Annotated in this window: 47 protein-coding genes and 2 pseudogenes (2 of these 49 cut by a window edge); 10 read left to right on the forward strand and 39 right to left on the reverse strand. The window is 60.8% G+C overall.

Going from position 1 to position 57,671, the window contains the following annotated elements; all coding sequences use genetic code 11:
* The 8 genes from KGA83_RS00955 to glgA all read right to left on the reverse strand — a co-directional run.
* Positions 1-339 carry the beginning of an endonuclease/exonuclease/phosphatase family protein gene (locus tag KGA83_RS00955; protein WP_108215820.1) on the reverse strand. It extends 462 nt beyond the left edge of the window, so 339 of the gene's 801 nt are visible here — the first part of the coding sequence; its start codon is at positions 337-339; the stop codon falls past the left edge of the window.
* A gap of 78 nt (positions 340-417) precedes the next feature.
* A complete protein-coding gene (locus tag KGA83_RS00960; protein ID WP_108215819.1) occupies positions 418-1,176 on the reverse strand; it encodes a PIG-L deacetylase family protein in 759 nt (252 codons plus the stop codon).
* Between the two features lie 215 nt (positions 1,177-1,391).
* Entirely contained in the window at positions 1,392-3,554 is a 2,163-nt protein-coding gene (gene glgX, locus KGA83_RS00965; RefSeq protein ID WP_108215818.1) for a glycogen debranching protein GlgX, read from the reverse strand.
* Positions 3,555-3,747: 193 nt separating this feature from the next.
* A complete protein-coding gene (locus tag KGA83_RS00970; protein WP_223527703.1) occupies positions 3,748-4,068 on the reverse strand; it encodes a DUF2934 domain-containing protein in 321 nt (106 codons plus the stop codon).
* A gap of 21 nt (positions 4,069-4,089) precedes the next feature.
* Positions 4,090-6,885 carry a malto-oligosyltrehalose synthase gene (locus tag KGA83_RS00975; RefSeq protein WP_223527705.1) on the reverse strand — a complete coding sequence of 932 codons (2,796 nt, stop codon included), beginning with the start codon at positions 6,883-6,885 and terminating at the stop codon, positions 4,090-4,092.
* Positions 6,882-8,960 (reverse strand): 4-alpha-glucanotransferase, encoded by a 2,079-nt coding sequence (gene malQ, locus KGA83_RS00980; RefSeq protein WP_108215815.1) that lies wholly within the window; start codon positions 8,958-8,960, stop codon positions 6,882-6,884. Before malQ ends, KGA83_RS00975 begins: the two co-directional genes overlap by 4 nt.
* Positions 8,957-10,753, reverse strand: coding sequence for a malto-oligosyltrehalose trehalohydrolase (gene treZ / locus KGA83_RS00985; protein ID WP_108215814.1), 1,797 nt, complete (start codon positions 10,751-10,753; stop codon positions 8,957-8,959). Before treZ ends, malQ begins: the two co-directional genes overlap by 4 nt.
* A 12-nt stretch (positions 10,754-10,765) precedes the next feature.
* Positions 10,766-12,349 (reverse strand): glycogen synthase GlgA, encoded by a 1,584-nt coding sequence (glgA, locus tag KGA83_RS00990; protein ID WP_108215813.1) that lies wholly within the window; start codon positions 12,347-12,349, stop codon positions 10,766-10,768.
* Positions 12,350-12,908: 559 nt separating this feature from the next.
* On the opposite strand from glgA, the gene KGA83_RS00995 reads away from it, so the two are divergent.
* Positions 12,909-13,721: a crotonase/enoyl-CoA hydratase family protein gene (locus KGA83_RS00995; RefSeq protein ID WP_108215812.1), complete on the forward strand. Its 813-nt coding sequence runs from the start codon at positions 12,909-12,911 to the stop codon at positions 13,719-13,721.
* Between the two features lie 6 nt (positions 13,722-13,727).
* A complete protein-coding gene (gene nudC / locus KGA83_RS01000; RefSeq protein ID WP_108215811.1) occupies positions 13,728-14,558 on the forward strand; it encodes an NAD(+) diphosphatase in 831 nt (276 codons plus the stop codon).
* Here nudC and KGA83_RS01005 read toward each other — a convergent pair.
* The 3 genes from KGA83_RS01005 to KGA83_RS01015 form a co-directional block, all read right to left on the reverse strand.
* Positions 14,526-15,305, reverse strand: a complete 780-nt coding sequence (locus KGA83_RS01005; protein WP_108215810.1) for a TSUP family transporter — start codon at positions 15,303-15,305, stop codon at positions 14,526-14,528. The two genes, nudC and KGA83_RS01005, sit on opposite strands and share 33 nt — an antisense overlap.
* A gap of 183 nt (positions 15,306-15,488) precedes the next feature.
* A complete protein-coding gene (locus KGA83_RS01010) occupies positions 15,489-15,965 on the reverse strand; it encodes a DUF1348 family protein (protein WP_108215809.1) in 477 nt (158 codons plus the stop codon).
* 56 nt (positions 15,966-16,021) lie between these two features.
* Complete coding sequence (locus KGA83_RS01015; RefSeq protein ID WP_108216084.1) at positions 16,022-16,585, reverse strand: TetR/AcrR family transcriptional regulator; 564 nt, start codon at positions 16,583-16,585, stop codon at positions 16,022-16,024.
* Positions 16,586-16,802: 217 nt separating this feature from the next.
* Between KGA83_RS01015 and pssA the strand changes: the two genes are divergently transcribed.
* On the forward strand, positions 16,803-18,146 hold the full coding sequence (gene pssA / locus KGA83_RS01020; protein WP_223527706.1) for a CDP-diacylglycerol--serine O-phosphatidyltransferase: 1,344 nt from the start codon (positions 16,803-16,805) through the stop codon (positions 18,144-18,146).
* A gap of 269 nt (positions 18,147-18,415) precedes the next feature.
* The gene (locus KGA83_RS01025) at positions 18,416-19,432 is read left to right on the forward strand and encodes an AraC family transcriptional regulator (protein ID WP_108215807.1); all 1,017 of its coding nucleotides are present in this window, start codon (positions 18,416-18,418) and stop codon (positions 19,430-19,432) included.
* Between the two features lie 2 nt (positions 19,433-19,434).
* Here the strand turns inward: KGA83_RS01025 and KGA83_RS01030 are convergent, their stop codons facing one another.
* From KGA83_RS01030 to arnB, 14 genes and pseudogenes are all read right to left on the reverse strand, one after another.
* On the reverse strand, positions 19,435-19,980 hold the full coding sequence (locus KGA83_RS01030; RefSeq protein ID WP_108215806.1) for a GNAT family N-acetyltransferase: 546 nt from the start codon (positions 19,978-19,980) through the stop codon (positions 19,435-19,437).
* A 27-nt stretch (positions 19,981-20,007) separates the two neighbouring features.
* Positions 20,008-20,478: an LEA type 2 family protein gene (locus tag KGA83_RS01035; protein WP_108215805.1), complete on the reverse strand. Its 471-nt coding sequence runs from the start codon at positions 20,476-20,478 to the stop codon at positions 20,008-20,010.
* A gap of 25 nt (positions 20,479-20,503) precedes the next feature.
* Positions 20,504-20,849: pseudogene (locus KGA83_RS01040) on the reverse strand (xanthine permease XanP); the annotation flags it as partial.
* Positions 20,850-20,863: 14 nt separating this feature from the next.
* Positions 20,864-21,571 carry an HPP family protein gene (locus KGA83_RS01045; RefSeq protein WP_108215804.1) on the reverse strand — a complete coding sequence of 236 codons (708 nt, stop codon included), beginning with the start codon at positions 21,569-21,571 and terminating at the stop codon, positions 20,864-20,866.
* A gap of 160 nt (positions 21,572-21,731) precedes the next feature.
* A complete protein-coding gene (locus KGA83_RS01050) occupies positions 21,732-22,910 on the reverse strand; it encodes an MFS transporter (protein ID WP_223527708.1) in 1,179 nt (392 codons plus the stop codon).
* An 80-nt stretch (positions 22,911-22,990) separates the two neighbouring features.
* The gene (locus KGA83_RS01055) at positions 22,991-24,583 is read right to left on the reverse strand and encodes an ArnT family glycosyltransferase (RefSeq protein WP_411741892.1); all 1,593 of its coding nucleotides are present in this window, start codon (positions 24,581-24,583) and stop codon (positions 22,991-22,993) included.
* Positions 24,584-24,588: 5 nt separating this feature from the next.
* On the reverse strand, positions 24,589-25,968 hold the full coding sequence (locus tag KGA83_RS01060; RefSeq protein ID WP_223527712.1) for a UDP-glucose dehydrogenase family protein: 1,380 nt from the start codon (positions 25,966-25,968) through the stop codon (positions 24,589-24,591).
* The gene (arnF, locus tag KGA83_RS01065; RefSeq protein WP_108215801.1) at positions 25,965-26,366 is read right to left on the reverse strand and encodes a 4-amino-4-deoxy-L-arabinose-phosphoundecaprenol flippase subunit ArnF; all 402 of its coding nucleotides are present in this window, start codon (positions 26,364-26,366) and stop codon (positions 25,965-25,967) included. Before arnF ends, KGA83_RS01060 begins: the two co-directional genes overlap by 4 nt.
* Positions 26,363-26,707, reverse strand: coding sequence for a 4-amino-4-deoxy-L-arabinose-phosphoundecaprenol flippase subunit ArnE (arnE, locus tag KGA83_RS01070; RefSeq protein WP_108215800.1), 345 nt, complete (start codon positions 26,705-26,707; stop codon positions 26,363-26,365). The genes arnF and arnE overlap by 4 nt, the downstream gene beginning before the upstream one ends.
* The gene (gene arnT / locus KGA83_RS01075) at positions 26,704-28,353 is read right to left on the reverse strand and encodes a lipid IV(A) 4-amino-4-deoxy-L-arabinosyltransferase (protein WP_108215799.1); all 1,650 of its coding nucleotides are present in this window, start codon (positions 28,351-28,353) and stop codon (positions 26,704-26,706) included. Before arnT (KGA83_RS01075) ends, arnE begins: the two co-directional genes overlap by 4 nt.
* Positions 28,350-29,234, reverse strand: coding sequence for a 4-deoxy-4-formamido-L-arabinose-phosphoundecaprenol deformylase (arnD, locus tag KGA83_RS01080; protein WP_223527714.1), 885 nt, complete (start codon positions 29,232-29,234; stop codon positions 28,350-28,352). The genes arnT (KGA83_RS01075) and arnD overlap by 4 nt, the downstream gene beginning before the upstream one ends.
* Entirely contained in the window at positions 29,234-31,225 is a 1,992-nt protein-coding gene (arnA, locus tag KGA83_RS01085) for a bifunctional UDP-4-amino-4-deoxy-L-arabinose formyltransferase/UDP-glucuronic acid oxidase ArnA (protein WP_223527715.1), read from the reverse strand. Before arnA ends, arnD begins: the two co-directional genes overlap by 1 nt.
* Positions 31,222-32,241 carry an undecaprenyl-phosphate 4-deoxy-4-formamido-L-arabinose transferase gene (gene arnC, locus KGA83_RS01090; protein ID WP_108215796.1) on the reverse strand — a complete coding sequence of 340 codons (1,020 nt, stop codon included), beginning with the start codon at positions 32,239-32,241 and terminating at the stop codon, positions 31,222-31,224. The genes arnA and arnC overlap by 4 nt, the downstream gene beginning before the upstream one ends.
* Entirely contained in the window at positions 32,238-33,386 is a 1,149-nt protein-coding gene (gene arnB / locus KGA83_RS01095) for a UDP-4-amino-4-deoxy-L-arabinose aminotransferase (protein ID WP_223527717.1), read from the reverse strand. The genes arnC and arnB overlap by 4 nt, the downstream gene beginning before the upstream one ends.
* A 391-nt stretch (positions 33,387-33,777) precedes the next feature.
* Here arnB and xerC point away from each other — a divergent pair, with 391 nt between their 5' ends.
* A complete protein-coding gene (xerC, locus tag KGA83_RS01100; RefSeq protein ID WP_108215794.1) occupies positions 33,778-34,716 on the forward strand; it encodes a tyrosine recombinase XerC in 939 nt (312 codons plus the stop codon).
* Between the two features lie 4 nt (positions 34,717-34,720).
* Here xerC and KGA83_RS01105 read toward each other — a convergent pair whose 3' ends face one another.
* The 9 genes from KGA83_RS01105 to KGA83_RS01145 all read right to left on the reverse strand — a co-directional run bounded on the left by KGA83_RS01105 (position 34,721) and on the right by KGA83_RS01145 (position 45,072).
* A complete protein-coding gene (locus KGA83_RS01105; RefSeq protein ID WP_223527719.1) occupies positions 34,721-35,791 on the reverse strand; it encodes an ABC transporter ATP-binding protein in 1,071 nt (356 codons plus the stop codon).
* On the reverse strand, positions 35,788-37,338 hold the full coding sequence (locus KGA83_RS01110) for an ABC transporter permease (RefSeq protein WP_263292454.1): 1,551 nt from the start codon (positions 37,336-37,338) through the stop codon (positions 35,788-35,790). Before KGA83_RS01110 ends, KGA83_RS01105 begins: the two co-directional genes overlap by 4 nt.
* A gap of 51 nt (positions 37,339-37,389) precedes the next feature.
* The gene (locus tag KGA83_RS01115; protein WP_108215792.1) at positions 37,390-38,403 is read right to left on the reverse strand and encodes an iron ABC transporter substrate-binding protein; all 1,014 of its coding nucleotides are present in this window, start codon (positions 38,401-38,403) and stop codon (positions 37,390-37,392) included.
* Positions 38,404-38,727: 324 nt separating this feature from the next.
* Positions 38,728-40,458 (reverse strand): lipid IV(A) 4-amino-4-deoxy-L-arabinosyltransferase, encoded by a 1,731-nt coding sequence (gene arnT, locus KGA83_RS01120; RefSeq protein ID WP_223527721.1) that lies wholly within the window; start codon positions 40,456-40,458, stop codon positions 38,728-38,730.
* Positions 40,459-40,632: 174 nt separating this feature from the next.
* Positions 40,633-41,289 carry a histidine phosphatase family protein gene (locus tag KGA83_RS01125; RefSeq protein ID WP_223527723.1) on the reverse strand — a complete coding sequence of 219 codons (657 nt, stop codon included), beginning with the start codon at positions 41,287-41,289 and terminating at the stop codon, positions 40,633-40,635.
* Positions 41,290-41,590: 301 nt separating this feature from the next.
* Positions 41,591-42,148, reverse strand: coding sequence for a membrane integrity-associated transporter subunit PqiC (locus tag KGA83_RS01130; protein ID WP_108215789.1), 558 nt, complete (start codon positions 42,146-42,148; stop codon positions 41,591-41,593).
* A 17-nt stretch (positions 42,149-42,165) separates the two neighbouring features.
* On the reverse strand, positions 42,166-43,842 hold the full coding sequence (locus tag KGA83_RS01135; RefSeq protein ID WP_108215788.1) for an intermembrane transport protein PqiB: 1,677 nt from the start codon (positions 43,840-43,842) through the stop codon (positions 42,166-42,168).
* Complete coding sequence (locus tag KGA83_RS01140; RefSeq protein WP_108215787.1) at positions 43,823-44,479, reverse strand: paraquat-inducible protein A; 657 nt, start codon at positions 44,477-44,479, stop codon at positions 43,823-43,825. The genes KGA83_RS01135 and KGA83_RS01140 overlap by 20 nt, the downstream gene beginning before the upstream one ends.
* Entirely contained in the window at positions 44,476-45,072 is a 597-nt protein-coding gene (locus KGA83_RS01145) for a paraquat-inducible protein A (protein ID WP_108215786.1), read from the reverse strand. The genes KGA83_RS01140 and KGA83_RS01145 overlap by 4 nt, the downstream gene beginning before the upstream one ends.
* Before the next feature lie 373 nt (positions 45,073-45,445).
* On the opposite strand from KGA83_RS01145, the gene KGA83_RS01150 reads away from it, so the two are divergent.
* The gene (locus KGA83_RS01150) at positions 45,446-47,098 is read left to right on the forward strand and encodes an arylsulfatase (RefSeq protein ID WP_108215785.1); all 1,653 of its coding nucleotides are present in this window, start codon (positions 45,446-45,448) and stop codon (positions 47,096-47,098) included.
* A 211-nt stretch (positions 47,099-47,309) separates the two neighbouring features.
* Here the strand turns inward: KGA83_RS01150 and KGA83_RS01155 are convergent, their stop codons facing one another.
* The 3 genes from KGA83_RS01155 to KGA83_RS01165 form a co-directional block, all read right to left on the reverse strand.
* Positions 47,310-48,611 carry an NAD(P)/FAD-dependent oxidoreductase gene (locus KGA83_RS01155; protein ID WP_223527725.1) on the reverse strand — a complete coding sequence of 434 codons (1,302 nt, stop codon included), beginning with the start codon at positions 48,609-48,611 and terminating at the stop codon, positions 47,310-47,312.
* Positions 48,608-49,696, reverse strand: a complete 1,089-nt coding sequence (locus tag KGA83_RS01160) for a polyamine ABC transporter substrate-binding protein (protein ID WP_108215783.1) — start codon at positions 49,694-49,696, stop codon at positions 48,608-48,610. The genes KGA83_RS01155 and KGA83_RS01160 overlap by 4 nt, the downstream gene beginning before the upstream one ends.
* A 147-nt stretch (positions 49,697-49,843) precedes the next feature.
* On the reverse strand, positions 49,844-51,202 hold the full coding sequence (locus KGA83_RS01165; protein WP_108215782.1) for a glutamine synthetase family protein: 1,359 nt from the start codon (positions 51,200-51,202) through the stop codon (positions 49,844-49,846).
* A 162-nt stretch (positions 51,203-51,364) separates the two neighbouring features.
* On the opposite strand from KGA83_RS01165, the gene KGA83_RS01170 reads away from it, so the two are divergent.
* Entirely contained in the window at positions 51,365-52,297 is a 933-nt protein-coding gene (locus tag KGA83_RS01170) for a helix-turn-helix domain-containing protein (RefSeq protein ID WP_108215781.1), read from the forward strand.
* Here the strand turns inward: KGA83_RS01170 and KGA83_RS01175 are convergent.
* Together KGA83_RS01175 and KGA83_RS01180 are read right to left on the reverse strand one after the other, a co-directional pair.
* Positions 52,294-52,874: pseudogene (locus KGA83_RS01175) on the reverse strand (cupin domain-containing protein); the annotation flags it as partial. The gene KGA83_RS01170 and the pseudogene KGA83_RS01175 overlap by 4 nt on opposite strands.
* Positions 52,875-53,069: 195 nt before the next feature.
* A complete protein-coding gene (locus tag KGA83_RS01180) occupies positions 53,070-55,031 on the reverse strand; it encodes an FAD-dependent oxidoreductase (RefSeq protein WP_223527727.1) in 1,962 nt (653 codons plus the stop codon).
* A gap of 553 nt (positions 55,032-55,584) precedes the next feature.
* Here KGA83_RS01180 and KGA83_RS01185 point away from each other — a divergent pair.
* The 3 genes from KGA83_RS01185 to KGA83_RS01195 form a co-directional block, all read left to right on the forward strand.
* Positions 55,585-56,232: a TetR family transcriptional regulator C-terminal domain-containing protein gene (locus KGA83_RS01185; protein ID WP_108215777.1), complete on the forward strand. Its 648-nt coding sequence runs from the start codon at positions 55,585-55,587 to the stop codon at positions 56,230-56,232.
* Positions 56,233-56,324: 92 nt separating this feature from the next.
* A complete protein-coding gene (locus KGA83_RS01190; RefSeq protein WP_223527729.1) occupies positions 56,325-57,041 on the forward strand; it encodes a response regulator in 717 nt (238 codons plus the stop codon).
* Between the two features lie 5 nt (positions 57,042-57,046).
* Positions 57,047-57,671: the 5' portion of a substrate-binding periplasmic protein gene (locus tag KGA83_RS01195; protein WP_223527731.1), read on the forward strand. 149 nt of this gene lie beyond the right edge of the window; only the first 625 of its 774 coding nucleotides appear in the window; the start codon lies at positions 57,047-57,049; its stop codon lies off the right edge, out of view.

Consider the following 57,671-nt stretch of genomic DNA (forward strand, 5'->3'; position numbering starts at 1 on the left):
CAGCAAGGCATTGCCATGATGACCGTCGGGATAGACGGCATTGCGTCCATAGGCGAAGTCGCCCCACATGCTGTCGGCGAGAAATTCATACTGCGAGGTTTGTGGCCAATCGTTGTAGCGGGAGGAATACTGGTCGTGTTCGCCGACGACTTCTTGCAGAAACACCAGGTCTGCCGACGTACTGCGCACTGCTTCACGCAACTCTGGGAGGATGAAGCGCCGGTTGAGTGCGGTAAACCCCTTATGGGTGTTGACCGTCAGCACGCGAAGCCGATGAATCGCCGTGGGTGTGTTCAATGGCGTTGATTGGGCTACCTGCCGTTTTGAATGACTGGCCACATCCACTCCTCTGATTCAGGGCTGCTTATGTATGCGACTGATGCGTCGGCAGGCAGTTCAGTCTGATGGGTTGCGCCTTCAAATCAACACGATTTCATAAGGCAAGCGGATACGCTCGAGCAACGCCCGCGGCAGCAATGGCGCGAGGCCGATGGCCGGTTCGCCGTCGAGTTGGCTGGCGTAGGCGTGGATGGCGTGGCTCTTGCGGGCGACGGTCCAGGTATCGAGGCGCACCTTGCGCGCACGATGCCAGGGTATCAGCTCCCGGTCCCTTGCCGGCCAGTGCCAGGCCCAGAGCGGTACGTCGTTGTAGGATGCCCCTGCGTAGGCCGCGGCCCTGGCGCTGGCCCGGCCGACGGTGTCGTGGTCGACGTTGCCGTCCTCGCACCAGGTGCTGAACACCACATCACCGGGGCGCAGGTAGCGCGCGATGAATCGGGCGATCTGTTCTTCGTGTTCCACCAGGGCATTGTCGGTAAACCCGCCGCGAATCCACTTCAGGCTGTGCATCGGCAACCCGAGTCGGCGGATGGCTTCGACGCTTTCCTGGGGGCGAAATACACTGAGGCGCTTTTCCGACCACTGCCGAGAGCCCGGATGGCTGGCGCTGCCGTCGGTGATCGAGATCAATTGCAGCGGGTGGCCCAGGCTGCTGAGCAATTGCAGCAGGCCGCCGCAGGTCACGACTTCATCGCCGGGGTGCGGGGCAATGAGCACCGCGCGTGAGCCGGTGGGCACCAGGGATTGGGTGCTGATGACCGGGATGCTGTCCAGTTGCGGGGCACTGTTCCAGATGTGTGATGGCAGGCTGGCTTCGCTGACGGAAACGGATTTCATGGGGATTACGTCCTTGTTGTGTTTCGCCCTCAGTCGTGCGCGAGTCAAGCCCGGCCGACCCGTGAGGGCTGGTGGATAGCGTGGTGCGACAATCCCGACCCTGGATGGCCGCGAATCGAGTATTGCTCATGTAACGCTATTCGTCGCATCGCGAACTCAACCAATATGATTTTTCCGCTCTACGGCAGTGGCTCCGTGATTTTTCAACCTCCTCGTTACTCTTCTTCCTCATGCTGCAACTCGAACAGCAGCAACGAGCGGCCGGTGACCGAGTACTCGTGGCCAAACTCGAAGCGCTCCTGGCCGTGGACCGACGGCTGGTTGGTGTCGATCATGCACGTCCAGAAACCACCGTCAGGCACTTGCGGTAGCCGGAAATTGACGATGTCGTGATGCGCGTTGACCACCAGCATCAACGTTGCGTCGGCGCCTTTGCGGCGAATGCCGGTTTCCTGGGCGCGGCCATCGAGCAGCATGCCCAGGCAACGATTGTGCGCATCGTGCCAATGCCGGGTGGTCATGTGCGTGCCGTCCGGCGCCAGCCAGGTCACGTCCTTGACGCCGATGTCCTCGTTGTAATTACCCACCAGGAAACGCCCGCGCCGCAGGATCGGGTAGGTCAGGCGCAACTTGATCAGGCGTTTGACGAACTTGAGCAGGGCCTTGCCGTCTTCGCTGAGGTCCCAGTTGACCCAGCCGATCTCGCTGTCCTGGCAGTACGCATTGTTGTTGCCGTCCTGGGTGCGGGCGAATTCGTCGCCGGCCACCAGCATCGGTGTGCCCTGGGCCAGCAGCAGGGTGGCGAAGAAATTGCGCATCTGCCGATGGCGCAATGCGTTGATGTCGGGATCGTCGGTGGGGCCTTCGACGCCATGGTTCCACGACAGGTTGTTGTTGCTGCCGTCCTGATTGTCTTCGTCGTTGGCCTCGTTGTGCTTGTCGTTGTACGACACCAGATCGTTGAGGGTGAAGCCGTCATGGGCGGTAACGAAGTTCACTGATGAATAGGGGCGGCGGCCACGCTGATTGAACATTTCGCCCGAAGCGGTCAGGCGGCTGGCGAAATCCGCCAGTTGCCCATCGTCGCCTTTCCAGAATGCGCGCACGGTGTCGCGGAATTTGTCGTTCCACTCGACCCAGCCCGGCGGGAAATTGCCGACCTGATAACCACCGGGGCCGCAGTCCCAGGGTTCGGCGATCAGTTTGACCTGGCGCAACACCGGGTCCTGGCGGCAGGCCACGAGGAAACTGTGGCGTTCGTCGAAACCGTCGTGGTAACGCCCCAGAATGGTCGCCAGGTCGAAGCGGAAACCGTCCACGTGCATTTCCGAGGCCCAGTAGCGCAAGGAGTCGGTGACCATTTGCAGTACGCACGGGTGGCTCAGGTCCAGGGTGTTGCCGGTGCCGGAATCGTTGATATAGAAGCGCTTGTCATCGGGTTTGAGGCGGTAGTAGGACGCGTTGTCGATACCGCGCATGGACAGGGTCGGGCCTTGCTCGTTGCCCTCGGCGGTGTGGTTGTAGACCACGTCGAGGATCACCTCCAGATTGGCTTCGTGCAGGTGCGCGACCATTTCCTTGAATTCGGCAATCTTGCCACTGGCCAGGTAACGCGGATCGGGGGCGAAGAACGCAATGCTGTTGTAGCCCCAGTAATTGGTCATGCCCTTGTGCAGCAAATGCTGGTCGTTGACGAACGCATGGATCGGCAGCAGTTCCACGGACGACACGCCGAGCTTGCGGATGTGCTCCACCACGTCATCGACCATCAACCCGGCAAAGGTACCGCGCAGGTTTTCGGGGACGGCAGGGTGACGCATGCTGAAGCCGCGCACATGGGTTTCATAGATGATTGTCTTGTCCCACGGCACGCTGACGCGGTGGTCGTGGCCCCAGGTGTGCGCCGGGTCGATGACCTTGCATTTGGGCACGAAGGGCGCGCTGTCCCGTTTATCGAAGCTGAGGTCGGCGTCGGGGTGGCCGATGGTGTAGCCGAACAGCGCTTCGGACCATTTCAGCTTGCCGACCAGTTGTTTGGCGTAGGGGTCGATCAGCAGTTTGTTGGGGTTGAAGCGATGGCCGTTGGCCGGGTCGTAGGGGCCGTAGACGCGATAGCCGTAGATCAACCCCGGATGGGCGTCGGGCAAGTAGCCGTGGTAGATCTCGTCGGTGTATTCGGGCAGTTCGATGCGCTCGAGTTCCACCTCGCCGGTGTCGTCGAACAGGCACAGTTCAACTTTGGTGGCATGGGCGGAAAACAGGGCGAAGTTGACGCCCAGCCCATCCCAGGTGGCGCCCAGCGGGAAGGGCAGGCCTTCGCGGATTCGCGTGGCTTCGGCACGCGGGGGAGGCGCTGCGGCTTTCTTTGGGCTGGTCATAAGTGCTCCTGCAAACTCAAAACCTATGGCGACTGGCACGCCGCCATCGCGAGCAGGCTCGCTCCCACATTTATCGGGAACGGGCCGCAAACTTTTCAACGACACAGATCCCATGTGGGAGCGAGCCTGCTCGCGATGAGGCCATAAGGCTCAATATTCATGGTGACTCTTCACAAGCCCTGTCAGGACAGTCTCAAACTGCTGGCGGTTTTCGCGCAGCCCGAGGCTTTTTCTCGGCGGTCTTTTCTCCCGGCGGGATTACTTTCGACGCCGCTACCGGCTTGGCCTTGGTTTTGGGCGCAGCGACTTTGCTCTCACCAGCCTTGCCATTGGCCGTTTTGCTGACCGGGGTTTTAATCACCGCTGCCTTGGCTGGTTTTTTGGGGGCCAGGGCTTCAGCTTCTGCCAGTTTGCGCGCCATCTCCCAGTGGCGGGCTTCCTGGCCTTCGGGTTTTCCTTCGGATTCCCAGATCTGATAGGCGAATTCGCGGATGCGTTTATCGTCGGTACTCATCGCAATGCTCCTGAACTGAACTCAAGTGTGGGTAGTTTGAATAAAGAGATTGACCGGGAAATCCCCCAGCGCGGCGCTGACCAGCAGCTCCCTGTGTTGTGTGACTGCGACGCCGGAAAAAAGTCCCTTCAGATTTTCGTCAGGGACGGTGAACGGCAATTTGACCCGGGTATCGCCCCACAGCGGCGCGTGGACCTGTGGTTCGGCACCGTTTTCCAGCAGCTCGGCACAACGTATCGGCACAATCACGATGGCGCGTTTTCCCTCCCGTTCACGGACAAAAGCCAGCACTCGATGGGCCTCGCTGCCCACCACTTCCAGGGCCTGGTAAGTGCCACGCCGAAACAGCTCGGCATTCTCGGCACGCAAACCCAGGGTGCGCGCAATCAAGGCCTGCTTGATGCGCCCGTCACGCCAGTTCAGCAACAAGTCCGACAGGTCCACCGCTTGCTGCAGTGCCTGCTGGCGGCTGGCGTAATCCACCGGGCGACGGTTGTCCGGATCGACCAGGCTGAAGTCCCAGAAATCGTTGCCCTGATACAGATCCGGCACGCCGGGTACGGTCATGCGCAGCAAGGTTTGCGCCAAACCGTTGAGTGCACCGGGCACGGCAATCGAACGGGCAGCCTTGGCCAGGGCCGTACGCAACAGCTCACCTTCGGGGCTGAACAACAGGCGCTGGATGAAGTCCTCGCACGCTTGCTCACAAGTGTCATTGGGCGCGTTCCAGTTGCTTTGCAATTTGGCTTCGCGCAGGGCCTTGCGTTGCCATTGCTTGAGGCGTTTTGCGTAGTCTTCGTGGGCGAGCGGATCATCGAAACGCAGTTGCAGAGGCCAACTGCCGAGGATCGTCTGGTACAGAATCAACTCATCGCCCGCCGACGGCACTTGATCGTCACTGCGCAGTGGCCGGGCGAGGGTGCGCCACAGACCGATCTGGTCGGCGTACCAGTCGCTGCGCTCGCTCAATACCGCCAACCGTGCCCGTGAATCTTCCCCGCGCTTGTGGTCGTGGGTGGCGCTGGCCAGCAGATTGTCCGGGAAGGTCTCGAGGCGCTCGATGCAGGCTTGATGAAAGTCGGCAACCGGCGCACTGAACCGCTGGGTGTTGAACCCCACATCGTTGCGCGAGAGCAGGACCGCCGACCGATAGAACGCGGTGTCCTCGACCGCTTTCGCCGCGGCCGGCGAAGTCAGTTGCTGGAAACGTACGCAGGCGTGCTTGAGGCGTTTGCGCTGGCGACCGGCCGGGCGCTTTCGCCAGGGTTCACCGCCGAGCCAGCCGGCCAGGCAGTCGAGTACCGGCCAGTCTGCCTCGCCCAGGGTTTGCCGGGCGCCGGCCATGGCCTGCTGGAAAAACACCTCGTCCTGGGCTGACCGGCCAAGGGGGCTGATGTAGGTGCGGTACACCGGGAAATGCACGATCAACGCCTGCAAGGCCCGGCGAATGGCGCCGAGGGTCAGGTCGCGGGTCATGAGATTGTCCCGGGCCACTTGCAGCAAGGCCTGGGCGACGCTTTCGCAATCCCCGGCGAGGGAGCCATTGAGGATTTGCTGACGGGCCAGTTGTGCTTCCCGGGAGAAGTCGGCGGATCGCTCGCTGTGACGCTTCCAGCGCTCGGCCAGTGCCTGCGCACCCCTGGGGTCGGTTTGCAGCAGTGACAGCTGGTTCATGAATTCGTAGCCAGTGGTGCCATCCACCGACCAGTCACGAGGCAGGCTTTCGCCCTCGCCGAGGATCTTTTCGACATAGATGGGCAGGTGGCGCCCCGCGGACAGGCCGTCGACCCGACGGCGCAATTTTCGGCAGTAGCCCCGCGGGTCGGCAAGGCCGTCGATATGGTCGATGCGCAACCCGTCGATCAGTCCTTCAGCCACCAGTTGGAAGATCTTCGCGTGGGTGGCTTCGAACACGGTGGGACGCTCGACGCGCAGCCCAGCGAGTTCATTGATATCAAAGAAGCGCCGCCAGTTGATGTCATCGGCGGCGGTGCGCCAACTGGCCAGGCGGTAGCTCTGGCGCTCCAGCAGGTTGTGCAGGCGCTGGAAGCCTTCGCCGGTCACTGAGTCGTAGTTTTTCAGGTGCTGGTCAATGGCTTGGGCAATGGCCGGATCGCCGACCAGGTCGCGTAGTTCTGCTTTCAGCGGTCGCGCCAGGCTGTGGGCATCGGTCTGGTAGCTCAGGGTGCTGAAGCGATCGGCCAGGGATTTGAGTTGTTCGGCCTGTTGCGTCTCGAGCGGCGCATCGACCTTGAGTAGCTCGCCGTAATCCCAGGGACAAATGGGAAAGCGGTGTTCGTAGTACTCGACATGAAAGCTTCCGTGCCAGGCATCGAAGCGCAGGGGCAGGGTGCCGTCCTGCAACGCGACGCCATAGTCGCTGCCCAGAAACGGCAGGAGCAACTGGCCCTCCATCAACGGATCGGGCGAGTGCCACTGGATGTCGAAAAACTCGCCGTAGGGGCTCAGACGCCCCCACTCCAGCAAATCCAGCCACCAGGGATTATCACTGCCGCCGACCGCCATGTGGTTGGAGACAATATCGAGGATCAACCCCATATCGTGCCCGTGCAGGGCATCGACCAGACTGCGCAGCGCCGTCTCACCGCCCAGCTCCGGATTGACCCTTGTCGGGTCCACCACGTCATAGCCGTGCATCGACCCGGCGCGCGCGCGCAACAGTGGGGAGGCGTAGACATGGCTGATGCCGAGACGGGCGAAATACGGCACCAGTGGCACTGCATCTTCCAGCGTGAAGCCTTTATGAAATTGCAGGCGCAACGTGGCGCGCAGTGGTCGGCTTGGCACTTGAGTCATCGATCACGCTCGGCCGCCTGAAGTCGCGCACAGGCGAGCAGTTCCAGACGCCGCGCGGCATCCGCTCCATCGAGCAGGGCCTCACTGTATCCGGGCAAGCGCCGCGACCAGTTCGGGTGAGTATCGATGGTGCCCGGCAGATTGGCCTGTTGTTCCACGCCAAGGGCATCTTCCAGTGGCAGCAGCACCAACGGCGAGCGGGTATGGCCGAGGAAGCGCACGCTGGCATCGAGCACCTGGTCGGTTTCGTGGGACTCTTCGCGGAAGTTCTGCGGGTCCTGGCTCAACGCCCGGCGCAGGCCCTCACGCTCGCGCTCGCGGTGCTGGCGCCATTCGATTTCAGTGCTGGCATCGATCATGCCGAGCCGGGCGTTCCAGTCGATATCGCGGCCATGCCACCAGCCGTTGAGGGTGGGCAGGTCATGGGTGCTGGTGGTCGCCAGGGCGTTGTCCGGCCAATCGAGGATCGGCTTGAAGTGCGTGTTGTCCTGTTCGAACAGCAACACCCGCATGCCGAGTATCGAACGTGCGATGAGTTTTTCCCGCAGGCCGTCCGGCACGGTACCGAGGTCTTCACCGAGGACGATGGCCTGGTGACGATGGGATTCCAGGGTCAGCAGACGCAGCAGATCGTCCACCGGGTAATACAGGTAGGCGCCGTCGGCCGGCGGCGAGCCGTTGGGGATCACCCACAAACGCTGCAGCCCCATGACGTGATCGATGCGCAGGCCACCGCAATGGGCGAAATTGGCCCGCAGCATTTCGATGAAGGCACGGAAACCATTGCGTACCAGGCCTTCGGGGGAGAACGCGGAAATCCCCCAGCCCTGGCCGCTGCGGTTGAGAATGTCCGGCGGCGCCCCGACGGTGAGGGCGGCGAGCAGTTCGTCCTGGCGGCTCCAGGCCTGGCTGCCGCCGCCATCGGCACCGACGGCGAGGTCGGCAATCAGGCCGATGCTCATGCCGCTGGCGCGGGCGGCGGTTTGCGCGCGCTCCAGGCAGCGCGTGATCAGCCACTGGCAGAAGGCGAAGAAGCCGATGCGCCCGGCATTTTCTTCGGCGAATGCCGCCAGTTCGGCGCTGCGCGGGTTGCGCCAGGGTTCGGGCCACAGCCGCCAGTCGAGGTGTTCACCGCGGGCGGCGCGCGCCTCCTGGATGGCTTCGAAGCGACAGTGGTTTTCCAGCGCTTCGCCCGCGGCGTGGCGAAAACTGCTGAAGTCTTCGTGCAACGGATGTTCACCCTGGACGAAGCCTTCGTACAGCGACTGCAGCAGCCGATACTTGGCTTCGGCGGCGGCCGGCCAGTCAATCAGCGGACGTTCTTCCAGCGCCTTGAGTTCAATGGCCAGGCCGGTTGCATCGATGGCGGTACGCAGGGCGCGTTCGCCGAGAATGGTGCCGGGGGCACAGTAAAGGCTATTGAGAAACAAACGGCTGGACGGCGAATACGGGCTATAGCGTTGGGTGTCACTGGAAAACATCGCATGCAACGGGCTGATCGCCAGCGCCTCGGCGCCACGCTCGCCGGCCACCCGGGCGAGGTCTTCCAGCGCCTGAGTGTCACCAAACCCGCCATCGCCGGGGCGGCGCAATCCGTACAACTGCACGCTCAGGCCCCAGGCACGAGGAATGGGGTTATCCACGGCGTCGGCCACGCTGTAACAACGGGACGGGGCCACCGCCAGAGTGAAAGTTTGTCCGTCGATGCTGACCTGTTGATAGCCGACCGGTACCAGCCCCGGCAGCACCGCGTTGGCGTCCAGTTTCAGGTTGAGCCGCGAACCGTCTTCGAGGTGGATTTCGCAAGGGGTCTGGGGCTCGAAATAACGCGCCAGGTCCAGGCCCATCCCCACATCGGCGGTGATCAATGGCGGCAAGTGATGGGTCTGTTGCGCCGTTTGCAATTCCAGCAGGCTGGCGTCGATTTCCTGGGCACTGCCGGCCGGGTGGCCAAGGCCGCTCAGCACGTTGCGCAACACTGAAGGCGCGACTTTTTGCGGGCGACCGTTGGCGTCGATCCAGTCGACCGCGAGGCCGGCACGGCTGGCCAGGATTTCCAGTTGCGCATCACTCATGGACGCTCTCCATACGGGGGTAGCAAAGGGGCTGCGGCGGCGAGGCTGACGAGCGCGCAATACGGGGCAAGGGTGCCTTGGTCCAGAAGGCCGGCGCTCTCTGGCGGGTATTCGAACAACCGCGCGGCACCGGTCTGTGAGGTGTGGCCTACGGGCCTGTCGCTGAGGTTCAGGTCAATGCGCAGTTGGCTGCCATCGCCCAATCGCCAGGCTGCACTGACCGCGCCTTCGCCCAGCACGTCGGCGCCCAGTGCCTGGGTGCCCGGCAAGTGCGGGACGATGAGCCGGTGCCGGATCTGCAACAGTCGGCAGTACAGGTCGTGCATCTCGCTGTGGCCGATCGAGGGCAGGACAGGGCGGGACGCTGCAAATGTCTGCGGATCGTTCGGGTCCGGAATGTGTTCGCGTTGACGCGGGTCCGCAAACGCGCTGAACGCCGCGAACTCGTTGCGCCGGCCATCGCGTACCTGTATTGCCAATTCACCGTGATGGCTGGTGAAAAACAGGAAGGGTTGTTCGACGGCAAACTCGTCACCCATGAACAGCAATGGAATCATCGGCGACAGCAGCAGCAACACCGTGGCGGCCCGCAGCGCTTGCGGGTGGGCAAGTTGATGCAGGCGCTCGCCGAACGCCCGATTGCCGATCTGGTCATGGTTCTGCAAAAACAGGATGAAGGCGTTGGGCGGCAAATGCCCGCTGGGCTCACCGCGCGCCACACCATGGCGGTTGAGATGGCCCTGGAATACGAAACCCTGGCTCAGGCAGCGCGCCAGTTGTTCGGTGGGGTTTTGCGCGTAGTCGGCGTAATAGGCGTCGGTTTCGCCGGTCAGCAATACGTGCAGGGCGTTGTGGCCGTCATCATTCCATTGCGCGTCGTAACCCTGTTCGAGCAGGCTGGCCTGGTTGTGTTCGTTCTCGACCATCAGCCAGACATGCCGCGCCGGTCCCGTCTGCTGGCGCACCCGTCGCGCCAGTTCCTGAAGAAAATCCGGGTCTTCGATGGCGTGCACCGCGTCCAGGCGCAATCCGTCGAATCGGTATTCCAGCAGCCACATCAAGGCGTTTTCGATGAAGAAGTCCCGTACTTCGCGACGGCGCAAGTCGATGGCTGCGCCCCAGGGCGTGTGTCGGTCTTCGCGAAAGAAAGCACTGGCATAACGATGCAGGTAATTGCCATCCGGGCCGAAGTGGTTGTAGACCACGTCGAGAATCACCGCCAGACCGTGGCCGTGGGCGGTGTCGATCAAGTGCTTGAGCTGCTCGGGTGAGCCGTATGACGCCTGGGGCGCGTAGGGCAGGACGCCGTCATAGCCCCAATTGCGCTCACCGGGAAACTGCGCGATGGGCATCAGTTCGATCGCGGTGACACCCAGTTCGACCAGGCGTGCCAGATGCTGCTCGACGGCAGTGAAGCCGCCGAGCGCACCGACGTGCAACTCATATATCACCGCTTCGTTCCACGGTCGTCCCAGCCAGGTACTGTGTTGCCACGCATAGGCCAACGGATCGACCACCACGCTGGGCTGGTCAATGCCGCCGGCCTGAGCGCGGGAGGCGGGGTCGGGCACTTCCAGTTCGCCGTCGATGCTGTAGCGGTAACGCGTGCCTGCCGGGCATCGGGTGTTGCTCACGAACCAGCCGTCGGCCTGGGGCAGCAACGGCAAGGACTGTCCATTTTCCAGTTCGACACTGACGTAGAACGCATCTGGCGCCCACAACGCAAATCGCGTGTGCTCTGCGTCCAGCATGATTGCGCCGTGAGGCCAGGTCTCAAGGGTCCTTAACGGCATCTTGAAAGCCTCTTACTGTTTGTTCGATTTCCCCAACGCTTTCGCCACAAGCCGTTCATAGAGTTCGGCGTAGGGTTCGACCGCCTTGCACCAGTTGAACGGCGCGGCCATGGCCCGGCAGCGCATGGCGTGCAGCAGGTCGGGAAAGGCGAAAACCTTGAATGCGCGACTCAGGGCTTCCTGATAGCTCTGCACCGTGGATTCATCGAACAGGAAACCGGTCACGCCGTTCTCGATGGTGTCGGCCAGGCCACCGGTATTGCGTGCCACCGGTAACGAGCCGAAGCGCTGGGCGTACATCTGGCTCAGGCCGCACGGCTCGTAACGCGACGGCATCAGCAGGAAGTCGCTGCCGGCGAACATGCGCCGGGCGTCGGTTTCGTTGAAGCCGATGCGCACGCCGATCTGCCCGGGGAAACGCAGGGCCAGTTCACGCATGGCCTGTTCTTCTTCCGGCTCGCCGCGACCGATGATCGCGATCTGTCCGCCGTTTTTGACGATGTATTCAGAGACCGCCTCGGTGAGGTCCAGGCCTTTCTGATAAACCAGCCGCGAGACCACTGCAAACAGTGGGCCTTCGGAATGTTCCAGGCCGAACAGCTCGCGGACATGAGCAGCGTTCACGGCCTTGCCCTCCCAGTCGCCGATGCTGAACGGGCAGAACAGGTGCGGATCGGTCGCCGCATCCCAGCTTTCATCGATGCCGTTGGGAATCCCGCTGAGCAGGCCTTGCTGGGTCTTGGCGGCGAGAAAACCGTCGAGACCGCAGCCGAAATCCGGGGTGGTGATTTCCTGGGCGTAGGTCGCGCTGACCGTGGTGATGTGGCTCGAATAGGCCATGCCGGCCTTGAGGAACGACATCTTGCCGTAGAACTCCATGCCTTCTTGCTGCAGCGCGTGATGGGGGATGCCCAATTCGGGGCACGAACCCAGGCTGGTCACGCCCTGGTACGCCAGGTTGTGGATGGTGAACAGGGTGGGCGTGCGCTGTCCACGCCAGTGCATATAAGCAGGGGCCAGACCGGCCGGCCAGTCATGGGCGTGCACCAGGTCCGGGCACCAGTGGATTTGCGCGAGGTTGGCGGCAATATCGGCCGCCGCCAGGCCCAGGCGGGCGAAACGGATATGGTTGTCCGGCCAGTCGCGGCCGTTGTTGGCGCCGTAGGGCGAACCTTCGCGCTCGTAGAGTTCGGGGCAGATCAGTACGTATATGACCAACCCGTCGGGCATGTCCATGCGCCCGATCTTGCACGGTGGCAACGCAGCATGACCGCCAAGCTCACCGATGATATGGATGGGGTTCTCGCTGTGCAGCACCTGCGGGTAACCCGGGATCAACACCCGCACATCGTGCAGATGGGCCATGGCCCGCGGCAGCGCCGCGGAAACGTCGCCCAGGCCGCCGGTTTTCACCAGGTCGGCGATTTCCGAGGTGACGAACAAGACTTTTTTACGGTTCGGATTCCGGTTGGCTACCGGGGTCAGCGTCCGGGTGCCAGGAACGCTGACGGGTTGGGTGTTTGCGGCAGTTACGGCGCTCGACTCACCAACCTGATGAGCACGCTCTCCCTGTATTTCCATAGCCGTACTGGTCATATGAATCTCCCGTGTTGTTGATCTAATTCTTAGGTCTGGCAAACGGTGTTCCATGGCCAATTTCCGTGGCCGGGCGCAAACGCGCTACGCATCGGTGAGCAAGCGCTGCCCAATGCGCTGAAGCAGAATGGGTGAATGAGCCACTGCAAAGATTGCACCAGTCGCAACGCACCGTCTTTTCAGAGGACCGATCGGGATTGGAAAAAGTTTCGACTATTTTTCCACTTTGTGACCGGTCGGTTTCGTCTCGAGAAAATGAGTCTAGGCCAGAACTTAGAGCGGTGAAGGCCGGATGGCAAAATTGTTCGACAATCGGTTTGTAGCGGTACGGACGTGCCTGGTCGAGGTGCAAATGCCCCGACGAAGTGCATGTTTTTTTGCGTTTTGGCCGCAAAAAGTCACGGGGCCGTCACATAAATGTGCGCTACGTTTTGGTGGTGGTGCACTGTTAAGGTGCAGTCTGGCCAGTCCCGCATTTGGCCGAACCACTGCCTTACTGCCCACCTTGGTGCCTTGTTATAGTTCGGGCCTCATTTTTGCCCGCAAAAGGATCACTGGCATGTCTCGGTACAGCGCGTTCAACGTCGAACTGGTCGATAAAATCGCCCATGTGCAGATCAACCGCCCGGAGAAGATCAACTCGATGAACGCTGCGTTCTGGAGCGAGATCGTCGAGATCTTCCAGTGGATCGACGACACCGATGAAGTGCGCGTGGTGATTCTCAGCGGCGCAGGCAAGCATTTCTCCTCGGGTATCGACCTGATGATGCTGGCGGGCGTGGCCAATGAACTGGGCAAGGACGTCGGACGCAATGCGCGCCTGTTGCGGCGCAAGATCCTCACCCTGCAAGCGTCGTTCAATGCCGTCGATAACTGCCGCAAACCGGTGCTTGCGGCGATTCAGGGTTACTGCCTGGGTGGCGCCATCGACCTGATTGCCGCGTGCGACATGCGTTATGCCGCCGAGGACGCACAGTTTTCGATCAAGGAAATCGACATCGGCATGGCCGCCGACGTCGGCACGTTGCAACGCTTGCCGCGGATCATCGGTGACGGCATGCTGCGCGAACTGGCTTACACTGGTCGCACGTTTGGCGCCGACGAGGCGCGGAGCATGGGCCTGGTCAATCGCGTCTACAGCGACAACGCCAGCCTGCTCGACGGCGTCATGGGCATTGCCCGCGAAATCGCCGGCAAGTCGCCGATCGCTGTCACCGGCACCAAAGAGATGATCGGCTACATGCGCGACCATCGCATCGATGACGGCCTCGAATACATCGCTACCTGGAACGCCGCCATGCTGCAATCCACCGATCTGCGCGTGGCCATGGCCGCCCATATGAGCAAACAGAAACCCGAATTTCTGGATTGATTAACCATGATTCCTCGCTGGACCACTGCAGTACTGGACACCGACCAACCCGGCGGCTGGGCTGTCGCGCGCAGCCCCGAAGGTTTTCTGTTCGATGACAATGGCGCGCTGTTTGCGCGCGAATGGCTCAAGCGCCAGGATTTGCCGATTCTCGCCGAGCATGGCATCGGTCATCTCGATGGCGAGCCGGTCTATCTGCTGGAGCTGCGCAGTCAAAGCGAAGTGCCGGGCTGCAACTGGAAAGGCCTGCGGGCGTTCATGCTGGAGGGTGATCACACGCTCTACAAGGTGCTTGGTTACGCCGCGCAGATCGGTACCTGGGCCCGTGAACATCGCTTTTGCGGTAACTGCGGCCAGGCCATGACTCAGGTGCCGCGCGAACGGGCAATGTATTGCCAGCCGTGCGAACTGCGCAGCTATCCACGGATTTCACCGAGCATGATCGTGCTGGTGACCCGCGGCGACGAGATTCTGCTGGGGCGTTCGCCGCGCTTTGTGCCGGGTGTCTACAGCACCCTGGCCGGGTTTGCCGAGCCGGGCGAATCGGCCGAGGACTGCCTGATTCGCGAAGTTCGCGAAGAGGTGAGCATCGAGGTCAGGAACATCCAGTACATGGGCAGCCAGTGCTGGCCGTTCCCGCACTCGATGATGCTCGGCTTTCATGCCGAATACGCCGGCGGCGAGATCGTCTGTCAGGAAGACGAGATCGAGGACGCCCAGTGGTTCAACGTGCACGAGCTGCCGCCGTTGCCGGCGTCACGCTCGATTGCCCGTTACCTGATCGACCTCTATGTGGCGCGGCGTTTAGGCCACGCTGAACCAGTGCTGCCAGGCTAGGCGCACGGTCAGGCCCAGCACCACGGTGATGAACACCGGGCGAATGAATTTCGCACCGCCGCTGATGGCGGTGCGGGCGCCGAAGAAGGCGCCGACCATCAACGACGAGCCCATGCACAGGCCAATGATCCAGTCCACCTGACCGGAAAAGATGAAGATCGACAGCGCTGCCGCGTTGCTGACGAAGTTCATGCTGCGCGCCACACCGCTGGCTTTCACCAGGTCGATGGGGTAGAGCAGCAGGCTGCTCACGGTCCAGAACGCGCCCGTGCCGGGACCGGCCACGCCGTCATAGAAGCCGAGGCTGAAGCCTTGGGTCGACTGCCACTTTTTCTTGATCGGTGCATCGCTGTCCACTGGCGCTTTCGGCGTGCCGCCAAACAAAAGATATACGCCACAGGCGAAGACGATCACCGGCAGCATTTTGTTCAGCCATTCCGCCGGCAGGTAATGCGCGACCACGGCACCGGTCAGCGCGCCGACCAGGGTGCCGATGATGGCGTGCATCCATTGCGCGGGATGGAACAGCTTGCGGCGGTAGAAGGTGAAACTGGCAACCGCCGAACCGAAGGTCGAGCTGAGCTTGTTGGTGCCCAGCACCAGGTGCGGCGGCAGGCCGGCAGTCAGCAAAGCCGGAGTGGTCAACAGACCACCGCCACCGGCGATGGCGTCGATGAAACCGGCAACAAAAGCGACAAGGGCCAGGATGGCCAGGGTGGAGAGGTCAACGCTGAGTTCGAAAGGCATGGGATCGGCTTATTCGGCGGGTGCAGGAAGGACTGCGGGGAAGGGGCGACATCTTACCCACCCGAACAACACAAAACCAATGTAGGAGCGAGCCTGCTCGCGATGGCGTCATCACATTCAACATTCATGTTGACCGGTAGATCGCTATCGCGAGCAGGCTCGCTCCTACAGTTTGATCAGTGTTTACAGGTCAAGATCCGACAGGCCCGGATGATCGTCAGGACGACGCCCCAGCGGCCAGTGAAACTTGCGCTCGCTTTCCTTGATCGGCAAGTCGTTGATGCAAGCGAAGCGGCGGGCCATCAGGCCGTCCTCGTTGAACTCCCAGTTTTCGTTGCCGTAGGAGCGGAACCAGTTGCCCGAGTCGTCGTGCCATTCATAGGCGTAACGCACCGCAATGCGGTTGCCGGTAAAGGCCCAGAGTTCCTTGATCAGCCGATAATCCAGCTCCTTGGCCCATTTGCGGGTCAGGAAAGCTTTGGCCTCTTCGCGGTTGTGGGCGAACTCGGCGCGATTGCGCCATTGAGTGTCCAGGGTGTAGGCCAGGGACACGCGCTCGGGGTCGCGGGAGTTCCAGCCGTCTTCAGCCAGGCGAATTTTTTCAATGGCCGATTCACGGGTGAAAGGGGGTAATGGCGGACGAACTTCGGCATTAGACATTTCAAGTCTCCGTATCAAGTTAAAGTTCAAACATCGGGTCGAGCTCGGTCAAGTTGCTACAGGTCCAACAACTTTCGCGCCATGCATTGCGCATTATCGGCGGCACTGTGATCGCCCATTACAAGCGCCACGGTAATGGCACCATCGATCAGGATCAGCAGTTGTCTGGCCAGCATCTGCGGATCCTCGGCGCCATATTCGGTACACAGCTCGCACACGTAGTCGAGCAGCTTCTGTTTATGCTCTTTGGCGACCAGGCGCACCGGGTCTTGCGGGTCGCCGGTCTCGCCACTGGTGTTGATGAAGGCGCAACCGCGGAAGCCATCGGAAGCGAACCACGATTTGAGTACGGTAAACAGGTTGAGCAGTCGCTCGGCCGGGGTTTGTGCCCGGCCGACTTCGCCTCTGTACCAGCGCATCCAGCGCTGGTCGCGGCGTTGCAGGGCGGCTACAACCAGATCGTCCTTGTTGGCGAAGTAGCGGTAAATGCTCTTTCTGGAGACGCCGGCGGTTTTCACCAGAAGATCCATGCCAGTGGTGGCAATGCCACTTTTGTAGATCAGCTTTTCGGTGACATCCAGAATGATGTTGCGTGTGTCATTGCTAGTGTTTTCGTTCATGTCGCTGACAGTAGAACGATCGTTCTCCTTGGTCAATCGATGTTTTTGTAGCGCCTGATAAATGGTCTTCGCGAGCAGGCTCGCTCCCACATTGAAATGCATTCTTCTGTGGGAGCGAGCCTGCTCGCGAAGGGGATATTACAGACAGTAACAAGACCCGAACCTTTGCATGGTGTAAGCTCTGGGGCTCTTCGGATTCGACCCATTTGCGAGCCCTATGCCGTTGCTTTTCAAACGTTCCCTGCTGCCCAAACTGCGCAGTTTTCCGCTGACGGCCGATGCCGTCGGCATCCTCTCTGGTGCTGCCGAATTCCGTCGTTGCCTGCTGGAGAAAATCGCCAGCGCGACCCGGCGCATCTACATCGTTGCGCTGTACCTGCAACAGGATGAAGCCGGCCAGGAAATTCTCGATGCCTTGCACGCGGCCAAGCTGGCGCGTCCGGAACTGGACGTAGTGGTGGTCGTCGACTGGCTGCGAGCACAGCGCGGCCTGATCGGTGCCGGCAAGCAACCGGGCAACTCCGCCTGGTATCAGGAAATGACCCGCACCCATGCCAGCGAGGTGCCGATCTACGGCGTCCCGGTACAAACCCGCGAACTGTTCGGCGTGTTGCACCTCAAAGGCTTCGTGATCGATGACTGCGTGATCTACAGCGGCGCGAGCCTGAACAACGTCTATCTGCACAAGTTCGACAAGTACCGCTACGACCGCTATCACCTGCTGCACAATCGTGATCTGGCCGATTCGATGCAGCACCTGGTGCAGCACGGCCTGGTGGCTTCCAAGGCGGTGCACCGCCTCGACCTGCCGAACCTGCCAACCACCCGCAGCCTGCGCCATGACATCGGCGACCTGCGCAGCCGTCTCAAGCACGCGGCGTACGACACTTCGCGGGGCACCACCGACAGGAGCGGTTTGTCGGTCAGCCCCTTGCTCGGCGTCGGCAAGAACAATCCGCTGAACCGGGTGATCTGCGAACTGATCGCCAGCGCCCAGCAGCAACTGACCATTTGCACACCGTACTTCAACCTGCCGCTAGCGATCATCCGCGAGATCAACCGCGCGCTGGCCCGTGGGGTGAAGATCGACATTGTGGTCGGCGACAAGACGGCCAACGATTTCTACATTCCGCCGAGCGAACCGTTCCGGGTTATTTCAGCGCTGCCGTACCTGTACGAAATCAGCTTGCGCCGGTTTGCCAAACGGCATCAGCGCGACATCGACAGCGGCCAGTTGAACCTGCACCTGTGGCGTGATGGCGACAACACCTATCACCTCAAGGGCATGTGGATCGACCGGCGCTATACCTTGCTGACCGGCAACAACCTCAACCCGCGGGCGTTTCGACTCGATCTGGAAAACGCCTTGTTGATCGATGATCCCCATGGCGAACTACTGGAGCCGCGTCGCCAAGAGCTTACTGCGATCTTCCAGCACACCTCGCGTATTGAGCATTTCCAGAACCTGGAAACCCTCGCCGAGTACCCGGTGGGTGTGGCCAGGTTCCTCAAGCGCGTGAGTCGTGTGCGGATCGAGCGCTTGCTCTATCGCATCTTGTGAATCTGCGCGGGCTTCAGAAAAGCAATCGTCGGATCGCCGCCCGGAGCAAGCTCGCTCCCACAAAATCAGCGTCGAAACACAGTGCTGTGATCGACGCAAAACCCTTGTAGGAGCTGGCTTGCCAGCGAAGGCGGCTGTGCAGGCGACATCGCTGTTGAATGTGCCGGCCACTTCGCTGGCAAGCCAGCTCCCACAAGGGACACTCGCCGGGCGGGTGGTTTCGGCTAATATGCCCCCCACTCGAACAAGAACAGGGCTTGCCGCGATCCATGTCGGAAAAAGACACCATCTCCATTCAACTGGTGCGTGAAGCACTGTTGCAAAGCTGCGCGCCGGGAATCGCCACGGACGAGGTGTTGATCAAGGTTGGCATCGACCCGCTGCTGTTGGGCAACACCGGCGCCCGCGTTCCGGCCACGGCTTATGCGCGCCTGTGGCGGCTGCTGGCACGGCGCGGGGACGATGAGTTTTTTGGCATGGACCCACGCAAACTTAAATCCGGCAGCTTTGCCTTCCTGTGTCGCAGCGCTATGCTCCAGCCCAACGTCGCGGCGGGATTGTCCAGCGGCCTGGCGTTTCTGTCGTTGATGCTCGAAGGCTTGCCGGCACAGCTGGTGCGCCAGCAGAGCCTGGCGGAAATCGTCCTGCTGGAGGACGACAAGGAACCGCGCCGGGCCTTCACCTATTTCACGTACTGGATGATCGTGCATGGCGTGGCCTGCTGGCTGGCAGGGCGGCGGATCCCAATCCTGGCCATCGAACTGCGCTGTGCGAAACCGCACTTCTGCGATGACTATCAGGTGATGTTTTCCGAGAACCTGCGTTTCGACCGTCCGCGCACGCGGATGATTTTCTCCGCCGATTGCCTGGATTTGCCAATCAAGCGCAGCCCTGAAGAACTCACGCGATTCCTGGCCCATGCGCCGGCGAACATTCTGGTCAAGTACCGCGATCCGCAGAGCCTGGCCAGTCGCATCAAACACGATCTACGCCATCTGCCGGCCGAACACTGGCCGGAAACCGAAGTCCTGGCGCAGCGCCTGTGCATGTCGGCATCAACCCTGCGCCGCCGACTGGCCGAAGAAGGGCAAACCTATCAAGGTCTCAAGGACGGCGTGCGCAAGGAACTGGCGATTGTGTGGCTGGCCGAGCCCGCGATCAGCTTCAGCGAAATCGCCACGCGGCTGGGGTTCGCAGACGTCAGTTCATTCTACAAGGCGTTTCGCAAGTGGTCGGGATCGAATCCTGGGCATTACCGTAGCCTGATTCTCAATGACGCCGAGTGAATTCAGCGGCGCGACCACCATTCTTCACCGGTGATTTCCCAGACTTCCAACGGGAAGATCCCGCCGACAAAGCGGCCTTCATCCGTACGAATCAAGCGCATGCCTGTGCGTTCGGAGAGTCTGCGCGAGCTGATGTTCGGTGTCGCTTTTGGCACCCGCAGCACGGTGCGCCCCAACGCGTTGAACCAGTGCTCGGTGACCGCGGCGCTGGCTTCTGTCATCAGTCCCTGACCCTGCCACTTCGGACCGAGCCAGAATCCACGATTGTTGTCCTGTTCATTCATCAGGCTGATGCTGCCGATCAATTGCTCCGGCGCCGATTTCAGACGGATCGACCAATGCCATTGCTCACCACGGGCGACGGCTGGCAGGGCATTGTCACGCAGGTACGTCAACGCACCATCGGCCGGATAGGGCCAGGGCACCAAAGCGTTGAGGTAACGCACTACCTCCCAGTGGGGGAACTGTTGCTGGATGGCATCGGCGTCGGCCAGCTCCAGCGGGCGCAGGATCAGGCGCTCGGTGTAGAGCGTGGGGGTGGTTTCCATGGCGGGTGCTGCTCCTTGAGTCAGGCTTTAACGGCTGCCAGTAGTCGATCCCGGTAGTTTGAGTGTGCCACTGTCCACGAAACGCATTGTGTTGAACACCCCACCCGAGAGCTTGCCGTGCAGGATGTAGGGCATGTTGTTAAGCGACTTCATCCGGCTGATGCCATAGGTCTGGCGGATCACCGAAAGTGCCGAAACGCTGACCGGCACGCTCACGACGGTGTCGGAAAAACGCCCGATCGAGCCACTCTCATCGGTGACGCCAGAGGCGAAGGGTTGGCCGTTGATGTCCAGGTCCAGCGCAACGCCGCTGTAGACGAGGGTGGTGTCATTGGGGTTCTGCACGCGGATTTTCACGGTAAAGCGCACTTCCATGCCCTCGCCTTGCAGGGGCTCGATGCCCACGACGTTGACTTTCAACGGGTCTCGATTGGGCAGTGAGGAACAGGCGCTCAGGCAGAGCAGGAGGGAAATCAGGACCGCGTGAACGCTGCGCATGGTCGTGCTCTCATCTGAAAAAGGGCTAGCGGATTGACTGTGCGACCACCGTAGCCTTTGCGGGTTCATCCCTGGCAGGTCACATCGGGGTTCTGCATCACTTGAAGCACTGAGGCCTGCGGATCGGATTCGTCCTCTTCCAGTTCGATGAATTCCTCGGGCAGGACGATATTAAGAACGATAGCGCACAGCGCGCCGACGGTGATGGGCGATTCGAAAATGTTGTGCAGGGCCTCGGGCAGTTCACGCAAGACTTCCGGCACCGCCACCACCCCCAGGCCCATGCCGAGGGAAATCGCCACGATCAGCATGTTGCGCCGATGCAGGCCGGCCTCGGCGAGAATCTTGATTCCGGCCACGGCAAAAGAACCGCCAAGTCAGTGGCTTACAGTCGTGGAGCGAACACCTCGCCCACGCTGCGGCGTTTGGCGTGCAGCTGGCTGGCCTGGATCAGTTGTTCGAGGTCTTCGGGCGTGACGTCATAGAACGCCTCCATGTCAGCCAGCGCCAGTTTCAGGTCTTCGGCGGTGATGGCCTGACTGTCGACTGGCGGGTGATCGGCAGGAATCCTGGCCACCGGTTCGCTGGCACTCTTGGGGTAACGAACGCGGGTCAGGTTGTTGAAGGCCAGGGCGCAGAGCAGCATCGTCGCCCCGCTGAGCATCACCGGTTCAATGGCTCTCCAGTCCATGGCAATGGTTGCCGGATCGGCCAGCACCAGGGTCAGGGCCAATGCACCGGCCGGTGGGTGCAGGCACCGCAGCCAGCACATCAGGATCAACGCCATGCCCGCGGCCAGGCAAGCGCTGCCGAGGGTTCGGCCCAACACATGGGCCACCAGCAAGGCAATCACCCCGGCGCTCAAGTAGCCGCCGAGAATCGACCAGGGTTGCGCGAGCGCGCCCGAAGATACGGCAAACAACAGCACCGCCGACGCCCCCAGCGGGCCAATCAGGTGCTGGGCCACCTCAATGCCGAAAACCTGGCTACAGAGCCACACGCTCATCAGTGTCCCCAAGGCCATGCCGATGGCGGCGCGGCTCCATTCGGTGGGGCGGGTGTTGATGGCGGCGGGCAACCAGCGAGCAAGCATTCCGAGAAAAACTCCGGCAGAAAAATCGAGGCAAAAAAAAGGGCTTGGCTGGGAAGCCCAGAAAGCCCTTGAAGGTGTTCCAACTGTTGGGGGAGGAACGCGCACAGTGTGCCGTTCAATCCAGCTACTGACAAATTCATATTAATGAGCTTTCAGTGCATTAATTTTGCTGTAAAGGCGCTCGACGGCCGCTCATGAAACACAGCAGCCCGCCCAATGCTGCGAGAGTGCTCAAGGCATAGAACATCGTTGGTGCGGGCGTGTGCATCAGCAGAATGCCGCTGATCACCGGACTCAGGGCGCCACCGAGCGCGGCCAGGTTTTGCGCGCCGTAATAACTGCCACGTAGTTCTTCCGGGGCCAGGGTGTCGACGAACAGGAACTCGGCCGGGTAAATGATCATTTCGCCGAGGGTGAAAATGAACATCGCCACGCACCAGCTCACCAGGCTATCGGCCAGGCTGAAACCGATCAGGCCCAGGATGAACAGGCCCGTGCCGGCCACAATCCACTGACGCAGTTGCTCGCGCTTGAGAAAACGTCCGATCTGATATTGCAGGAGGATCACGCTGAGGGCATTGCAGGCCAGCAGGGCGGCCATGACGTCCATGGTGTTTTTCGAATCGCTGGTCACCAGCAAGTACTGCGACAGATAAAACGTGAAGCGCCCGTGCACCACGGTGCTGAGCAGGCAACCGGCGGTGAACATGATCAGCGTGCGGTCGTTTTTCAGGGTGATCAGGGTTTTGAGGAAGCTCTGCGCCTGACCGGTGACAGACGAACGTGCCGGGTCCTTCGCGATCCCGGTCATCAGGAAAATACTGAAAAAAGCGATGGCCGCTGCGATCAGGAATGGCGCACTGGTATACAGGCCGGCGATCATCACGCCGAGCATCGGGCCGACGGCGTAGCCAATGTTGGTCAAGGTATAGCTCAAGGAAAACGCCTTGGCGCGCTGACCCACAGGCAGGTTTTCACTGAGAATCGCTTTCGAGCCGATCAGAAACAGCACCGACGCGGTTTCGGTGACGATCAGGGCCATCGTGGTCAGGTAAAGATTTTCGGCGAATGTCAGCAGCATCAGGCCGATGGCGCTGGAAAGCATGGCGAGGATCAGCAGCCGGCGTTTTTCGAAGCGATCGATGATGTAGCCGCCGTACAGGGAGAGCAGGGTGGCGACGAACACCGCAATGCCGAGCAGCAAGCCAACGTCCTGTTGGTTGAGGCCAAGTTTGTCGCTGACGAACAGTGTGAGCAGCGGGCTGGTGATGGCGCGGCTGACGACGATGGTCAAAGAGCAGATCAACAGGCGGCGGATGAGGGGGGAGTAGGTGGTCACGGCGTGAATGTCCTTATTCGATCGGGCCGGCATCACCCCGGTCGTGGGCGCTACTCTAGCAGTCGGACACTCGGTCGTTGCTACGGGATTTGCTTGAAGTGCAGCAGCACGAAATCATTCTTGTCGAACCGCCTGCTCAACACGGGTGGCAATGCGCCAACGGCCGTGCCTTGCAATGCCTTGTACAGGTTCAGGTCCATCATCAGCCACGCCGGGGCCTTGAGGTTTTCCAGTTCCTGGGGCGACTCGGTGAAAACCGGGTGCAGGTCCTGCGGGATGTTGACCATGAATTTGATGGCCTTGGCGTCTTTGCCCATCCCGTGCATGACCAGCGGTGCCGGGTCGTTTTGCACGAGTTCAAACGCCTCGCGGCTGAAGGCCTGGGTGTCGTAAAGCTGTCGTTGGACCGGCTCGAACTGCAAGATATAGAACGACCAGAGTGCCAGGACCGCACAAAAAGCCAGTGCCTGTGCTCGCCAGCGGGATTGCTTGAGCGCTGCCAGGGCGATCACTTGCAGCACACCGAGAAGGATGAACAGGGAAGTGAGGTGAGTAACGTCCTCGGGGAATTTTCGCCGTACCACCAGCAATGCCACGATCAGCAGGCCCGGGATCAGCAGCCACAGCCCCTGCATCAACCCCCGCAGCCAACCCAGCAATCGACCCTGTGTGGCGTAGAACGGATACGCCGCCACGATGGCCGCCATGGGCAGCATCGGCAGCAGGTAACGGGCCTTCTTCGCCTGCGGGACGGAAAGGCCGATCATCACGATCAGTCCGGCCGCTACGCAGTACTGCATCAGGCGCAGTGCCGGCCCGGCTTCCTTTGGGCCTGTCAGCGCAACAGCCCCCAGCGCCAGCACCGCCAACGGCCACGCGAGTGCATAGTTGCCCATCGAGCTGGTGAAGTAATACAACACACCGTTGCTGCCTTCACTGCCGTCCATGCGTCCCATGAACTGCATGCGAATCACGTCCTGCAGGAAGGCCGGGCCGCCGCTGATGTCCGCCATCCACAACAACAGCCCGATGCACACCGCCAGCAGCAACGCTGCCAGCAATCCGAAGACGATCAGCCGTCGCCATTGGCGATTGACCAGGAAATAACTGCATAGCATCCCCGCAGGAATCACGAGGCCGATTGGCCCGCGAATCCAGAAGCCCAGCATCAATAAGGCAAAGATCAGAACCCGGCGGCGCGGCGCCGCAAAGTGATCGGCGGTATAACCCAGGTAAAACACACTGAACGCAACGGCCGCCAGCATCAGGTCGAGGGAAACCGCGCGGGTTTCCGTAATGAAGGTGTTGGTCAACAGCATCAGGGCGATGCTCAGCAGCGCCCAACGCGTGGAATAGGGTGCCAACAGGCGGTACATCAAGGTGACGATGACCGCTGCGGCGATGGCGCTCGGCAGCCATGCGGTCAGACTGGTGACCTGGCCGAACGGCAGTGAAAGCAGCCAGATGAATAGCGTTGAAAGTCCCGAATAGTCTGCGTAGGGCTGGCCATAGGTCGTCGGAAAAAACGACGGCCCATTGCGCAGCATCTCCTGGGCGAATAGCACGAAGCGCGAATCGAAACCGATGGCCGCCTGCTGATACATCCCGGCGCAGAACAACAACAGCGCCAACAGACCCAGCGCGAGGGACTGTTGGCGGATGTGAGGGATCATGAAGTTCAGGCGACCACGGATTCGGCTGACCATTGCTGGTACGGAATCGGCAATTTGCGCGACTCGCCCCGGCCGATCGGGAAGTAGGTGAAACCGATGCGTGCCAGACGGTCTGCGTCGTACAGGTTGCGACCGTCGAAGATTATCGGTGCGTTGAGCCGCTGCTGGATCAGCTCGAAGTCCGGCGCCTTGAACTGTTGCCATTCGGTGCAGATGATCAGTGCATCGGCACCGGTCAAGACCGACTCAGGCGTCCCCATGAGCATCAGTTTCGATTCGTCGGGATACAGTTTCTGGGTTTCCTGCATGGCTTCCGGATCGAACGCACGGACATTCGCCCCGGCGGCCCACAACGATTCCAGCAATACCCGGCTCGGTGCATCGCGCATGTCGTCGGTGTTTGGCTTGAACGCCAGGCCCCACAAGGCAAAGGTCCTGCCACGCAAGTCGCCCTTGTAGAACGCGTTGATGCGTTCGAACAGTTTGTGTTTCTGCCGCTCGTTGATGGCTTCCACCGCTTGCAGCAGGTCGCTGGAGCAATGAGCCTCCTCGGCGCTGTGGATCAGGGCGCGCATGTCCTTGGGGAAGCATGAGCCGCCGTAGCCGCAACCCGGGTAGATGAAGTGGTAACCGATACGCGAGTCGGCGCCGATGCCCAGGCGCACCGATTCGATGTCGGCACCCAGGTGTTCGGCCAGTTCGGCGATCTGGTTGATGAAGCTGATCTTGGTCGCCAGCATGCAGTTGGCGGCGTACTTGGTCAGCTCGGCACTGCGCAGGTCCATGAACATGATGCGTTCATGGTTGCGGTTGAAGGGCGAGTACAGGTCACGCATCACTTCGCGTACTTCGTCGCGTTCACAACCGACGACGATACGGTCCGGGCGGCGGCAGTCGGCCACGGCCGAACCTTCTTTCAAAAACTCCGGGTTGGAGACGATATCGAACTGTAAAGCGCGCCCGGCGTTGAGCAGGCATTTGTCGATGTGTGCACGCAAGGCGTCGCCGGTGCCGACCGGAACGGTGGATTTCTCCACCAGGATCGCCGGTTGTTCGCGATGCCGTGCTACGGCTTCGCCAACAGACATCACGTAGCGCAAGTCCGCCGAGCCATTGTCCCGGGATGGAGTACCGACCGCGATGAACAGCACCTCTCCGTGCTGTACCGCGAATTTTTCGTCGTTGGTGAACTGCAACCGCTTGGCGTCAAGGCCTTCGCGTACCAGGCTGGCCAGCCCGGGTTCGAAAATACTCACGTGGCCCTGCTTGAGCAGTTCGACCTTTTTCTCGTCAACGTCCATGCAGACCACGTCGTGGCCGACTTCGGCCAGAACCGCTGCCTGCACCAGGCCAACATAACCGCTACCAAACACACTGATTTTCATGGGGCACTCCTTGATTCGGGCGCACGAGCAGGTCGAGAATTGATGGTAATGACGCCGAGGATGACCAATGCCACGCCAAGGCTTTTTGTAAGGCTGAATGATTCGTTGAACAGCGGCAGGCTGGCGGCCAGCAGGTACACCAGCGCGTAGCTGATGCTCAGCAACGAGTAGGCCCGGCCCAGCGGCAGGTCCCGCAGGGCGGCGAGCCAGCAGAGCATCGACAATGCATAGGCGAAGATGGCCACGAGCACCACGGCAACGGCGGTAAGGTCCATGTGAGCGCTGAGCCATTGTTCGGGCTGTGGCAGGTGACTCATGCTCCAGCGCATGCCCAATTGGGCGGCGCTGACCAGCAACACGCTGCCCAGTGCGAAGGCAATACCGCGACTCAGGTTCATGCGTGCTGCCCCAGCAGAGCCACGCCGCCGATCACCAGCGCCACACCCAGCCAGTGGCGGCGGTCGATGGTTTCGTGGAACACGAAACGCGCGACCAGAGTGATCAGCACGAAGTTCAGGCTCAGCATCGGGTAGGCAATCCCGACTTCCAGGCGTTGCAGCACCAGCAACCACACCAGCAGGCCCAGGCCCAAAGAGGCGAGGGCCAGCCAAAGCCAGGGCGAGCGCAGTTTGTCTGCCCACCCGGAAGGTTTGCCGCGCCAGCTTTCTACCGCATATTTCTGGGCGATCTGGCCCAGGCAGGTCAGCAGACAGGCCATTAACAGCAATAGCAGGCTCATGGCGCCGCCTGAGGAATGATCAAAATCACCAGATTGCCTTGTTCATACCGCTTGCCCTCTTTGGGCAATTGTTCGAGTTCGCGCAACTCTTCCTCGCCCTTGACCCGCATGACCACACCGACCGAACCTAGCTGGCGAGCGTCGTGCATCCACTGTTGCACCTGGTCGGGGTCGACACGCTGCTTGAGCGAGTCAGGGTAGCCAAGGCCATATTTCAACTCGCCTATCGTGTTGAAAAAAGCCACTTCCGGGCGTTTCACCCGCCAGGACAACGCCGACGCGGCGCCCAGATCGTTGCTCAACAATTTGGCACTCTGGCCAAGTTCCTGGGCGTGATCGAGGATGAACTGGTCAGGGGTTTTATTGGCGACTACGGAATTGGGCAGTCCGGCAGGCAATAAACCGATGAGCAACAGGCTGCCAAAAGCCGGGGCTGCCCAGCACTGCAGCGGGCGGAAGGCCTGCAGCACGTTGGCCATGATCCAGCCGGTCAAGCCGATGAACACCAACACCAGGTTGTGCAGTTCATGATCGTAAATCGGCTTTTTCAATTGCAGATAAACCAGGGCCAGCAGGGTGACCACACCCACCACCAGGTTCAGCAGGCCGTTGATGCCCAGGGCGCGACCTCGCTCCAGCTTCAATCGGTCAGCCAGTGCATGGCCGAGCAACAATGCCAGAGGCAACAGGCACGGCAGGATGTAGGCTGGCAACTTGCCTTTGCTCAGGCTGAAGAAGAACAACGGCATCCATAGCCACAGCAGCAGGAACCCGATATTGGACTGGCGTCGGGTCTGCCAGGCTTGCTTCAAGGCTGGCGGCAGCAAGGCAACCCACGGCATGCTGAAAGCCACCAGTAACGGCAGGTAATACCACCATGGCGCATTGTGCTGGGCATCGTCCCCGGCAAAACGGCGGATGTGTTCGTGCCAGAAGAAAAAGCGCCAGTAGTCAGGCTCCTGGGCGTGCACTGCAAGCGCCCATGGCAGGCTGACGGCGATGGCTACCACGACCGCCACCGGGCCGTAGACCAGCAGTTCACGCCAGCGTTTTTGCCAGATCATCCAGGGCAGGGCGATCAACACCGGCAACAACCAGGCCAGGAAACCCTTGGTCATGAAGCCCATGCCGCAGGCCAGGCCCAGCGCCGCCCACGCGATCAGGCGTTGCCCGCGGCTCGTACTGTCGAGCGCGAACCATAACGCCACCAGGCTGAGGTTGACCCAGAAGGTGAATTGCGGGTCGAGGTTGGCATATCCCGCCGAAGCGGCAACGACCGTGAAACTCATGTACAGCAGCGCGCAGGCGAAACTCTTGCGCGGTTCGTTCCACATCCGGCGGGCGACCAGGTAGCACAGCAGCACGCTCAAACCGGTGCTCAGAGCCGAAGCGAAGCGCACTCCGAAAAGGTTTTGGCCGAACAGCGCCTGACCGATGGCAATCATCCAGTAGCCGGCCGCGGGTTTTTCGAAATAGCGCACGTCCATGAAATGCGGCGACACCCAGTTGCCGCTCAGGAGCATGCCCTGGCTGATCTGGGCGTAGCGGGTTTCGTCAGGAATCCATAAGCCATGACTACCCAGTGGCAACAGGTATGCCAGCGCCACCATGGCCATCAATAGCGGCAAAGCCCAGCGTTTGCTCATTCGCCTTGCACTCCCAGCCAGCCTTCGCGACCTTCGAGAGCACCGCGTACCACGCGGCCGATCGGCAAACTGGCAGGGGCCTGGGGCAACAAGTCGCCCAAAGGTTGAAAATGTATAGTCCGCTGACGCGCATCGCTCAGCAGTTGACGGAAATCGTTGGCCATCAGAATCCCTTCTACCTCGGCATGGATCGTGTAGACGTTGAGTTTTTCCGGCGTGAACCGGTCCAGGATGAACCTGTTGAAATCCTTGGCGGCGACGGTCGGCCCGACCACTTCGTCGAAGGTCGGCAGGTCCACCGGGATTTGCGGTGCACCCAGGCGACCATCGGCCAATCGCGGCTGGAACAGGCTCAGGCCGCGACAATCGCTGTTATAGCGAAAGCCGAAACCCTGCTTGGCTTCGATCACACGCTCGTCGGCACGCCACCCGGCGGACGCCGAGCAGGTGATCTTTTCCCCGAGAATGTCGCCGAGGGTGTCCACGCCACGGCGTATCTGTTCGACCAGTTGTGCGTCGCTCCAGCGCCCGGCGTTGGCTTGCCAGCCGTGGTGATCCCAAGCGTGCAGGCCAACCTCATGCCCGGCATCCCGAGCCTGGCGCATCAAGTGCCCCAGGTCGCGGCCGATCGGTTTTCCAGGCCATGCGGTGCCGGCCAGCAGAATGTCCCAGCCATACAGGCCGGCTGCGTTGGAACGGAGCATTTTCCAGAGAAACTGTGGACGGATGAGGCGCCACAAGTGGCGCCCCATGTTGTCCGGCCCGACACTGAAGAAGAACGTCGCCTTGACCTGCGCTTCATCAAGGATTTCCAGCAACCGAGGCACCCCTTCACGGGTGCCCCGGTAGGTGTCGACATCAATCCGCAGTCCCGCCTGCATCAGCGCTTGTCCGCGATTTCGAGCATGGCCTCGCGCAAGAAGAAGTCCAGGGTGTTGCCGATGGTTTCACTCATCTCCACGGTTGGTGTCCAGTCCAGCAGGCGCTTGGCGTTGGCGATGCTTGGCTTGCGGTGCGACACGTCCTGATAACCGGTGCCGTAGAACGCCTTGCTCTCGATGTCGCGGAAACCGGCGAACGGAGGGAAGTTGGCGCGCAGTGGGTGCGCTTCGAACTGACGCAGCAGCTCTTCGCCCAACTGACGGATGCTGGCTTCGTTTTCCGGGTTGCCGATGTTGATGATCTGGCCGTTGCAGACGTCGTTGTCGTTGTCGATGATTCGCGCCAGTGCTTCCACACCATCGGCGATGTCGGTGAAGCAGCGTTTTTGCTCGCCACCGTCGAACAGGCGAATCGGCGTACCTTCCACCAGATTCAGGATCAGCTGGGTAATGGCGCGGGAGCTGCCGATACGGGCCGAATCCAGACGGTCCAGGCGTGGACCCATCCAGTTGAACGGACGGAACAGGGTGAAGTTCAGGCCCTTCTGGCCATAAGCCCAGATCACGCGGTCCAGCAGTTGCTTGGAGACCGAGTAGATCCAGCGCTGTTTGTTGATCGGGCCGACCACCAGGTTGGAGTTGTCTTCGTCGAAGTTGTTGTCCTGGCACATGCCATAGACTTCCGAGGTCGACGGGAAGATCACGCGCTTGTTGTACTTGACGCAGTAGCGAACCAGCTTCAGGTTTTCTTCGAAGTCCAGTTCGAACACGCGCAACGGGTTACGGGTGTATTCGATTGGCGTGGCGATGGCCACCAGCGGCAGTACCACGTCGCACTTCTTGATGTGGTACTCGATCCACTCGGAGTGGATGCTGATGTCGCCTTCGACGAAGTGGAAGTTCGGGTGGCTGCGCAGGCGCTCGATGGCGTCCGAACCGATGTCCAGGCCGTAGACCTCGTAGCGGTCGTCACGCAACAGGCGCTCGGACAAGTGGTTGCCGATGAAGCCGTTGACGCCGAGGATCAGCACGCGGGTGCGACGTGGGGCACGGCCGGATTCGGCACCGCGCAGCACGGAACCGTCCACCAGGCCCAGTTCGTTGGCCAGTTGCGGACCGCTCAGGTACAGACCGTTGTCGTTGCGCTGACCGGCGTTGATGATCAGCGAGTCTTGACCGCAGGCGATGCGCAGCGGGTCGACGCTGATGACGCGGCCCGGCGCCAGGCCTTCGTTGCCCTTGGCGACTTCGGCGCTCCAGACAATCAGCTTGTGCTCGCCTACCGCGCAGAAGGCACCCGGGTATGGCTGGGTCACGGCGCGGACGAGGTTGAACAGTTCTTCGGCCGGCCTGGCCCAGACCAGTTTGCCGTCAGCCGGAGTGCGACGGCCGAACACAGTAGCCTTGGATTCGTCTTGCGGTGTTTCGCTGACCTTGCCTTGCAGTAGCGCCGGCAGGGTGTCGCGCAGCAGTTCAGCGGCGGCGGTGCGCAATTTGCCGTGCAGGCTCAGCGCGGTGTCGCTGCGCTCGATTGCGACTTTTCGCTGGGCGACGATGGCGCCCGCATCGGCACGCTTGACCATACGGTGCAGGGTCACGCCGGTTTCCGTTTCGCCGTTGACCAGCACCCAGTTGGCCGGTGCGCGGCCGCGGTAGCGTGGCAGCAGGGAACCGTGCAGGTTGAACGTGCCTTTGCGCGCCGTCGCCAGCAGTGCTTCGCTCAGCAGGTTGCGGTAGTAGAAGGAGAAAATGTAGTCGGGATCGAGCTTGGCGATACGCTCGATCCACAACGGATGGTTGGCGTCTTCCGGTGCATGCACGGCAATGCCGTGGCGGGCGCACAGCTGTGCGACAGAACCGTAGAACGCGTTCTCCTTCGGATCGTCGGCGTGAGTGAACACCGCTGCGATCTCGAACCCGGAGCAGAGCAGGGATTCGATGCCGGCGCAGCCAATATCGTGATAGGCGAAGACAACAGCTTTTGCACTCATGAAGGAACCTGATCTGAAGAAGTGGAAGTAAGGCCGTCGACGGTAACAACGGAAGCGGGGGATTCGGGCTGGCTACGCAGCACCTTTTCAATGAAGAAGCGCGGACGTGCGCGCACGTCGCTGTACATGCGGCCCAGGTATTCACCCAACAGGCCCATGCCGATGAATTGACCACCGGTGAAGACGAACAGCACGGCGAACAGTACGAAGGTACCGCCACCGGCCCAGCCGGCACCGAACACCAGGCGCAACAGGATCAGCGTGATGGCGAACAGTACGCCCAGGGCCGCCATGCCGACGCCGACGATGCTCAGCAGTCGCAGCGGCGTGGTGGTCATGCAGGTGACCAGGTCGAACATCAGGTTGATCAGGCGCATGGGGCTGTACTTGGAATCGCCGTGTTCACGCTCGGCGTGGGTCACGGGGATTTCCGTGGTGTGGCGGGCAAAGCTGTTGGCCAGGATCGGAATGAAGGTGCTGCGTTCACGGCAGGCGAGCATGGCGTCGACGATGCTGCGTCGGTAGGCGCGGAGCATGCAGCCGTAGTCGCTCATGGCTACGCCGGTGGAACGCTTCACGGCCAGGTTGATCAGCTTCGATGGCCAGCGGCGCAAGGCCGAGTCCTGACGGTTGTTGCGCACCGTCGCGACGACGTCATAGCCAAGTTCGGCCTGGGCCACCAGCCGCGGAATTTCTTCGGGCGGGTTTTGCAGGTCGGCATCGAGGGTGATGACGACATCGCCCTTGCACTGTTCGAAACCGGCCATGATCGCCGCGTGCTGGCCATAGTTGCGGTTGAGGATCACCGCCACCACCGGGCTGCCTTCGCGGGAGGCGGCGTCTTCCAGGATCTGTGCGGAGTCGTCGCGACTGCCGTCGTCGACCAGCACGATTTCATAGGCCTGATGCAACTGCTGGCAGGCCGCTTCGGTGCGCCGGAGCAACTCAGGCAGGCTTTCCTGTTCGTTGTAGACCGGAATGACGATCGAAACGAAATTGATTGGGTAAGGTCTCAAAGGCTTCTGTCCATGCAGTTTTCAATGGCGCCGACGACGCGCTCGACATCATCGGTGGTCATGTCGGGGAACAACGGGATCGAACACAGCCGCGCCGAATTCCATTCGGTGTTGGGCAGGTACAGATTAGGGTAACGCTGGCGGTAGTAGGTGTGCAGGTGTGTGGCGATGAAGTGAATGCCGGTGCCGACATTCTGCTCCTGGAGCGCTTTCATGAACGCTTCGCGATCCAGCCCGCAGCGCTCGGCATCGATGCGCAGGATGAACAGGTGCCAGGCGTGCTTGTGCGAGTAAGCGGGGACAGCCAGCGGTTGCACCGGCAAGCCTTCCAGGCGTTGCAAGTAGGTCTGGGCCAGTTGAGTGCGCTTGGCGTTGATCTCGTCCAGGCGTTCCAGCTGCACCAGTGCGATGGCCGCGTTGATGTCAGCCAGGTTGTACTTGAAGCCGGGCTCGACCACTTGGGCCTGGGGCTTGCGGCCGTGGGTCAGGCGGTCGTAGGCATCAACCCCCAGTCCGTGAAACTTGAGCATGCGTACCCGCGAGGCCAGGGCTTCATCGTCGCTGACGAACATGGCGCCTTCGGCGCAGGTCATGTTCTTGATCGCGTGGAACGAGAAAATCGCCGTGCCTTTGGAACCGACGTGGCGACCTTTATAGAAAGTGCCTGCCGCGTGTGCGGCGTCTTCGATCACGGCAATGCCGTGTTTGTCGGCCAGGGCGTAGAGCGGATCGAGGTCGAATGCCGCACCGGCGTAATGCACCGGGATAATGGCTTTGGTGCGCGGCGTGATCGCGGCTTCAATAGCGGCCACGTCGGTCATCAGCGTGTCGCGGTCGATGTCGACGAACACCGGCGTGGCACCCAGCAGGGTGATCATATTGGCGGTGGAAACCCAGGTTTGCGAGGGCGTAATGACTTCATCGCCGGGACCGACACCCAATGCCAGCAGAGTGATATGCATCCCGCCGGTGGCCGAGGAAAGTGCCACGGCATGCCGGCAACCGACGTAGTTGGCGAAGTGTTCTTCCAGTGCCTGGTTCTTCGGTCCGGTAGTGATCCACCCGGAGCGCAATACTTGTTCTACGGCCGCGATTTCTTCGTCGCCGATGCTGGGACGGGAGAACGGGAGAAACGCCTGACTCATGGGCACCTCTGGGGCTGAAAACGTAAATAGCCTTTGAGGCTAAAAGGGATCCAAAAATCAGCCTAGACGCTAAATCAGAACCTGCATCAAATCAACCAGTTACTGGATGGAGGTAAAAAATTGCATCAGTTGACTTTTTTCGCCATGGCCGGCAGGTTGGACGTCCATCTGGGCTGCGCCGACTCTATAGAAGGTTATGCCCGATTTTGTGAAAGGAACATGAAAAAACGGTTGGGGAATCGTTTATCTGAAAGCTATTAAGCCGCTGTTCAGACTTCCCGCATGTATGGCGGTTCTTGGGAAAAGTCCTACAGCTGTAATGTCTTTTACATCATCGTTATTTCACTTCTTAGTTGCTTCATTGAACTGTTTTCATTCAAGGCCGTTTCGTTTGATTGACTTACCTGTTACTGACTCAAGTTTACCCCTCACCAATCCGCTGACCCTGTATCTGGCGCGACTGGCGCCGTCCAGCCAACTGACCATGCGTTATGTGCTGCAGGATGCCGCCGACCGCCTGGGCTTCGAAGATCACGATATCGAGGAGATACCCTGGCACAACTTGCAGCCCGAAGACGTGATCGCGCTGGTGGCCACTCTACGTTCGGATGGCTATGCACCGAACACCTCCTCGCTGTATGTCAACGCGGTGCGCGGGGTGATGAACGAAGCGTGGCGCATGAGCCTGATCTCTCAGGACCATCTGTTGAAGATGCGTACGGTGAAGGGCATGGCCGGTACACGGCTGTCCCAGGGGCGCAATCTCAGGCGCACGCTGATTCAGGAATTGATGGCGGTCTGCGCCGCCGATCCGCGGCCACAGGGACTGCGGGATGCCGCGATCATCGGGATTCTGTACGGTTCGGGAATGCGCAAATCCGAATCGGTGAACCTGGAACTGGACCAGGTCGATTTCACCGAGCGCAGCCTGCGGGTGACGGCCAAGGGCAACAAGCAATTGATCAAGTACGCCCCGGCCTGGGCCTTCGCCAAGCTTGAAGCCTGGCTCGAGCTGCGTCGTTCGTTGCTCAAGGAAGGAGAGGCGGACGACCCGTTTCTGTTCAATCGCATCCGCCGGGGCAGCCATATCACCCGTGAGCGCATCACCAAACATGCGATCTATTACATCGCCCGGCAGCGGGGCGCGCAGGTCGGGGTGAAAATCATGCCCCACGACTTCCGGCGTTCATTCATAACCCGGGTGATCGAAGAGCATGATTTGTCGATTGCGCAGAAACTGGCACATCACAGCAACATCCAGACCACGGCCAACTACGATGTGCGCGATGACAACGAGCGGCGTCGGGCGGTGGATCGATTCGATCTGTGAACGATCACAACTCGCTCAGCACATGGGCATGGCCGATGGTCGAGACCTGAACCGAGCTGCCGGCGGGTGGTGCATACATGCTTGAGCTGCGCACCAGCAGTGATCGGCCCGGTTGCTCGCTACTGGTCAACGGCTGGAGTTCCACCGTCAGCGTGCAGGTGTTGCCGCTGAAGTCCCGGTCGGTGACCACGGCCCGGCAACCGCTGTCTTGCGGGTCACTGGGCAGGATGCTGGCCAGTTGCAGCTGTTCGGGGCGCAGCATGATCTGCGCCGAGCGGTTGTTGCGGTGGTTGTTGACCGGGATTCGCCCCAGGTCGCAATGGGCCCAGCCCGCCTCGATGCGCGCGGGCATGACCACGGCATCCCCCAGAAACAGCGCGGTCTGTTCGTCTTCAGGATAACGGTAAAGGTCCAGCGGGTGCCCTGACTGGACCAATCGGCCATGGCGCATCACTGCCAACTGGTCGGCGAACGACAGAGCTTCACTCTGGTCATGGGTGACCAGAATGGTGGTGACGCCCGCGTCTTCCAGCAGTCGCGCAACCATCTTGCGCATCGCCGCGCGCAATCCGGTATCGAGCGCCGAGAACGGCTCGTCCAGCAGCATCAGCCGTGGTTGTTGCGCCAATGCCCGGGCCAGGGCCACTCGCTGTTGCTGGCCACCGGACAATTCGTGAGGCCAGCGCTCGGCCATCTTCGCGTCCAGCGCCACACTGTCCATCAATTCGGCGATTCGCTGTTGTTTTTCAGTGCCCTTGGTCGCCAGGCCGAAGCCGATGTTCGCGGCCACGGTCATGTGTGGAAAGAGTGCGCCATCCTGTGGCACATAGCCGATCAGACGTCGATGGGCCGGCACTTCGTGGGTGCCGTCGACCAGGGTCTGACCATTGAACGAAAGACGCCCGGCGTCGGGGAATTCGAAGCCGGCAATCATGCGCAGTAACGTGGTTTTACCGGAGCCGGAAGGACCGACGATCACCGTGCGACTGCCGCTGGGCACCGACAGGCTGACGTTGTCCAGGGCGCAATGGGCGCCATAGGACTTGTAGAGGGCATTCAATTCAAGAGTGTTCATCGGCCAGCCGTTTTTTTCGATTGGTGATAAAGAAGTCCGGTCAACGGAAGCGACAGCACAACCATCAATAAGGCGTAAGGCGCAGCGGCCGCGTAATCGATTTCGCTGGTCATGGCCCAGAATCCGGTCGCCAGGGTGCGCGTGCCATTCGGGGACAGCAGCAGGGTGGCGGTCAATTCGTTGGTGATCGCCAGGAACACCAGCGCCGCGCCGGCGGCAGCCCCCGGCGCGGCCAGGCGCAAGGTGATCAGCCACAGTGCCCGGGCCGGCGAGCGGCCCAGGCTGCGGGCAATGTTTTCCAGTTCCACCGGGGCCTGGGCAATGCCTGCGCGCAGGCTCACCAGGGCGCGGGGCAAGAACATCAGCAGGTACGCCAGCAGCACGGTGAAGGTGGTCTGGTAAATCGGCCGGGCAAAATGGATCGTGATGGTCACCAGTGCCAGCGCCACGATAATTCCCGGCAGGGAACTGGTGATGTAGTTGCAGCTTTCCAGCACTCGTTGCAGTCGGCCGGGGTAGCGGATCGACAGCCAGGCGATCGGGATCGCCGCGCAAGTGGTCAGCGCCGCGCCAGCGACGCCCAACAGCAGGGTTTGCTCCAGCGCAGGCAGCAATTCGGCCATGTCCCAGACTTCCACGCCCCCGGCGATCAGCCATTTACCCAAGGTGATCAAGGGCACGCCCAGGGCCAGGGCGCAGGTCACGATTTGCAGGGTCAGCGAGAGCAGGGTGGATACCGGTTTCAGGCACACGACCCGTTGCTCCCGGGCGCTTCCCGAACCGACGCGAGCGTAACGCGCCGAACCCCGGGCGGCGGATTCGGCCGTCAACATCGCCAGGCAACACAACGCCAGCACGCTGGCCAGCATATGCGCCGCTGCGCCGTTGAAGGTCGATTTGAACTGATCGAAGATCGCGGTGGTAAAAGTGTCGAAGCGGATCATCGCGTACAGGCCGTATTCGGCCAGCAGATGCAGGCCGACCAGCAAGGCGCCACCGCAGATCGCTAAGCGCAATTGCGGCAGTACCACGCGGAAAAACACTTTCCAGGGTTTGAGCCCCATGGATTCGGCGACGTCCTCAATGGCCGGGTCGAGCCGGCGCAAGGTGGCCGCCACCGGCAAATACAGGAACGGGAAGTAGGCGATGACCGAGACCAGGACACCGGCAAACAAGCCGTGAATCGGTGGCACCAGGCTGACCCAGGCGTAGCTGTGAACGAACGCGGGCACCGCCAGTGGTGCGGTGGCCAACAACGACCACCAGCGCCGTCCGGGCAAATTCGTGCGTTCTGTGAGCCACGCCAGCGTCACCCCCAGCGCAACGCACAACGGAATCGTCAGCAGTACCAGCAATACGGTATTGATCAGCAGTTCGCCAACCCGGGGGCGGAACACCAGAGTCACGACGGTTGACCAGCCTGTCTGCAGGGACACGCCAACAACGTAAGCGATCGGTAGCAGCGCCAGTAATGAAACCAGCACCGATAAACCGATCACCCATACACCGCCACGTCCCGCAAAGACTCCGCGGGATCGTCGGCGCAAATGTGCGGGTGTCGCCTCAACGACCCCCGCAGGCAGGGTTTCAGGTATCAATTAGAGCAGTCCGGCCTGTGTCATCAGCTCCACGGCTTTTTTGCTGTCGAGTTTAGAAGCATCGACAGTCGGCGCATCGAGTTGCTGCAGAGGCACTAATTTAGGGTTGGATTCAGCGTTCTTGCCCACGGCGTACTCAAACGACTTGCCGTTCTTCAGGACAGCCTGGCCATCCTTGCCGGTAATGTATTTGAGAAACGCCTGGGCTTGTTCTTTGTGTTGGCTGGAAGCGAGGACGCCGCCGCCGGAGATGCTAACAAAAGCGCCCGGATCTTTGTGCTTGAAATAGTGCAGGGCGGTGTTTTTGCTGTTTTCGCCGGTCTTGGACTGATCCACCAGGCTGTAATAGTGGTAGATCACGCCGCTGTCGATCTGCCCGGCATTCACCGCTTTGAGTACCGAGCTGTTGCCACGGTAGTTGGCGTAGTTGGTTTTCATCGCTTTAAGCCAATCCAGCGTGGCGGTTTCACCCTTTTGTTCCAGGATGGCAGCGACGATGGCCTGGAAGTCAGCACCGCCTGGCGATGCACCCCAGCGACCCTTCCAGCTCGGCGAAGCCAGGTCCATGATCGATTTCGGCAGGTCGGCTTCCGGCAGTTTGCTCGGGTTGTAGACGAACACCGTGGAGCGCGCAGCGATCCCTACCCATTTGCCGTGGGCCGGGCGGTAGGCGGAGTCAACCTGTTCCAGCGTGGTTTTCTCGACCGGCGCAAACAGCCCGGCGTTGTCGACCAGCACCATGGCCGGGGAGTTTTCGGTCAGGAATACGTCCGCCGGAGAAGCCGCGCCTTCCTGCACGATCTGGTTGCCCATTTCGGTGTCATCGCCGTTACGCAGGGTGACGGGAATACCGGTCTCCTGGGTAAAGCCCTCGACCCAGGCCTTGGTCAGGCCTTCGTGTTGCGCGTTGTACACCACGATGCCGACGGAGTCGGCTGCATAGACCTGGCCAGCGCTCAGCAAAGCGGTGGCCAGCAGGGCCTTTTTCAAGAACGAAGGGATGTTGGGAATCATTCTGCGGGCTGCTCCTGGTGCATTTTTTTTGAAAGTCATACGCATTGAAACGCTTGTAAACCAATGCGAATCATTTGCATGTTTTGAATTGCAGGGAATGTAGACATCCAAATGAGAAAATAACGTAAAAAAAACCGTAAATACATGTAATTTTCATTCAGATTAGCAGTGTTGTGCCCGCTGTGGTTCGACTCGTCGATCAAACGATGTCGCCGATCAGAATATGGCACTGCCCTCGACTGCCTTTTGTCGTGCCTTTGGCGTTCACCCGCAAAAAAGCCCGAGAGGCCGGTTCGACCTCTCGGGCTTTTTGCGTCTTGCCTGTCAGGGCTGGATTTGCGGGAAGATCAGGACCTGCAAGTTGCCGCGCCGATAGCGTTTTCCGTCGGTGGGCAGCGCCTCGACTTCCTGAATTTCATCGACGCGGTTGACCCTCATCACCACCCCGACCGAGCCCTTTTTTCGCGCCTCGGTCATCCAGTGTCCGACCTCCTGCAGGGTCACTTTGCGCGAGGCGGCGGCGGGATCCTGCAGGCCGTATTTCATTTCACCAACGACATTGTAGAGCGCTACTTCCGGTCGCCTGGTCAGCCACGACAAGGCCGAGGCCACCCCCAGGTCGTTGCTCAGCAGCGAGGTGGTCTGGTTCAAGCTGTCCAGGTGTTCGGCGATAAACCGGTCGGGCATCTTGCTGTCGACGATCTGACCCGGCATGGCGGCGGGCAGCAGCGCCACCAGCAACCAGATGCCGAGGGCCGGCATCGCCCATAACGTCAATGGCCGCAGGATTTGCAGCGCGTTGGCGATGATCCAGCCCAGCAGCACGATGAACGCCAGGGACAGGCTGAACATCTCGGTATTCTCGAAAATCTCTTTGCTCAGTTGCAGGTACAGCAAAGCGATCAAAGCCACCGTGGCGATGACCACGTTGAGCCAGCCGTTGACGCGAATCGTCCGTCCCCGTGCCTGTTCCAGCAGGCCGGTCAGCGCATGGCCCATTAGCAGCGCCAGCGGCAACAGGCACGGCATGATGTAGGTCGGGAGCTTGCCGCTGCTCATGCTGAAAATCGCCAATGGCAACAACAACCAGAGCAGGAGAAATCCACCGACGGGCTGACGCTTGTTGTTCCAGGCCTGGATGAACGTTGTCGGCAACAACACAGCCCAGGGCAGGGCGGAAACGACCAGCATCGGCAGGTAGAACCACCACGGACGGGCGTGTTGCGCATTGTCGGCGGCGAAGCGGCGTACGTGCTCGTTCCAGAAGAAGAAATCCCAGAAGTCCGGTTCCTGATGATGAATGGCCAATGCCCAGGGCAGGCAGACGGCCGCGGCGACCACAACAGCCAGTGGCCCGTAGCGCAACAGTTCGCCCATGCGACGCTGCCAGAGCATGTAGGGCAGGGCGATCACCGCCGGCAGCAGCCAGGCCAGAAAGCCCTTGGTCATGAAGCCCATGCCGCAGGCGATGCCCAACAGCGCCCAGAATCCCAGGCGGGCGCGAGTGCTGCGAACGTCGATGGCAAACCACAGGGAAACCAGGCTCAGGTTGACCCACAGGGTGAACTGCGGATCGAGGTTGGCGTACCCGGCTTGACCGGCAATCAGCCCGAAGCTCATGTAGAGCAGCGCGCAGGCGAAGCTTTTGCGTGGATCGCCCCAGAACCGGCGGGCAATCAGGTAGATCAGCCACACGCTCAGCCCGTTACTCAACGCTGAGGCGATGCGCACCCCGAACAGGTTGTCACCGAACACCGCCTGGCCGATGGCAATCATCCAGTACCCGGCAATCGGTTTTTCGAAATAACGCAGGCCCATGAAATGCGGCGAGACCCAGTTCCCGCCCTGCAGCATTTCCTGGCTGATCTGGGCATAACGGGTTTCATCGGGAATCCACAGTCCGTGGCTCATCAGCGGCAGCAAGTAGAACACGAGGAACGCCAGTAACAACGCCAATAGCATCCAGCGCTCGCTACGCTCGTTGGCAGGCGCGCGTGGGGCGTGCAGGCGGGAAGAATGGTCAGCAAAATCCGGCAGTGGCTGAATTGACGTCATGTCTGGACCTTGGCGCTGAGATGGCGGGTTGAAGAGTGATGTGCAACTAGTGAGAGAAAGCCGGAATGATATTGAACGGCGAGAAGTTCAAACACATTTCTCGCTGTTCTGTTCAGGTTCCATTCAGTCCGGCTTGAAACTACTCAGTGCCAAAAATCTCGGTCCGTAATGATTTCAGTTCTTTTCTTGTAATAGAGTGTTCCAGTCTTCGGCATTCACAATGCCGAGTACTTTCAGTTGCCCATGACCATCGATGTGGACAAACAACGCGCTGCTGTACTCGGCGTCCTTCGCCGAATGCTTGAAGCCGGTCTGCTTTTCAAAATCAGCGATGCAACCGCTGTGGGTCATCAGCACCAGATTGCGGTGCGCCACCTTGTGCGCCACGACATCGTTACGCAGGGTCGTGCCGCAGGTCGCCAGCCACTCCTGGGTCCGTGGGTCGCTGTTGAACATGTAATGTGCGGTCTGCACGGTGCGCGTCACCGGGCTGGTGAGGATGTCGGTTTGCGTCAAACCCAGGCGTGCCAGGCCTTGCCCGACACGAGCGGCCGCTTCACTGCCGACACGGGTAATGCCGTCGGCCGGGCCCAGGCAAGGATTGCTGGAACGGTCGCAGCGCTCGGCATGACGAAGCAGCACCGCGATCTCGCCGGCACTCCATTGTTGCAGCAATTGGGCCCGGGCTTGTGCGCCCTCATGGGCCAGGTTGGCCGGTGATTTCGGCCACAGGACAAAACAGGTGGCAAGCACGGCGAGGCTCAGTGCACCAATGGCCACGACCGATCTGGACAGGCGCGAAGACGGTTTACGCGAGACGGGGTTGACCAAGTTTTTTTCACCCGTTGGAGCGCCAGGGAAGTGCTGTTAAACAACACTTGAAACAGCGCGAAAAATGACCGCCGAGACTAAGTCAGCGAATTAATTGCAGCCCACGTTAAATCAGAGCAGGTGTCGGAGCGGTGAAAGGAATGTGAAAAAATTGCAGAGGGGGTTCCGGTGGATAATTAATCTGATGCCGGGATTTTTTCTCTTGTACTTCAGCGGGGAATGACAGCTGGAAACAGAAGGGACATAAGGAACGGGATTAACGACGCACTTGCCGCCGTTAATCCGCAGAGAGGAAACCCGTTCAGGGCGAAGGGCAGTCAGCCTGTGGTCTGGCGGCAGCCTGGCTGATCAGCGCGGCCAGGCGTTTGACGTTGTTTTGCTGGGCAAGCACCAGGTCATCGATGCTCGCACCTGACGGCGTTTGCAAGGTGCTGCGGCAAATCACCCGTGCCGTATCGCCGATGCCGGCACTGCGCAGGCGCCATTCCACGTCCATCAATGCGTATTGACCGGGAACCGAGTCAAAACGCTGCACATCGACCCGCACCGAATATTTGCCTTGTGCAGGACTGTTACTCAATTGATCGGCCAGTGCGCTGCGCAATTCGTCCACGAGAGTCGCGGCCCACCATTGGGATTCCAGGATCGCCAGGCCACTGTTGCCCTCGCGAATGACGATCTGCGCACGATCGACCTGGGGCGGCACGCTGATCGTCTCGATCTGAATCGCCCCGACGCGGGTCCTTGAGTGATCGCCCGCCTGGGCCGGGGTCAGGGTATGGAAGTGAATCGGGTCACTGCGGCAAGCGGCGAGCAGCAACATCGCGGTGACCAATGTGAGCTTCAGCGGAAAAGCCATGGGTGTTGCTCCTGTGTTCAGTTGCGCGGTGGCCCTTGCAGATCCACGGGGGCGGCATTGTTCGGACGGCCGCGAAGCAGCGATTCCGGATGCCGTCCCAGGTAATCCGAAAGATCACGCAAGGATCTCGACGTGCGTCCCAGTTCATCCAGGGTTTGTCCCAGTTTTTCCCGTTGTGGTGAATCCTCGGCCAAGGTCGAACTGGCGGATTGCAAGGTCGAATTGGCCGTTACCAGGGTCTTGCTGACGTCCGCCAAGGTGGTCTGCACGCCAGGCAGGATCTTGCCGTTGAATTGCATCATGCCTTTGCGCAGTTCGACGAGATTGCCATCGAGATTGCCGGCAATACGCTCGATCGGCAGTTTGTTGATCTTGTCGACCATGGATTCGAGTTTTTCCTGCAACTGCTCGAGGCTGCCGGGAAGGGTCGGAATCATGACCGGGCGGGCCGCTGTATCGAAGGCGACTTTGTCGGCCTTGGGGTAGAAGTCCAGGGAGATGTACAGCTGGCCGGTCAGGAAGTTGCCAGTGCGGGCCTGGGCACGCAGGCCGTTTTCGATAAAGGTGCCGATAAGACGCACACTCCCGGCTTCGTCATTGGGATCATGACTGAGCGCCTTGAGCATTTTGAGGTGGGCCTGGCCCAGGCGTTGTGGGTAAATCACGATGCCGACGTTGACCGGAAAGGAGCGTTTTTTCTCGTCGTAATCCAGATTGACCGCCACCACCTTGCCGATTTCCACGCCGAGGAATTCCACCGGCGCATCGACCTTGAGCCCGCGCATTGCCTGGTCGAAACGCATGGCCAGGTACTGCGGCTTGCCGTTTGGCGGGGCGAGGGCGGTTTGCTGGTCTTCGAACAGTTCGTAGGCGTACTCGGCAGCCGCAGGTTTATCGTCAGGACTGTAGTCGGGCGCGCGGAAGGCAATACCGCCCACCAGCAAGGAAGACAACGATTCGGTCTTGACCGCAAAACCGTTGGCGCCGACGCTCACGTCAATGCCGCTGGCGTTCCAGAAACGGGTGTTTTCGGTGACGTACTTGTCATTGGGTGCATGGATGAACAGCTCGATGTTCACGCCTTTGCCATCCGGGTCCAGCGCGTAGGCCACCACCTGACCCACCGGGATCTTGCGGTAGTAGACCGGAGAGCCGATATCCAGCGACCCCAGATCCTGTGTGAACAGGGTGAAACGCTTGCCCGGCTCGCCGTAGGTGATGGGCGGCGGATTCTCCAGCCCCTTGAAGTGTTTTGCCCGGCCGTTGGCCTGGCCGATATCGGCACCGATGTAATCGCCCGACAGCAGCGTATCGATGCCCGACACACCGCCAGCGCCAATGCGCGGCCGCACGACCCAGAACTGCGAGTCTTCGCGGGTAAAGCTTTCGGCCTGTTTTTCCAGTTTGATCGTGGCGTTGACGCTCTTCTGGTCAGCGCTCAGCTCCACATCGGAGACATGACCGATCACGACATTGCGGTATTTGACCTCGGTTTTATTCGCGGTCAGGCCGTCCCCTGTCTTGAACGTGACAACGATGGTCGGGCCTTGCTGCAGAATGCTGTGAACCACCAGCGAAATACCCACCAGCACCGCGACGATCGGTACGATCCAGACCAGCGAAACGCTGAAACGGCTGGTCTTGATCGGTGCCGGCCCGAGGGCTTGCGGCCCGTCAGTGGCTTGTGACTTCATCCGTGACCTCCTCATTGTGTGGGGTTTCCCGTTCTTTATCCCAGATCATGCGTGGATCGAAACTCATGGCCGACAGCATGGTGAACACCACCACCAGACCAAAAAACAGAATGCCCGGGCGTGGTTCGATGTCGGCCAGGGCCTGGAACTTCACCAGCGAGGCCACCAGGGCGACCACGATCACATCGAGCATCGACCAGTAACCGATGACCTCGACGAAGCGGTACAGCGTCGACCGCTCTTTACGCGCCCACTCGCTGTCGCGTTGCACGGTGACCAGCAGCAGCGTGATGGCGACGAACTTGATGCCCGGCACCGCGATACTGGCAATGAAAATGATCAGGGCGATGTCCCAGGCTCCGGCTTCCCAGAACTCCAGCACGCCGCTCATGATCGTGCTGTCGGCGCCATGGCCGACCATTTTGGTGTTCATTACCGGCAGCAGATTGGCGGGGATGTAAAACACCAGGGCGGCGATCATGTAGGCCCAGGTCCGGTTCAAGGCATTGGTCTTGCGTCGATGCAAAGGCGCGCCGCAGCGTTCGCATTCGTGAGGTTCGCCCGTCATGTCGCAGGCGAGTCCGCAGGTGTGACACAGGCACAGGTTGAGCTCGTCGGCGTACGGAGGCGTGCTCATAGGATGTCCCATAGTTCGCGAATATCGCGCCCGGCGATACGGATCATCATCAGGCTCAGCGCCGCCAGGGCGAACAGCCCTATGCCGGGTAGCACATCGAGCAGACCGGCGAGCTTGATCACCGCGACCATGGCGCCCAGCAGGCAGACTTCGAGCATGCTCCAGGGCCTCAGGGTTTCCAGCCAGCGCATGCAGAATTTGAATCCGGGCGAGCGTTGCCGGGCGAGGGCGAAGCCCAGCACCCAGATCAGCAGCAACAGCTGGAAAACCGGCGCGATGACCATGGCGATTGCCGCCACCATGGCGATGAACGTGATAGGCCCCAGGCTCAGGGCCAGCACGGAGTCCCAGAGCGTTGCACTGTTCTTCACACCCTTGAGGCTGATGCTCATCACCGGATAGAAATTGGCGAATATCCAGAGCATCAACGCTGTGAAGGTCAACGCAAGACGCTGCTCCACCGTGAGGCCGTTATAGCGTTGAAGTACGCCGCCGCAGCGCGTACACAGGGTTTTCTGATGTTTGGCGAGCGTGACTTTCTGGTAAACGCTGTCGCAGTGCTCGCAGATGATCAGTTGATCAGTAGATGCCATGGGGCAAGCTCGACAGAAGGCAGGAAGTTCAGAGCACCCCCTCAATATAGAAGTGACTTGCGATTGAGCAAATCGAAAGTCGCAACCTTAACACTATCCGCCGCCCGGGGACGCCTCGACCCAAGGTATTTCATGGGGAAACCAGTGACGAACGATTTTGAATTCTTTGGCTTGCAATGCGCGTTTTGATAATAACCGTACTAGGCTGACTCGGGTGCCTTGAGTAGCAACAGGCTTTTCATTTTTTTGGCCGTTGAACGCTTGGAACTAACCAGAGGGCATGGTTTTGGGGTAACTCACCAGGGTCCGGTCTCGGATTACTTGAAAACAAGTAGCCGGCCACAAGGATCCGTCCCGATAAAGGAAGGTCGCCATGAAAAGACTCTTGCATCGCTCAAGGTTCTACATTGCAGGTTCATTACTGATAGCGCTTAACGGCATGGCCCAGGCTGCACAAACAGAAAAACCCAATATCCTGTTCATCGTGTCCGACGACACCGGTTACGGTGATCTGGGGCCCTATGGCGGCGGTGTCGGCCGCGGCATGCCGACACCCAGCATCGACGAACTGGCCGCTGAAGGCACAACCTTTTACTCGTTCTACGCGCAACCGAGCTGCACGCCAGGCAGAGCCGCCATGCAGACCGGGCGCATCCCCAATCGCAGCGGCATGACCACCGTGGCCTTCCAGGGTCAGGGCGGTGGTTTGCCCGCCGCCGAGTGGACGCTGGCCTCGGTGCTCAAGACGGGCGGCTACGAGACCTACTTCACCGGCAAGTGGCATCTGGGTGAAGCCGACTATGCGTTGCCCAATGCCCAGGGCTATGACGTGATGAAATACGTCGGCCTCTATCACCTCAATGCCTACACCTACGCCGATCCGACGTGGTTCCCCGACATGGACCCGGAAACCCGGGCGATGTTTGCCAAAGTGACCAAAGGTGCACTCTCGGGCAAGGCTGGAGAAAAGGCCGTCGAAGAGTTCAAGATCAACGGCCAGTATGTTGATACGCCGGTCATCGACGGCAAACCCGGTGTAGTCGGAATTCCCTATTTCGACGGTTATGTGGAAAAGGCTGCACTGGAATTCCTCGACACTGCCGCCAAATCGGACAAGCCGTTTTTCATCAACGTCAACTTCATGAAAGTGCACCAGCCGAACTTGCCGGCACCGGAGTTCGTTCACAAGTCGATCTCCAAGTCCAAGTACGCCGACTCGGTAGTCGAACTGGATACGCGTATCGGCCATATCATGGACAAGCTCAAGGCGCTGGGCCTGGATAAGAACACGCTGGTGGTTTACACCACAGACAACGGCGCCTGGCAGGACGTCTATCCGGATGCGGGCTACACGCCTTTCCGTGGCACCAAGGGCACCGTGCGCGAGGGCGGTAACCGGGTCCCGGCGATCATGACCTGGCCCGGAAAAATCAAACCGAACGCCAAGAACCACGACATTCTCGGTGGGCTCGACTTGATGGCGACCTTCGCCTCGGTGGCCGGCATCAAGTTGCCGGAAAAGGACCGCGAAGGTCAGCCGATCTATTTCGACAGTTACGATATGACACCGGTGATAACCGGCACGGGCCCCGACCCACGTAAAGAGTGGTTCTATTTCACCGAAAACGAGTTGTCACCGGGGGCGGCCCGCGTAGGCAATTACAAGGCCGTGTTCAACCTGCGTGGCGACAATGGTGCGCTGACCGGCGGCTTGGCCGTGGACACCAACCTGGGCTGGAAAGGGGAGTCGAAGTACGTGGCGGTCGTACCGCAAGTCTTTGACTTGCTGCAAGATCCACAGGAGCGCTACGACATCTTCATGAGTAACGTCACCGAGCGCACCTGGACCATGGTGCCGATCAGTCAGGCGATCAACAAGCTGATGCAGACCTACATCAAATACCCGCCACGCAAGCTGCAAAGCATGGGCTACGACGGGCCGATCGAATTGTCCAAGTACCAGAAATTCCAGTCGATACGGGAAGAATTGCAGAAGGAGGGCGTCGCTATCCCGATGCCAAACTAGCCCTGCAGCGGCGCAATGCTGTTCAGTTAAGGAAATTGTAGGAGCGAGCTTGCTCGCGATGGTCGTTAACGATAACGCGTATTTACTGGCTAAACGCGGCGTTCTTGAGTCCATCGTCGGAACGCCGCCCGGAGCAAGCTCGCTCCTACAGAGGACCACATTCGCTTAACTGAACAGCATTGCCTGCAGCAGCGGTCAGTGCTTTACCCGATCAACCGAGCACTTCCCGCATCCGATACCAGAACATGCCAAGGGCCAGCAACGGTGAACGCAAGGCGCGTCCGCCGGGGAAGGTCATGTGCGGCACGGCACTGAACACGTCAAAGCCTTTACTGTGGCCGGCATGGATCGCTTCGCCCAACAACTTCGCGCACCAGTGGGTCACGTTCAAGCCATGGCCGGAGTAGCCCTGGGCGTAGAACACGTTCGGGTGCTGGCTCAAGCGCCCGACCTGCGGGAAGCGGTTGGCCGAGATGCCGATCTTGCCGCCCCACTGAAAGTCGATGCGCGCCTTGGCCAGTTGCGGGAACACCTTGAGCATCTGCGGGCGCATGTAGACGCTGATGTCCGCAGGATCGCGACCGGAGTAATGGCACGCGCCACCGAACAGCAAACGCCGGTCAGCCGAGAGCCGGTAGTAATCCAGTCCGACCTTCTGGTCGCACAGCGCGAGGTTGTGCGGGATCAGTTTTGCAGCGGCCTCTTCCGACAACGGCTCGGTGGCGATGATGTAGCTGCCCGCCGGGAGCACCTTGCCGCTGAGCTTCGGTTCAAGCTCTTCGAGATGCGCGTTACAAGCCAGCACCAACGTGCCGGCGCGCACCGTGCCACCGGCGCAACGGACCTGCACCGTGCTGCCGTGGATCAACTCCAGCACCGGACTCTGCTCGAAGATCTGCACGCCAAGAGACTCGGCGACCTTCGCTTCACCGAGCGCCAGGTTCAGCGGATGCAAATGCCCCGAGCCCATGTCCACCAGGCCACCGGCATACACGCCGGAGTTCACCACCTGTTCACGGATTTGTTCCGGCGCGACCAGCCGGGTTTCAAAGGCATAACCGGACTCGATCAGCTCTGCCTGCTCGGCCTTCAACGCGTTGAACTGAGCCGGCGTATTGGCCAGTTCACAGAAGCCCCAGCGCAGGTCGCAATCGATGCCGTGTTGGCGGATGCGATTGGCCACGACTTGCACCGATTCGGTCCCGGCATGTTCCAGGTATTGCACGCCATCGGCGCCGATGTGCCTGGCGAAACCGCTGACGTCATGGCCGATGCCACGAATCAACTGGCCGCCATTGCGCCCGCTGGCGCCCCAACCAATTCGCCGGGCCTCCAGCAGGACCACCGAGAGGCCACGCTGGGCCAGTTCGATGGCGGTGTTGATACCGGTGAAACCCGCGCCGACCACGCAGACATCGGCCACCAGGTCCGAGGCCAGCGCGGGACGCTGCCGCATGCCCCTGGCGGACGCCGCGTAATAGGAGAGGGTGTGTTCCTTGGTGTACTGATTCATTTGTTGGACTTCACTTTGCTCCACGAGCGGGTCATCAGGCGCATGATCGACTGCGGCGGCGTCGTGGAGATGTAGAGTTTGTCGAGGACTTCCTGGGACGGATAAACCTCGGGATTGCCGACCAGCTCAGGGTCCATGTACTGCTTGGCGGCCGGGTTCGGGTTGGCATAACCGACCGAAGCACTGACCTTGGCAATCACTTGCGGGTCCAGCAGGTAGTTGATGAAAGCGTGGGCTTCTTTCGGATTACTGGCGTCGGCGGGGGTGGCTAGCAAGTCGAACCACAGATTGGCGCCTTCCTTGGGAATGGCGTAGGCGATGTTCACGCCGTTCTTGGCTTCCTTGGCGCGGTTGGCGGCCTGGAACACGTCGCCCGAGTAACCGAAGGCCACGCAGATATCGCCGTTGGCCAGGTCCGAGACGTACTTGGAGGAGTGGAAGTAGGTGATGTAGGGGCGGATCTGCAGCAGCTTGGCTTCGGCCTTTTTGAAGTCCTCGGGGTTTTCGCTGCGCGGGTCCATGCCCATGTAGTTGAGCATCGCGGGAAACACTTCGTCCGCCGAGTCCATCATCGACACGCCGCAGGCGCTCAGCTTCTTGATGTTTTCCGGTTCGAACAGCACGGCCCAGGAGTCGATCTTGTCGATGCCCAACACAGCCTTGACCTTGTCGACGTTATAGCCGATGCCGTTGGTGCCCCACAGGTACGGTACCGAGTGCGAGTTACCCGGATCGTTTTTCTCCAGCAGCGCCAGCAGTTTCGGGTCGAGGTTCTTGAAGTTCGGCAGCTGCTCGCGATCGAGCTTGAGGAACGCGCCGGCCTTCACCTGGCGGGCGAGGAAGTGGTTGGACGGCACCACCACGTCATACCCGGTGCGACCGGCAAGCAGTTTGCCTTCCAGGGTTTCGTTGGAATCGAATACGTCGTAGATCACCTTGATCCCGGTCTTGGCCTGGAAGTCGGCGAGGGTGGTTTCGCCGATGTAGTCGGTCCAGTTGTAGACGCTGACCTGGGGCTGTGCCTGGGCAACGGCGCTGAACAGAACCGCCAGCGCGGCCGGGACCATGGATTTCAATAGACGCATATCGATACCTTCTTGGAATTATTGGATTCTTCAGGCAATTCTTGGGTGTTCTTGCTGCCGTCATCGCGAGCAGGCTCACTCCTACATTGGAATGCGTACCCTGTGGGAGCGAGCCTGCTCGCGAAGGTCTTAAGGACAGCGCAGATCTCAGACGCTGAGCATCAGGAACTCACGCTCCCACGAACTGATCACCCGTTTGAAGTTCTCGTGCTCGGCGCGTTTGACCGCGACATAGCCCCGTACGAACTTGTCGCCCAGGTAGCGGCTGATGGTGTCGCATTCCTCCATCTGGGTCAGGGCGTCCTCGATGGTGATCGGCAGGCGCAGGTTGCGACGCTCATAGGCGCGGCCCTGTACCGCAGCGCTCGGCTCGATACGCTCGACCATGCCCAGGTAACCGCACAGCAGGCTGGCGGCGATGGCCAGGTAAGGGTTGGCGTCAGCGCCCGGCAGACGGTTCTCGACGCGCATCGCGTCCGGGCTTGAGGTCGGCACGCGCAGGCCGACGGTGCGGTTTTCTTCGCCCCATTCGACGTTCACCGGTGCCGAGGTGTCCGGCAGGAAGCGGCGGAACGAGTTGACGTTCGGCGCGAACATCGGCAGCACTTTCGGGATGTACTTCTGCAAGCCACCGATGTGATGCAGGAACAGCTCGCTCATGTTGCCATCGGCATCGGCAAAGATCGGCTGGCCGGTGGCAATGTCCACCACGCTCTGGTGAAGGTGCATGGCGCTGCCCGGCTCATCGCCGACCGGCTTGGCCATGAAGGTTGCCGCCACGTTGTGCTTGAGCGCCGCCTCACGCATGGTGCGTTTGAACACAGTGATCTGGTCGGCCAGGTCCAGGGCGTTGCCGTGACGGAAGTTGATTTCCATCTGCGCCGGGCCGTCTTCGTGAATCAGCGTGTCGAGGTCCAGACCTTGCAGTTCGCACCAGTCGTAGACGTCTTCGAACAGCGGGTCGAATTCGTTGGCCGCATCGATGGAGAACGACTGGCGACCGCTTTCGGCGCGACCCGAACGGCCCATCGGCGCCTTGAGCGGCAAGTCCGGGTCTTCGCAGCGCTGGGTCAGGTAGAACTCCATTTCCGGCGCCACAATCGGCCGCCAGCCTTTGTCGGTATACAACTGCAGGACTTTCTTCAGCACGTTGCGCGGCGACAGTTCGATCGGGTTGCCGAACTTGTCGAAGGTGTCGTGGATCACGATGGCAGTCGGCTCGATGGCCCACGGCACCACGTAAACGGCGTCGGCATCCGGCTTGCAGATCATGTCGATGTCGGCCGGGTCGAGCAGGTCGTAGTAGATGTCGTCGTCGACAAAGTCCCCGGTTACCGTTTGCAACAGCACACTTTCCGGCAGGCGCATGCCTCGCTCATGCAGGAACTTGTTGGTGGGTGCGATTTTGCCGCGTGCAATGCCGGTCAGGTCGCTGACGACGCACTCGACTTCGGTAATCTTGTGATCTTTCAGCCAAGTGAACAGCTGATCGAAAGGGACATTCATAAAGACCTCGTTATTGGTTTTATTAACGCCAGGGGAGGCCGGTTTCATCCGCCGGACACTTCCCCTGTAGCGCGTTGACGTCTATCTTGGGCGAGCCTTGCGGTTCCATCTATCCACTTTAAGCAGCACGAAGCGCACCAAAAGAGTGCGTAAGGTCGCCCCATGACAGGTTCCAATTCACTCCAGGTCCAAGCCTTCAACACCGCCGATGTCGCCGAGCAAATCCGCGCCACACCGGGCTGGGTCCAGCATTACCAACAGATGTCGCCGGGGCATTTCGCAGGCCTGGTGCGCTATCTGGATCTGCAGGGCGTGGAGATTTACGAAGAGTCGATGAACACCCGGGTCGAGCAGAATTTCAGCGCGCCCCAGGGTTCGTTGTCGTTCTGTTTCGATCGCGGCGACAACGCGCTGTACGTGTTGAATGGCGAAAGCCGCAACATCTGGATCACCCCGGAGAACTACCAGGAAATCGCCGTGGTGTTCGGGCCGGAGTTTGTAAAGCGCCACAGCCTGGACATCGCCCGGCTCGAAGGGCTGTTCATGGCGCCGCTCAACTCCCGGCAGAACGCGCTGTTCTGCCGCTGGCTCAGCGGGACCTTGACGCGGCTGTCGCAGACCTTCGATCCACCGAGCCGCGAAGCGCTGACCCAGCAACTGCTGGAAGACTGTCTGTTCATTCTCGACAACGCCTGTGTCGGCCTCGACCAGAGTGCCTTGCAGCGCCGTGCGGGAGAGCGGGCGATCATGAAACGGGTAGGGGAATGGGCGGCGGACACCCCGGAAGAACACCTCAACCTGCTGGAACTGTCCCAGGTTGCCGGGGTTTCACTGCGCCAGTTGCAGCATGCGTTCAAGACCTACACCGGTATGGCGCCGACCCAATGGCTGCGCCTGCGCCGCCTCAACAGCGCCCGCCGCGAATTGCTCAGCCGCACGCCCACGCAAACCACCGTGGCTGAAGTGGCCATGCATTGGTCGTTCTGGCACCTGGGGCGGTTTTCCAGTAGCTACCGTGCACTGTTCAACGAGCTGCCGAGTGACACCCTCAAGCGCGCGAGTACCACTCAGTCAAGTGGTCGCGGCCGACGTTAGAACGTCGGCGGCGTAATCACCCAGATCACCACTGCATCGACATCGCCAGGGTTGCCATAGCGATGCGGTTCCTGGCTGGAAAAGCTGAAACTGTCGCCTTCGTTGAGCTGGAAATGGCGCTCACCGACCCACAACTCGAAACTGCCGGACAGCAGGTAACCGGCTTCTTCACCGTCGTGGCTGTAGCTTTGCTGGCTGTAGGTGCCGGGCGGGAAACGCGAGTGGAGCATTTCCAGTTGGCGGTTGGCTTGCGGGGTCAGCAACTGATCGACGATGCCGTCTTCGTAATGCACGTTCAGGCGGCTGTTCTTGCGCACCACGACGCCATCGTCTTCAGGCGCGGTGACCGCTTCACTGGCGAAGAACCACTGGATGGTGACGCCGAGGCTGCGGGCAATGTTGAACAGCGCCGGGATCGACGGGTAGGCGAGGTTGCGCTCCAGCTGGCTGATGTAGCCGGCGGTGAGCTCACTCTGTTGCGCCAGTTCCGCCAGGGTCATGCCCCGGCGCTTGCGCAGGCCGCGAATGCGCGTGCCGAGAAAATGCGGTTCGGCGTTGCCTGAGGCGGGCTGGGTCTTGCTGTTGTTGCTCATGGAAAGTTCCGAACCGGGGGGCTACGCTACGCCCCTGTAGGAGCGAGCTTGCTCGCGATGGTCGCTAACGATGACGCGTGTTTTCTGGATAACACGCGGTGTTCTGAAGTCCATCGCGAGCAAGCTCGCTCCTACAGAGAACGATCATTTGAATCTAAAGCCCCGGAGTATAAACAGCCTTAAAGCTCCCACGCGACTTTCAGGCCTTCATAAATCGCTTCCTCGGCGGTGCGCGGCGCCAGGCAGTCGCCGATCCGGCGAAATTCCACCAGCCCTTGCAGTTCAGCACCCAGGGTATCCACCGGTTGGTGACCCTGACACAGCACCAGGGTGTCGATGTTCTCCATCAGCATCGGCTCGCCGCTGGCGGTGTGCTGCAGGTACACCGTGTCGTCATCGCAACCATACAACCGCGCGTACGGCGTGATCGGCACCCCCAGTTTATGCAGCTCGCCGGCCAGTTGATCGCGCACGTACAGCGGCAGGTTTTCCCCGCAATGGGTGCCGTTGACCGCCAGTTGCACCTGGTGCCCGGCGCGCACCAGACGCTCGGCGATGCCGGGGCCGATCCAGTCGCAGCGCCAGTCGATCACCACCACCGAACGGCCGATTTTCACCTCGTCACGCAGCACCTGCCAGGCGTCCACCACCTGTAATTCGCCGCCGCGCTCGAAGGGCGGCCAGTACGGCTCGGCACCGGTAGCGACGATCACCATGTCCGGTTTTTCCTGCTCCACCAGCGCGCGGTCGACCCGGGTGTTGCGCACCACCCGCACGCCAGCCAGTTCCATTTCCCGCTGCAGGTTGGTGCTGGCGCCGCCGAATTCGCTGCGTCGTGGCAGCAGCTGCGCGAGCAACACCTGACCGCCCAATTGTGAGCTGGCTTCGTACAGCGTCACCTCATGCCCGCGCTGGGCCGCGACGGTGGCAGCTTTCATCCCGGCCGGACCACCGCCGGCGATCATGATGCGTTTGCGCTGTGGCGCTTGTCGGCGTTCGCCGAAGATCAGCTCGCGCCCGGTTTCCGGGTGCTGGATGCAGGAAATCGGCAAGCCCTTGTGGAAGTGGCCGATGCACGCCTGGTTGCAGGCAATGCACGCCCGCACGTCTTCGACGCGGCCGGTGTCGGTCTTGTTGGGCATTTGCGGATCGCAGATCAGCGCCCGGGTCATGCCGCAGACATCGGCCTGGCCGCGAGCCAGGATCAGCTCGGCTTCCTGGGGCTGGTTGATGCGCCCGGTGACGAACAACGGAATGTTCAAACTGGCCTTGAACGTCCCGGCTTCTTTTGCCAGGTACGCCGCTTCGATCGCCATGGGCGGCACGATATGCACCGCGCCTCCGAGTGACGCCGAAGTACCGGCGACGATGTGCACGTAATCGAGCTGCGTTTGCAGCGATTGCACGGCGGCCAGGGATTCGTCTTCGGTCAGGCCTTGCGGGTCGCGCTCGTCGGCGGAAATGCGCAGGCCGACGATGAACTGCTCGTCGGTCGCCGCGCGCACGGCTTTGATGACTTCGCGCAGAAAACGCAAACGCTGTTCCAGCTCTCCGTTGTAGCCATCGGTACGCCGATTGACCCGCGGATTGATGAACTGCGCCGGCAGGTAACCGTGACTGGCCACGACCTCGACGCCGTCGATTCCGGCCTGATGCAGACGGCGGGCGGCAGCGGCATAACCGGCGACAATCTCGTCGATCATGGCCTGATCCAGCGCGCGGGGCATCACCCGGAAACGTTCGTTGGGCACCGACGAGGCGGAGTAAGCCACTGCCAGCAAGCCATCGCTGGATTCCATGATCTCCCGCCCCGGATGGAACACCTGGGACAACACCACGGTACCGTGGGCATGGCAGGTTTGCGCCAGTTGGCGGTAGCCCTCGATGCACGCATCGTCGGTGGCCATCAGCACATGGGAGGTGTAGCGCGCACTGTCATGCACGCCAGTCACCTGCAGCACGATCAGCCCTGCACCGCCTTCGGCACGCGCCCGGTGGTAGGCGATCAATTGCTCGTTGACCAGGTTGTCGGTGGGCATCGAGGTGTCGTGACCGCTGGACATGATGCGGTTCTTCAGGCGCTTGCCACGGATCTCCAGGGGTTCGAACAGGTGCGCGAAGGCGGGTGTCGAGGTCGGCATGGTGCGGGTACTCCAGGCAGGCTGACCTGTGTAGGAGCGAGCTTGCTCCGGGCGGCGTTCCGACGATGGACGTCAACGATAACGCTGGGTACCTGACACCCCACGGCGTTCTCAGGTCCATCGCGAGCGAGCTCGCTCCTACAGAGGCATTTAGGTTTTCGGTGTTGTTATTATTGGTCTATAGAAATTTACCTGCAGTAAAAAATCAACTTGTTTTTTTACTATGCCTTGCAGTAGTTTCGTCTCGAGCCCGCTCCTGGGCCGAATAGCCGCCGGGGAGGTTGTGCTGCTGGATCGAGTGGCGCCGAGGGTATCGGGACTGATCCGGAATCACTGTTGAAAGGACTGGCCTCATCGCGAGCAGGCTCGTTCCTACAGTTGATCTGATGTGTCGCTATAACCCCCTGTAGGAGTGAGCCTGCTCGCGATGGGCGTGCCACGGTCTATCAGACTGGCAACTGACTGGAGAAATGGCCCGCTCTTGCTGTACATTCGTTCAGCCCACCGCTAACCCGTGCGGGCCTGAACGATTGAACCAAGGAGCGTGTCGCCGATGAATCAGGAAACCCGTTTTTCCCGCATGGAACCGGAGTTGCGCAAAGCCAACCTGATCGAGGCGACGCTGGTGTGCCTCAAGCGCCATGGTTTCCAGGGTGCGTCGATCCGCAAGATTTCCGCTGAGGCCGGGGTCTCGGTGGGGCTGATCAGTCATCACTATTCCGGCAAGGACGAACTGGTGGCCGAGGCCTACATGGCGATCACCGGGCGGGTCATGACCCTGCTGCGCGACGCCATGGAGCAAGCCGCGCCGAATGCCCGGGAGCGCTTGTCGGCGTTTTTCCGCGGATCGTTTTCCGCTGAATTGCTCGATCCGCAACTGATCGACGCCTGGCTGGCGTTCTGGGGCGCGGTAAAAACCGCCGAGGCCATCAACCAGGCCCACGATCATTCCTATGGCGAGTATCGCGGCATCCTGCGCAAGGTGCTGGCGGAACTGGCCCGGGAGGAGGGCTGGGAAAACTTCGACGCCGACCTCGCCGCCATCAGCCTCAGCGCCTTGCTCGACGGTTTGTGGCTGGAGTACGGGCTGAACCCGGGTACCTTCACCCCGGAGCAGGGCATCCAGATTTGCGAGGCCTGGGTCGACGGGTTGCAGGCCGGCGGACGCCGGCGCTTCTGCGTGCAGACGAGCGACTGTTGATCAGTCGTTCAGCAATCGATACTCTCTGGCGCCGATGCAGGAAAACACTCTAATAAGAAACTGGCCTTCGGGCCTGAGCCGGACACCAAGCGATGACTCCTCGGGTATTGATCGTCGATGACGATCCGCTGATTCGCGATCTGCTGCACGCCTACCTGTCCCAGGAAGGCTACGACGTCCATTGCGCCGCCACGGCGGAACTGGCGGAAACCTTCCTCGCCAGCCAGACCGTCGACCTGGTGATGCTCGACACCCGCCTGCCGGGCAAGGACGGCCTGACCCTGACCCGCGAACTGCGGGTGCGTTCGGAAGTCGGGATCATCCTGATCACCGGGCGCAACGACGAAATCGACCGCATCGTCGGTCTCGAATGCGGCGCCGACGACTACGTGATCAAACCCCTCAATCCAAGGGAGCTGGTGTCGCGAGCGAAAAACCTGATTCGCCGGGTACGTCACGCGCAAACGCCACAGCCTGCCGTCGCGGTGGCCAAGCCGGTCAAGCAGTTCGCCGACTGGTCACTGGACACCGACCGCCGCCGCCTGATCGATGCGTCCGGCAGCGAAACCCTGCTGACCCACGGCGAATACCAGTTGCTCAGCGTGTTCCTGCGCAACAGCGGCCACACCCTCAGCCGCGATCAGTTGATGGACCAGATCCGCAACCGCGAATGGGTGCCCAACGACCGCTCCATCGACGTGCTGGTCGGGCGCTTGCGCCGCAAGTTGCACGACGACCCCGCCGAACCGCAGTTGATCATCACCATCCATGGCGCCGGTTACCTGTTCACCGCTGGCGTGGCGGCCTGAAGCTGATGGCGCGATGGCTTTGCCTGCTGGCGATGCTGGTGGCTGGCCATGCCGTCGCGGCGGACAAGGTTCGCTATTGCGATTACCCGGTGTACCCGCCGATCTCCTGGAGCGACGGCAAGCAGGTGCGCGGCCTGGCGCCGAACGTGGTGAAAAATCTGTTCGGCCAGTTGGGGTATGAGGTCGAGATTATCGTGCTGGGCAACTGGAAACGCTGCCTGCTGGACGCCGCCGAAGGCCGGGTCGATGTGGTGTTGGCCTACAGCACCGCGCAACGCGAACAGAGCATGCTGTTCTCGACGGTGCCGGTATTGCGTGAAGAAGTGGCGCTGTTCATCAACCGCCAACACCCGGTGACATTCGAACAACTGGACGACCTGGCCCATTACCGTGGCGGCCTGTTGTTCGGCGAGAGCTACGGTGTGGCGTTCGATCGCATGGTCGCGCGCAACAACAATATCGAATGGGTTTCCGACAGCCACCAGAACTTCGGCAAGCTGATTCGCGGGCGCATCGATTTCATCACCCAGGAGCGGCGTACCGGCCAGCTGTACGTGGAAAACCTGCCCGGCGGCCAGGACATCGTCGCCTTGCCCAAGGCCTTGAGCGTGGACTATTTGCGGGTTGCCG

The sequence above is a fragment of the Pseudomonas sp. GL-R-19 genome (assembly GCF_019956375.1).
Taxonomy (GTDB): domain Bacteria; phylum Pseudomonadota; class Gammaproteobacteria; order Pseudomonadales; family Pseudomonadaceae; genus Aquipseudomonas.

Bases quoted from the DNA above. Each gene is read 5' to 3' on its own strand.
- KGA83_RS00960 (WP_108215819.1), bottom strand. From the start codon at position 1,176: ATGAAATCCGTTTCCGTCAGCGAAGCCAGCCTGCCATCACACATCTGG.
- glgX (WP_108215818.1), bottom strand. From the start codon at position 3,554: ATGACCAGCCCAAAGAAAGCCGCAGCGCCTCCCCCGCGTGCCGAAGCC.
- KGA83_RS00970 (WP_223527703.1), bottom strand. From the start codon at position 4,068: ATGAGTACCGACGATAAACGCATCCGCGAATTCGCCTATCAGATCTGG.
- KGA83_RS00975 (WP_223527705.1), bottom strand. From the start codon at position 6,885: ATGACTCAAGTGCCAAGCCGACCACTGCGCGCCACGTTGCGCCTGCAA.
- malQ (WP_108215815.1), bottom strand. From the start codon at position 8,960: ATGAGTGATGCGCAACTGGAAATCCTGGCCAGCCGTGCCGGCCTCGCG.
- treZ (WP_108215814.1), bottom strand. From the start codon at position 10,753: ATGCCGTTAAGGACCCTTGAGACCTGGCCTCACGGCGCAATCATGCTG.
- glgA (WP_108215813.1), bottom strand. From the start codon at position 12,349: ATGACCAGTACGGCTATGGAAATACAGGGAGAGCGTGCTCATCAGGTT.
- KGA83_RS00995 (WP_108215812.1), top strand. From the start codon at position 12,909: ATGTCTCGGTACAGCGCGTTCAACGTCGAACTGGTCGATAAAATCGCC.
- nudC (WP_108215811.1), top strand. From the start codon at position 13,728: ATGATTCCTCGCTGGACCACTGCAGTACTGGACACCGACCAACCCGGC.
- KGA83_RS01005 (WP_108215810.1), bottom strand. From the start codon at position 15,305: ATGCCTTTCGAACTCAGCGTTGACCTCTCCACCCTGGCCATCCTGGCC.
- KGA83_RS01010 (WP_108215809.1), bottom strand. From the start codon at position 15,965: ATGTCTAATGCCGAAGTTCGTCCGCCATTACCCCCTTTCACCCGTGAA.
- KGA83_RS01015 (WP_108216084.1), bottom strand. From the start codon at position 16,585: ATGAACGAAAACACTAGCAATGACACACGCAACATCATTCTGGATGTC.
- pssA (WP_223527706.1), top strand. From the start codon at position 16,803: ATGCCGTTGCTTTTCAAACGTTCCCTGCTGCCCAAACTGCGCAGTTTT.
- KGA83_RS01025 (WP_108215807.1), top strand. From the start codon at position 18,416: ATGTCGGAAAAAGACACCATCTCCATTCAACTGGTGCGTGAAGCACTG.
- KGA83_RS01030 (WP_108215806.1), bottom strand. From the start codon at position 19,980: ATGGAAACCACCCCCACGCTCTACACCGAGCGCCTGATCCTGCGCCCG.
- KGA83_RS01035 (WP_108215805.1), bottom strand. From the start codon at position 20,478: ATGCGCAGCGTTCACGCGGTCCTGATTTCCCTCCTGCTCTGCCTGAGC.
- KGA83_RS01045 (WP_108215804.1), bottom strand. From the start codon at position 21,571: ATGCTTGCTCGCTGGTTGCCCGCCGCCATCAACACCCGCCCCACCGAA.
- KGA83_RS01055 (WP_411741892.1), bottom strand. From the start codon at position 24,583: ATGATCCCTCACATCCGCCAACAGTCCCTCGCGCTGGGTCTGTTGGCG.
- KGA83_RS01060 (WP_223527712.1), bottom strand. From the start codon at position 25,968: ATGAAAATCAGTGTGTTTGGTAGCGGTTATGTTGGCCTGGTGCAGGCA.
- arnF (WP_108215801.1), bottom strand. From the start codon at position 26,366: ATGAACCTGAGTCGCGGTATTGCCTTCGCACTGGGCAGCGTGTTGCTG.
- arnE (WP_108215800.1), bottom strand. From the start codon at position 26,707: ATGAGCCTGCTATTGCTGTTAATGGCCTGTCTGCTGACCTGCCTGGGC.
- arnT (WP_108215799.1), bottom strand. From the start codon at position 28,353: ATGAGCAAACGCTGGGCTTTGCCGCTATTGATGGCCATGGTGGCGCTG.
- arnD (WP_223527714.1), bottom strand. From the start codon at position 29,234: ATGCAGGCGGGACTGCGGATTGATGTCGACACCTACCGGGGCACCCGT.
- arnA (WP_223527715.1), bottom strand. From the start codon at position 31,225: ATGAGTGCAAAAGCTGTTGTCTTCGCCTATCACGATATTGGCTGCGCC.
- arnB (WP_223527717.1), bottom strand. From the start codon at position 33,386: ATGAGTCAGGCGTTTCTCCCGTTCTCCCGTCCCAGCATCGGCGACGAA.
- KGA83_RS01105 (WP_223527719.1), bottom strand. From the start codon at position 35,791: ATGAACACTCTTGAATTGAATGCCCTCTACAAGTCCTATGGCGCCCAT.
- KGA83_RS01115 (WP_108215792.1), bottom strand. From the start codon at position 38,403: ATGATTCCCAACATCCCTTCGTTCTTGAAAAAGGCCCTGCTGGCCACC.
- arnT (WP_223527721.1), bottom strand. From the start codon at position 40,458: ATGACGTCAATTCAGCCACTGCCGGATTTTGCTGACCATTCTTCCCGC.
- KGA83_RS01130 (WP_108215789.1), bottom strand. From the start codon at position 42,148: ATGGCTTTTCCGCTGAAGCTCACATTGGTCACCGCGATGTTGCTGCTC.
- KGA83_RS01135 (WP_108215788.1), bottom strand. From the start codon at position 43,842: ATGAAGTCACAAGCCACTGACGGGCCGCAAGCCCTCGGGCCGGCACCG.
- KGA83_RS01140 (WP_108215787.1), bottom strand. From the start codon at position 44,479: ATGAGCACGCCTCCGTACGCCGACGAGCTCAACCTGTGCCTGTGTCAC.
- KGA83_RS01145 (WP_108215786.1), bottom strand. From the start codon at position 45,072: ATGGCATCTACTGATCAACTGATCATCTGCGAGCACTGCGACAGCGTT.
- KGA83_RS01150 (WP_108215785.1), top strand. From the start codon at position 45,446: ATGAAAAGACTCTTGCATCGCTCAAGGTTCTACATTGCAGGTTCATTA.
- KGA83_RS01155 (WP_223527725.1), bottom strand. From the start codon at position 48,611: ATGAATCAGTACACCAAGGAACACACCCTCTCCTATTACGCGGCGTCC.
- KGA83_RS01160 (WP_108215783.1), bottom strand. From the start codon at position 49,696: ATGCGTCTATTGAAATCCATGGTCCCGGCCGCGCTGGCGGTTCTGTTC.
- KGA83_RS01165 (WP_108215782.1), bottom strand. From the start codon at position 51,202: ATGAATGTCCCTTTCGATCAGCTGTTCACTTGGCTGAAAGATCACAAG.
- KGA83_RS01170 (WP_108215781.1), top strand. From the start codon at position 51,365: ATGACAGGTTCCAATTCACTCCAGGTCCAAGCCTTCAACACCGCCGAT.
- KGA83_RS01180 (WP_223527727.1), bottom strand. From the start codon at position 55,031: ATGCCGACCTCGACACCCGCCTTCGCGCACCTGTTCGAACCCCTGGAG.
- KGA83_RS01185 (WP_108215777.1), top strand. From the start codon at position 55,585: ATGAATCAGGAAACCCGTTTTTCCCGCATGGAACCGGAGTTGCGCAAA.
- KGA83_RS01190 (WP_223527729.1), top strand. From the start codon at position 56,325: ATGACTCCTCGGGTATTGATCGTCGATGACGATCCGCTGATTCGCGAT.